General features: G+C 63.3%; 50 protein-coding genes and 1 pseudogene. 18 read left to right on the forward strand and 33 right to left on the reverse strand.

Features of this window, described 5'->3' with window-relative positions; translation table 11 throughout:
* Positions 1–148, forward strand: a pseudogene (locus VSR72_RS24935) (chloride channel protein); the annotation flags it as partial.
* 110 nt (positions 149–258) lie between these two features.
* Here VSR72_RS24935 and VSR72_RS24940 read toward each other — a convergent pair.
* From VSR72_RS24940 to VSR72_RS24970, 7 genes are all read right to left on the reverse strand, one after another.
* Positions 259–570, reverse strand: coding sequence for a DUF4148 domain-containing protein (locus VSR72_RS24940; protein WP_342955021.1), 312 nt, complete (start codon positions 568–570; stop codon positions 259–261).
* 70 nt (positions 571–640) lie between these two features.
* Positions 641–1,423, reverse strand: coding sequence for an enoyl-ACP reductase FabI (fabI, locus tag VSR72_RS24945; protein WP_342955022.1), 783 nt, complete (start codon positions 1,421–1,423; stop codon positions 641–643).
* A gap of 28 nt (positions 1,424–1,451) precedes the next feature.
* A complete protein-coding gene (locus VSR72_RS24950) occupies positions 1,452–2,633 on the reverse strand; it encodes an acetate/propionate family kinase (RefSeq protein ID WP_342955023.1) in 1,182 nt (393 codons plus the stop codon).
* A gap of 4 nt (positions 2,634–2,637) precedes the next feature.
* A complete protein-coding gene (locus VSR72_RS24955) occupies positions 2,638–3,576 on the reverse strand; it encodes a phosphate acetyltransferase (RefSeq protein WP_342955024.1) in 939 nt (312 codons plus the stop codon).
* On the reverse strand, positions 3,573–5,963 hold the full coding sequence (locus VSR72_RS24960) for a DUF3141 domain-containing protein (protein ID WP_342955025.1): 2,391 nt from the start codon (positions 5,961–5,963) through the stop codon (positions 3,573–3,575). Before VSR72_RS24960 ends, VSR72_RS24955 begins: the two co-directional genes overlap by 4 nt.
* 320 nt (positions 5,964–6,283) lie before the next feature.
* On the reverse strand, positions 6,284–6,793 hold the full coding sequence (locus VSR72_RS24965) for a potassium channel family protein (protein WP_342955026.1): 510 nt from the start codon (positions 6,791–6,793) through the stop codon (positions 6,284–6,286).
* Positions 6,794–7,268: 475 nt separating this feature from the next.
* Entirely contained in the window at positions 7,269–8,879 is a 1,611-nt protein-coding gene (locus VSR72_RS24970) for an MFS transporter (protein WP_342955027.1), read from the reverse strand.
* Between the two features lie 211 nt (positions 8,880–9,090).
* Here VSR72_RS24970 and VSR72_RS24975 point away from each other — a divergent pair, with 211 nt between their 5' ends.
* Positions 9,091–11,163 carry an alpha/beta hydrolase gene (locus tag VSR72_RS24975; RefSeq protein ID WP_342955028.1) on the forward strand — a complete coding sequence of 691 codons (2,073 nt, stop codon included), beginning with the start codon at positions 9,091–9,093 and terminating at the stop codon, positions 11,161–11,163.
* A 13-nt stretch (positions 11,164–11,176) separates the two neighbouring features.
* On the opposite strand, the gene VSR72_RS24980 is transcribed toward VSR72_RS24975, so the two are convergent.
* Positions 11,177–11,629: a DUF4188 domain-containing protein gene (locus VSR72_RS24980; protein ID WP_342955029.1), complete on the reverse strand. Its 453-nt coding sequence runs from the start codon at positions 11,627–11,629 to the stop codon at positions 11,177–11,179.
* A 60-nt stretch (positions 11,630–11,689) separates the two neighbouring features.
* Between VSR72_RS24980 and VSR72_RS24985 the strand changes: the two genes are divergently transcribed.
* The 4 genes from VSR72_RS24985 (at position 11,690) to VSR72_RS25000 (ending at position 15,076) form a co-directional block, all read left to right on the forward strand.
* Positions 11,690–12,253 (forward strand): TetR/AcrR family transcriptional regulator, encoded by a 564-nt coding sequence (locus VSR72_RS24985; RefSeq protein WP_342955030.1) that lies wholly within the window; start codon positions 11,690–11,692, stop codon positions 12,251–12,253.
* 75 nt (positions 12,254–12,328) lie between these two features.
* Positions 12,329–13,444: a patatin-like phospholipase family protein gene (locus VSR72_RS24990; RefSeq protein ID WP_342955031.1), complete on the forward strand. Its 1,116-nt coding sequence runs from the start codon at positions 12,329–12,331 to the stop codon at positions 13,442–13,444.
* 18 nt (positions 13,445–13,462) lie between these two features.
* Positions 13,463–14,233, forward strand: a complete 771-nt coding sequence (locus VSR72_RS24995; protein WP_342955032.1) for a hypothetical protein — start codon at positions 13,463–13,465, stop codon at positions 14,231–14,233.
* Positions 14,234–14,293: 60 nt separating this feature from the next.
* Positions 14,294–15,076 (forward strand): phosphoribosyltransferase family protein, encoded by a 783-nt coding sequence (locus VSR72_RS25000; protein ID WP_342955033.1) that lies wholly within the window; start codon positions 14,294–14,296, stop codon positions 15,074–15,076.
* Between the two features lie 155 nt (positions 15,077–15,231).
* Here the strand turns inward: VSR72_RS25000 and hydA are convergent, their stop codons facing one another.
* The 5 genes from hydA to VSR72_RS25025 all read right to left on the reverse strand — a co-directional run bounded on the left by hydA (position 15,232) and on the right by VSR72_RS25025 (position 22,428).
* On the reverse strand, positions 15,232–16,689 hold the full coding sequence (hydA, locus tag VSR72_RS25005) for a dihydropyrimidinase (RefSeq protein WP_342955034.1): 1,458 nt from the start codon (positions 16,687–16,689) through the stop codon (positions 15,232–15,234).
* A 44-nt stretch (positions 16,690–16,733) separates the two neighbouring features.
* Positions 16,734–18,236 carry an NCS1 family nucleobase:cation symporter-1 gene (locus VSR72_RS25010; protein ID WP_342955035.1) on the reverse strand — a complete coding sequence of 501 codons (1,503 nt, stop codon included), beginning with the start codon at positions 18,234–18,236 and terminating at the stop codon, positions 16,734–16,736.
* Positions 18,237–18,295: 59 nt separating this feature from the next.
* The gene (gene preA, locus VSR72_RS25015) at positions 18,296–19,573 is read right to left on the reverse strand and encodes an NAD-dependent dihydropyrimidine dehydrogenase subunit PreA (RefSeq protein WP_342955036.1); all 1,278 of its coding nucleotides are present in this window, start codon (positions 19,571–19,573) and stop codon (positions 18,296–18,298) included.
* A 62-nt stretch (positions 19,574–19,635) separates the two neighbouring features.
* A complete protein-coding gene (locus VSR72_RS25020; protein ID WP_342955037.1) occupies positions 19,636–21,039 on the reverse strand; it encodes an NAD(P)-dependent oxidoreductase in 1,404 nt (467 codons plus the stop codon).
* A gap of 123 nt (positions 21,040–21,162) precedes the next feature.
* On the reverse strand, positions 21,163–22,428 hold the full coding sequence (locus VSR72_RS25025; protein WP_342955038.1) for a Zn-dependent hydrolase: 1,266 nt from the start codon (positions 22,426–22,428) through the stop codon (positions 21,163–21,165).
* 352 nt (positions 22,429–22,780) lie between these two features.
* On the opposite strand from VSR72_RS25025, the gene VSR72_RS25030 reads away from it, so the two are divergent.
* The 4 genes from VSR72_RS25030 to VSR72_RS25045 all read left to right on the forward strand — a co-directional run bounded on the left by VSR72_RS25030 (position 22,781) and on the right by VSR72_RS25045 (position 26,506).
* Entirely contained in the window at positions 22,781–23,506 is a 726-nt protein-coding gene (locus VSR72_RS25030) for a TetR/AcrR family transcriptional regulator (RefSeq protein ID WP_342955186.1), read from the forward strand.
* A gap of 305 nt (positions 23,507–23,811) precedes the next feature.
* Entirely contained in the window at positions 23,812–24,300 is a 489-nt protein-coding gene (locus tag VSR72_RS25035; RefSeq protein WP_342955039.1) for a MaoC family dehydratase, read from the forward strand.
* On the forward strand, positions 24,297–25,976 hold the full coding sequence (gene phaC, locus VSR72_RS25040) for a class I poly(R)-hydroxyalkanoic acid synthase (RefSeq protein WP_342955040.1): 1,680 nt from the start codon (positions 24,297–24,299) through the stop codon (positions 25,974–25,976). The genes VSR72_RS25035 and phaC overlap by 4 nt, the downstream gene beginning before the upstream one ends.
* Positions 25,977–26,065: 89 nt before the next feature.
* Positions 26,066–26,506 (forward strand): hypothetical protein, encoded by a 441-nt coding sequence (locus tag VSR72_RS25045; RefSeq protein WP_342955041.1) that lies wholly within the window; start codon positions 26,066–26,068, stop codon positions 26,504–26,506.
* A 179-nt stretch (positions 26,507–26,685) separates the two neighbouring features.
* Here the strand turns inward: VSR72_RS25045 and VSR72_RS25050 are convergent, their stop codons facing one another.
* Both VSR72_RS25050 and VSR72_RS25055 read right to left on the reverse strand, forming a co-directional pair.
* On the reverse strand, positions 26,686–27,576 hold the full coding sequence (locus VSR72_RS25050) for an alpha/beta hydrolase (protein WP_342955042.1): 891 nt from the start codon (positions 27,574–27,576) through the stop codon (positions 26,686–26,688).
* 30 nt (positions 27,577–27,606) lie between these two features.
* Positions 27,607–27,939 (reverse strand): hypothetical protein, encoded by a 333-nt coding sequence (locus VSR72_RS25055; protein WP_342955043.1) that lies wholly within the window; start codon positions 27,937–27,939, stop codon positions 27,607–27,609.
* A 226-nt stretch (positions 27,940–28,165) separates the two neighbouring features.
* On the opposite strand from VSR72_RS25055, the gene VSR72_RS25060 reads away from it, so the two are divergent.
* The 5 genes from VSR72_RS25060 to VSR72_RS25080 all read left to right on the forward strand — a co-directional run bounded on the left by VSR72_RS25060 (position 28,166) and on the right by VSR72_RS25080 (position 35,527).
* Positions 28,166–30,082, forward strand: coding sequence for an SMP-30/gluconolaconase/LRE-like region family protein (locus VSR72_RS25060; protein WP_342955044.1), 1,917 nt, complete (start codon positions 28,166–28,168; stop codon positions 30,080–30,082).
* 89 nt (positions 30,083–30,171) lie between these two features.
* Entirely contained in the window at positions 30,172–30,813 is a 642-nt protein-coding gene (locus tag VSR72_RS25065; protein ID WP_342955045.1) for a PadR family transcriptional regulator, read from the forward strand.
* Between the two features lie 2 nt (positions 30,814–30,815).
* The gene (locus VSR72_RS25070) at positions 30,816–32,183 is read left to right on the forward strand and encodes an NAD(P)/FAD-dependent oxidoreductase (RefSeq protein ID WP_342955046.1); all 1,368 of its coding nucleotides are present in this window, start codon (positions 30,816–30,818) and stop codon (positions 32,181–32,183) included.
* Between the two features lie 1,766 nt (positions 32,184–33,949).
* Positions 33,950–34,525 carry a hemerythrin domain-containing protein gene (locus VSR72_RS25075; protein ID WP_342955047.1) on the forward strand — a complete coding sequence of 192 codons (576 nt, stop codon included), beginning with the start codon at positions 33,950–33,952 and terminating at the stop codon, positions 34,523–34,525.
* 240 nt (positions 34,526–34,765) lie between these two features.
* Complete coding sequence (locus tag VSR72_RS25080) at positions 34,766–35,527, forward strand: YoaK family protein (RefSeq protein WP_342955048.1); 762 nt, start codon at positions 34,766–34,768, stop codon at positions 35,525–35,527.
* Between the two features lie 51 nt (positions 35,528–35,578).
* On the opposite strand, the gene VSR72_RS25085 is transcribed toward VSR72_RS25080, so the two are convergent.
* The 5 genes from VSR72_RS25085 to VSR72_RS25105 form a co-directional block, all read right to left on the reverse strand.
* Positions 35,579–35,875: an H-NS histone family protein gene (locus tag VSR72_RS25085; RefSeq protein WP_342955049.1), complete on the reverse strand. Its 297-nt coding sequence runs from the start codon at positions 35,873–35,875 to the stop codon at positions 35,579–35,581.
* Between the two features lie 116 nt (positions 35,876–35,991).
* Positions 35,992–36,321: a hypothetical protein gene (locus VSR72_RS25090; protein ID WP_342955050.1), complete on the reverse strand. Its 330-nt coding sequence runs from the start codon at positions 36,319–36,321 to the stop codon at positions 35,992–35,994.
* 83 nt (positions 36,322–36,404) lie between these two features.
* Positions 36,405–36,998, reverse strand: coding sequence for a J domain-containing protein (locus VSR72_RS25095; RefSeq protein ID WP_342955051.1), 594 nt, complete (start codon positions 36,996–36,998; stop codon positions 36,405–36,407).
* Between the two features lie 165 nt (positions 36,999–37,163).
* Entirely contained in the window at positions 37,164–37,322 is a 159-nt protein-coding gene (locus VSR72_RS25100) for a hypothetical protein (protein ID WP_342955052.1), read from the reverse strand.
* Positions 37,323–37,422: 100 nt separating this feature from the next.
* On the reverse strand, positions 37,423–37,620 hold the full coding sequence (locus tag VSR72_RS25105) for a hypothetical protein (RefSeq protein ID WP_028204658.1): 198 nt from the start codon (positions 37,618–37,620) through the stop codon (positions 37,423–37,425).
* An 839-nt stretch (positions 37,621–38,459) separates the two neighbouring features.
* On the opposite strand from VSR72_RS25105, the gene VSR72_RS25110 reads away from it, so the two are divergent.
* On the forward strand, positions 38,460–38,711 hold the full coding sequence (locus tag VSR72_RS25110; protein ID WP_342955053.1) for a hypothetical protein: 252 nt from the start codon (positions 38,460–38,462) through the stop codon (positions 38,709–38,711).
* Between the two features lie 132 nt (positions 38,712–38,843).
* Here the strand turns inward: VSR72_RS25110 and VSR72_RS25115 are convergent, their stop codons facing one another.
* The gene (locus VSR72_RS25115; RefSeq protein ID WP_342955054.1) at positions 38,844–39,233 is read right to left on the reverse strand and encodes a BON domain-containing protein; all 390 of its coding nucleotides are present in this window, start codon (positions 39,231–39,233) and stop codon (positions 38,844–38,846) included.
* Positions 39,234–39,423: 190 nt separating this feature from the next.
* Between VSR72_RS25115 and VSR72_RS25120 the strand changes: the two genes are divergently transcribed.
* Positions 39,424–39,939, forward strand: coding sequence for an Rrf2 family transcriptional regulator (locus tag VSR72_RS25120; RefSeq protein ID WP_342955055.1), 516 nt, complete (start codon positions 39,424–39,426; stop codon positions 39,937–39,939).
* Between the two features lie 97 nt (positions 39,940–40,036).
* Here VSR72_RS25120 and VSR72_RS25125 read toward each other — a convergent pair whose 3' ends face one another.
* Both VSR72_RS25125 and VSR72_RS25130 read right to left on the reverse strand, forming a co-directional pair.
* Positions 40,037–41,242 (reverse strand): NAD(P)/FAD-dependent oxidoreductase, encoded by a 1,206-nt coding sequence (locus VSR72_RS25125; protein WP_342955056.1) that lies wholly within the window; start codon positions 41,240–41,242, stop codon positions 40,037–40,039.
* A gap of 203 nt (positions 41,243–41,445) precedes the next feature.
* Complete coding sequence (locus VSR72_RS25130; RefSeq protein WP_342955057.1) at positions 41,446–42,564, reverse strand: NAD(P)/FAD-dependent oxidoreductase; 1,119 nt, start codon at positions 42,562–42,564, stop codon at positions 41,446–41,448.
* A 103-nt stretch (positions 42,565–42,667) separates the two neighbouring features.
* Here VSR72_RS25130 and VSR72_RS25135 point away from each other — a divergent pair, with 103 nt between their 5' ends.
* The gene (locus tag VSR72_RS25135; RefSeq protein WP_342955058.1) at positions 42,668–43,348 is read left to right on the forward strand and encodes a TetR family transcriptional regulator; all 681 of its coding nucleotides are present in this window, start codon (positions 42,668–42,670) and stop codon (positions 43,346–43,348) included.
* 3 nt (positions 43,349–43,351) lie between these two features.
* Here VSR72_RS25135 and VSR72_RS25140 read toward each other — a convergent pair whose 3' ends face one another.
* The 10 genes from VSR72_RS25140 to rbsK form a co-directional block, all read right to left on the reverse strand.
* Positions 43,352–44,542 carry a TIGR03118 family protein gene (locus VSR72_RS25140; protein WP_342955059.1) on the reverse strand — a complete coding sequence of 397 codons (1,191 nt, stop codon included), beginning with the start codon at positions 44,540–44,542 and terminating at the stop codon, positions 43,352–43,354.
* A 146-nt stretch (positions 44,543–44,688) separates the two neighbouring features.
* Positions 44,689–46,008, reverse strand: a complete 1,320-nt coding sequence (locus VSR72_RS25145) for a tetratricopeptide repeat protein (protein ID WP_342955060.1) — start codon at positions 46,006–46,008, stop codon at positions 44,689–44,691.
* A 208-nt stretch (positions 46,009–46,216) separates the two neighbouring features.
* On the reverse strand, positions 46,217–48,946 hold the full coding sequence (locus VSR72_RS25150; RefSeq protein WP_342955187.1) for a glucosidase: 2,730 nt from the start codon (positions 48,944–48,946) through the stop codon (positions 46,217–46,219).
* Positions 48,947–49,049: 103 nt separating this feature from the next.
* On the reverse strand, positions 49,050–51,011 hold the full coding sequence (locus VSR72_RS25155) for an amylo-alpha-1,6-glucosidase (protein WP_342955061.1): 1,962 nt from the start codon (positions 51,009–51,011) through the stop codon (positions 49,050–49,052).
* A gap of 105 nt (positions 51,012–51,116) precedes the next feature.
* Positions 51,117–52,145: a substrate-binding domain-containing protein gene (locus VSR72_RS25160; RefSeq protein WP_342955062.1), complete on the reverse strand. Its 1,029-nt coding sequence runs from the start codon at positions 52,143–52,145 to the stop codon at positions 51,117–51,119.
* Between the two features lie 209 nt (positions 52,146–52,354).
* The gene (rbsB, locus tag VSR72_RS25165) at positions 52,355–53,329 is read right to left on the reverse strand and encodes a ribose ABC transporter substrate-binding protein RbsB (protein ID WP_342955063.1); all 975 of its coding nucleotides are present in this window, start codon (positions 53,327–53,329) and stop codon (positions 52,355–52,357) included.
* A 107-nt stretch (positions 53,330–53,436) separates the two neighbouring features.
* The gene (gene rbsC / locus VSR72_RS25170) at positions 53,437–54,393 is read right to left on the reverse strand and encodes a ribose ABC transporter permease (protein WP_342955064.1); all 957 of its coding nucleotides are present in this window, start codon (positions 54,391–54,393) and stop codon (positions 53,437–53,439) included.
* A 43-nt stretch (positions 54,394–54,436) separates the two neighbouring features.
* Positions 54,437–55,942: a sugar ABC transporter ATP-binding protein gene (locus VSR72_RS25175; protein ID WP_342955065.1), complete on the reverse strand. Its 1,506-nt coding sequence runs from the start codon at positions 55,940–55,942 to the stop codon at positions 54,437–54,439.
* Between the two features lie 10 nt (positions 55,943–55,952).
* The gene (gene rbsD, locus VSR72_RS25180; RefSeq protein ID WP_342955066.1) at positions 55,953–56,351 is read right to left on the reverse strand and encodes a D-ribose pyranase; all 399 of its coding nucleotides are present in this window, start codon (positions 56,349–56,351) and stop codon (positions 55,953–55,955) included.
* Between the two features lie 8 nt (positions 56,352–56,359).
* Complete coding sequence (rbsK, locus tag VSR72_RS25185) at positions 56,360–57,265, reverse strand: ribokinase (RefSeq protein ID WP_342955067.1); 906 nt, start codon at positions 57,263–57,265, stop codon at positions 56,360–56,362.
* Positions 57,266–57,373: the final 108 nt, after the last annotated feature.

Here is a 57,373-nt window from a genome sequence, read left to right on the forward strand (position 1 = left end):
TACAGCGTTTGTCATCGTCATCGAAATGATCGACGGGCACGCGCTCGTGATCTCGTTGATGGCGACGGCGCTCATTTCGAGCCAGGTGTCCAGGCTATTCGCGCCGCCGCTTTACGAAGCCCTGGCGCAACGATATATAAAGCATTGACGCTGGCCGGCACGCATTCACCGGTCCAGAGGGGCAATCGCTTTTGTCACCACACGACTATGTATCCGGGCGGCATCGGGGCGACGCTGCGCACGGACACACCTTCTGTATCACCCGGGTTGAAGCTGCTGGCAATCCGTTTTGAACCACTGGTCGACCAGGTGCTGCGCGGCGTGTAAATCATCTGGGTAATTCGGGTCGTCGTTCCATGGTGAAGGATCGTAGCCCGCTTTCCTCAGGGCTGAAAGCTCGCTTTGTCGTTGCGCCTTCGTCGGAGACGCGTTGCTTCGAAGCGCAGTCAGGTCACGGCACTCCGTTGGGCTCAGATGTGGCCCGCTTTGTGGCGCGCCGGCGGCGACGCATCCAGTCAGCAGGAGCGCCAGCACAGTCAGCGTCGAGCGGTTTCTCGGGAAGCTTTCCATAGCGGATCTCCACGCGTCTGATTGGCGCAACTCGATTTGTGCGATGCCGCCGGTCGTGCGTGACGTGCGCCTACGCCATGATGTGAACGCCGCCGTCCACGTAGAGTGTCTCGCCAGACAGGCGCCGCGCATAGGGCGTCGCGAGATACGCGCAGGTGAAGCCGACGTCCATGATGTCGACCAGTTCACCAAGCGGCGCACGTTCCGCCGCCTGTGTGAGGAGCACGTCGAAGTCCTTCAAGCCGGATGCCGCACGGGTTTTCAGGGGACCGGGCGACACGGCGTGCACGCGAATCTGCTGCGGACCCAGTTCATACGCCAGATAGCGCGCGCACGCTTCCAGCGCCGCCTTGACCGGACCCATCACGTTGTAGTTGGGAACGACCTTGTTCGCGCCGTAATAGCTCATCGCAAACATCGAGCCGCCGTTCTTCATCAGTGGCGCAGCGAGCCGGGCCATCCGCACGAACGAATGACATGAAATATCCATGGCCGCCGCAAAGCCCTCAGCCGAGCAGTTGAGCAACCCTCCCTGCAAATCGCTCTTTGGCGCCCATGCAACGGAATGCACGAGTATGTCGAGTTCGCCCCACTCGCTCGCGATGCGCTCGAATACCGCCTCCAGCTCTTCATGCTTCGACACGTTCAACGGCATGAAAATGGGCGCCTCGAGGTTTTTTGCGATCGGCTCGACATAGGATCTTGCTTTCTCGTCGGCATAGGTGATCGCAAGATGGGCGCCCACTTCATGGAACGCCTTCGCACAACCATAGGCAATCGAATGTTCGTTGGCGATACCCGTCACCAGCGCCTTCTTTCCCGTGAGGACCGGATGTTGAATGCTCAGGCTCATTAGACTCTCCCTCGGCAATCCTGCAGATTCACGCGACGTCCGCCACTTCCCGCGTATGACGGGCGATCATGAGTTCTTCGTTGGTCGGTATGACCCAGACTGAGACCTTGCTCGACGCCGTGCTGATGCGCGGGCCACCCGCTTCGTTCGCCATGCTGTCGATTTCCACGCCCAGCCAGCCCGCGCGTTCGCAGGCGCGCCGCCGGATCTCGGGCGAGTGCTCGCCGATGCCCGCCGTAAAAACCAGCGCGTCGAGCCCCTGCAGCGCGGCCGCGAGCGATCCCAGCTCGCGCGCAATGCGATACGTGTACAGGTCGATGGCGAAAGCCGCTCGAGCGTCGTCGCTGGCAAGCAGCGTGCGCATGTCGCCCGAAATCCCCGATACACCCAGCAGCCCCGAGTGGCGGTACAGCAAATCCTCCACGCCGCGCGTGTTCATTTTCAGTTCGTCCTGCAGATAGAGAATGACGCCGGGATCGAGATTGCCGCTGCGCGTGCCCATGGGCAGTCCGTCGAGCGCGGTGAAGCCCATCGTGCTCGCGACACTGCGGCCCGCATCCAGCGCGCACATGCTCGCGCCATTACCGAGGTGGGCGACTACCGTGCGGCCCTTCGCAGCATCGGGAGCGACTTGCGGCAGCGTCCGGGCGATGTACTCATACGACAGACCGTGGAAACCGTATCGCCGCACGCCCTGCTCCGTCAACGCGGCCGGCAGCGCAAACGTCGAGGCGAGCGCAGGCTGTGTTGCGTGAAACGCCGTGTCGAAACACGCGACCTGTGGCACATCCGGGTTGCGCTCGGCGATGACGCGAATCGGCTTCAGGTTGTGAGGTTGATGCAGCGGTGCGAGCGGTGCGAGCTTCTCGAGCTCATCGAGCACACTGGGCGTGACGGCCACGGGTTGCGAGAATTTCTGGCCGCCATGCACCACGCGATGCCCGACGGCAACGACCCGGTTGCCGTCGCGATGGCTGCGCAGGAACTGGGCGATGTGTGCAACAGCCTCCTCATGCCCAAGGGGTTGATGACCCCAGTCTTTGTTACCGGTCTGCTCGCCTTTCCCGTCGAACGCGACGAAGCGTGGCGCAGAAAGCAGCCCTTCGATCTGGCCGCGCATGACCAGCGGCAGATCTTCCGGCTGCGCATTGAACGCGCTGAACTTGATGCTCGAAGAACCGGCGTTGAGAACGAGAATGACGTCGGCCATTGCGTTACCCCATTACCCGCGCAGCTTCCCTGCGCTGTTCGGCCACGAGCGAAGCCACCGCGCACGAGGCGAGCCGCGTGACGACGGAATCCGCACGGCTTGTCAGGATCACCGGCACCCGCGCGCCAAGCACGATGCCAGCGGCATCCGCGCCGGCCAGGAACGACAGGCTCTTGGCCAGCATGTTGCCCGCCTCCAGATCGGGCACCATGAGCACGTTCGCGCGTCCGGCCACCGGCGAATCGATACCCTTGATTCGCGCCGCTTCGGGATCGATGGCATTGTCGAGCGCCAGCGGACCGTCCACCAGCGCGCCGGTGATCTGGCGACGGTCGACCATCTTGCACAAGGCCGCGGCTTCGATCGTGGATGGCACCTTGGGATTGACCGTCTCCATCGCCGAGAGGAGCGCCACCCGCACTTCCGGAAACCGCAGCGCGTGCCCCAGGTCAATTGCGTTCTGCAGAATGTCGGCCTTCTCGGCCAGCGTGGGCGCGATGTTGATCGCGGCGTCGGTGATGATCAGCGCGCTCTCGTGCGCCGGCACATCCATCACGAAACAATGGCTGACGCGGCGCTCCGTTCTGAGCCCGCCTTCCCGACTGACGACGGCGCCCATGAGTTCGTCCGTGTGCAGGCTGCCTTTCATCAGCGCTTGCGCGCGTCCTTCGTGCACCAGTTCAACGGCCCGTGCTGCGGCAGCGTGACTGTGCGGCGCATCCTCGATCATGCAGCCCGTGATATCGAGGTCCTCTCTTTCCGCTACCTCTTCGATGCGTCCGCGCGGCCCCACGAGAACCGGTGCAATCAGGCCGAGTTCCTTCGCCTGCAGCGCGCCTTCCAGAGAGCTTCGATCGCACGGATGCGCCACAGCGGTGGCCAGCGGCGGCAGAGACCGGCAAATGGCGATCAGCCGGTCGTACTTTTCGTGTTCACGATTCACGATGCCTCCTTGAGCCCCGGTGTCATGCGCTCGGGCCGTGCTCCAGGAACCGCGCGCATCGTTGCGGCAGACCGTGTCGCGGGCTCATGTTCCAGCGGCAGGGACGAACGGATCCTGTCGAGCATGCTGAGCTGGGCAGCAGTCGGCCCAGCTTCCTGAACGCGCCGGTCGGCCAGCAGCTTTTCGGCCAGTTCGAGCAGCTTCTCCCGGTCTTTGCGGTCTTCCAGCAGATGCGGCAACGTGGCGAGCGCCTGCTCCGGCTCGTAGCGCACGATGATTTCCTGCTCACCGCGCACGCGCCTCCACTGGTCGCCGGGAAGCTGGGGCAGATAAGCGGCGTAGTCTTTCGCGAGTTCGCGCCGCAGGGCAAGCCGGGCAAGCGGGAGCGGTTCGCCCCGGCGCGCGAGCAGGCAAGCGGCGCGAGCAAGCGCCTCCGTGTAGCCGCCCTCGCTCATCGACGCCAACGCCTCCCTCACGTAGGGCAGATCGCGATGGTCTCCGGCCGCCGCAGCGGGTCTGGCCTGCGCCTCGTCGCCGCCTTCGACGGCGAACATGTTTCCGTAGAAGGAAAAGAACGCGTTTTCCGTCATGGCGTCGCGCATCGCGCGATAGTAGTCGAGCGAGGCACTGATCATTTCCGAGCCATAGTGCTCGAACGCCTTTAGGCGGCCGTCCTCGTGCGTTTCGTCGGCCCGCTTTGCCCTGATCGCCTCTGCGGTCGGGCCGAGCCATGCGAGCCACGGATTCAGATCAGATAACGCCCAGCGTTGCGCGCGTAGTGGATGAAACTGCCGCTGCAGCTTCGCCGTCGTTTCGTTCGACAACGCCCGCACCCAGGGCTGCAGGAATAGCTCGTAGGCGCGCTGGTTCAACTCCGATACGCGTTCGACGGCCTCGAACGGCTGTTCGTCCTCGCGCTCGAACCGGTTCAGGCGCTCGGCAATATCTTCGAGCCGGTACTCGCGGAACGACACGTCATACTCCGTCTTTCCGTCTTCGCCCCGGCGCTCGGCAATCTCCATGCCGTAAAGACCGGGCGGGAAAGCTTCGATCGCTTCGAGCACGGATGCGATCTGCTGGTGCTCTTTCTTCGCCACCTTGCCCGAAACGAATATGCCGAGATGGCCGATGCTCTGGTGCACGAGCCCGACGATCACCTGCCCGCGCGCCTTGATTTCCTCGGTGCTGCCGTAGATGTCGGCCACCCAGTTGAATGCCTGCTGGGGCGGCGTGATGTTGTCGCCAAGCGATGCGAAGAGAATGATCGGCGACTTGATTTCCCGCAGGTCGAACGCGGCCCCGTCGAGACCGCGAACCTCGCCCGACCAGAGCTTGTTACCGACGAACAGGTTGCGCGTGATCCACTCGATCTCCTCGCGGTTCATCAGATAGTAGCCGCCCCACCAGCGCTCGAAGTCGAGGAAGCGCGGCGGCTCGGTATCGACGTTGTCGAACAGGTGATAGTACTTGTCCCAAAGGCTGTTCGCGGGATTGAGGTTTTCGAAGTTCTGCACGAGATGCGCGCCGTCGAACTTGCCGTTGCCGAGATCCGCGGTCAGTGAGGCGAGCCAGGTGCCGCCGAGCATGCCGCCGGAGTAGCGCATCGGGTTGTCGCCCTCGCCTTCGCTCCACGCGCCGCTCCAGTAGGACATTGGCGCGCCATTGATGACGAGCGGTCCTGTATGGTCCGGGTCGGAACTCGCCAGCATCATGGCGGCCCAGCCGCCCTGGCAGTTCCCGACGATCGCCGGCTTCGGGCTGTCCGGATGCAGCTCACATACCTTATGTATGAATTGCTCTTCCGCCGCGCAGACATCGAGCAGCGTCTGGCCAGGTTCCGGGTCGCGAAAGAAGATGACGAAGTACACGAAGTGGCCAGCCTTCAGCGCCACACCCGCCTGCGAATCGTCCTTGAAACCGCCTATGCCGGGTCCGTGCCCAGCGCGCGGGTCGATGATCACATACGGACGCTTACTAACATCGATGACCACACCGTCGGGCGGCAGCAGGCGCACGAGCGCGTAGTTGACCGGCCGCGCGAGCGTGCGGCCGTCGATCACGAGTTCGTGGTCGAAATGAAGGACGGGTTGAAGACCATTGCGCGCCTGGTCCACGAAACCATTGCCACGCTGACGCAAGGTGTCCCAAAAGAGGACAGAACGCTCGGCGACATCCACCGCATAGCGGTAACCGGCCCAGGGGTCGAACGCGGTTGCGCATGCAGGGCCAGCCGATGCGGGCTTGTCACTCTTGCCCAGCCGCCCCGCCGCGTCGGCCAGGCGCTCGCTGAATTGGGATTGCGCTAGTTGGGATCGCTTTGCGAGGAGCCGGGTAACTTTGCCGCCGATTTCCTGGCAACGAGCGTATTGATTGGCTACGTCGGTCATTGCATCACCTTCTTGTCCGCGAACGAGTGGGAGAGGACACGTCCGCTGCCTCGAGGGTCCGGGCGGACGCAGACATCGGCGACACGTCCATGCATGGCAATGCCGGGCGAGTCGCTTCGCATAACAGGCGAACTTTCCAAAGCTGGACTTACGAAAAACGAGTCTCAATACCGAGCGACGACAGGGAAATCAGGACATCTTGCGCAGAACGATTGAATGAAAGGAATGCTTACGAATATAGTGAACAGTTACGCGCGAAACAGTAAAGCGGGCACGGATACTATCTCCGAACACACTGGCAGACGCATGTGACAAGTTCGTTACGGGTTGCCGTCACGGGCGGTCCGTACATTGTGTACGGCGATATACGTCGAAAGCATTGAAATGAACACGCCGAAGAACACGTAGCCCGTAAGCGCCTCCGTGGCCGCGACCATGCGGCCATCCAGCGTGGGATGGTAGTCGCCGTAACCGACGGTCGTAAATGTGATGATGCTGAAGTACAGAGCGCTTTCCCTGTCGTGAACAATGGTCGATACCCCTTCGACGATCCCCATGCGCACGTAGATATCGCTGTAGGACCATACCGTCATGCTCAACAGCAGGCCCAATGCGGCGAGCTGCACGAGCAGATCCATCCGGCGCGACGTCACCAGCACCAGCGCGGCAAGCAGGAACATCAACGCGCCGTCGAGGATAGCGTCAGAGCGTGGCGAAAGCAGCGAATACGAGAGATGCACCACGAAGAATCCCGCCACCATCGGCGCAACCAGCGCGGCGACGCTCAGCATGGACTTTCGCAGACCGCCTAACAGCCGTTCAAGGTTCATGGCCCTTCCCGAGCGTCATCACGTACCCCGATGTCGTCGCCATCCCTCGCAAAACCCGGCGAGCGCGCTGCGTGTCCCCGAGCCCTCACGAAAGGATCGTCAGTGCCGGTCAGTCGCGAGCTCCCATGGCAAGTCGCAACCCCTCGCCACCCACCGAGTGCCCCAAGATTAGACGAGCGAGGGTTCTGGAGCTATCGGACTTTCGTCCGATAGCGGACCTCTACCGGCGTGAGTTTGCACGCTAAAAGTGCACGTAAGACTTGACGCGACCCGCGTGCCGCGGTTGTTTGGGCGACCCTGCGAGGGCTACCGATGTCCGGAAGCCAGCTCGCCATCCCAGCGTGACCCGCGAACATCGAGATCGATTGCGCTCGCCGGATGCGCTTCGAACAGTTCCGTCCGGATCGCCTGATGGCCGACCAGGCGCGGCAACGCGCGCATCGTCACACTATTTTTATTTCGGATATCGAAGTATCTAGCGCTTGCGCGGCTGGATGGCAACGGCCGCAATCGCCGCTCCAGCGAACGCACACGCGGCGGACACACCGGCGACGGCGCGCAGCGCGTCGACCATGGCGTCCGATTCCGCACGCGCCACCGGCGTTTCGCGCAGCGTCTGGGCGCCACCCGATGTCGTCCCGCCTTGCCCGTCCGGCTCCAGCAACTGTCCGGTCTGGCGTGCGTCCTGCGGCACGTGCAGCGCGTCGAGGTGCGCCGCCAGCGCCGCGTGATGCGACCACACGAACACGATGCCGAGCACCGCCACCGCCAGCAGACTCGCCACACGCGCAACGGCGTTGTTGATGCCGGACGCGACGCCGGTGCGCTCGCTCGACACTGCGCCCATCACGGTCGTCGTAAGCGGAGCGACCGTGATCGTCATGCCGAGGCCGAGCACCGCGAGCGCAGGGAAGTATCCGGCCCAATAGCTGCCGCGCGCGAACGGCAACGCCAGCAGCGTGAACCCGATTCCTGCGATGGCCGGTCCAACGCTCAGCAGCGCGCGCGAACCGAAGCGGCTCGTCAGGCCGCCGGTGAAGCGCGATAGCAAACCGATAATGACGGGGACCGGCAGCAGCGCCGCGCCCGCTTCGGTCGCGGTGTAGCCATGCGCGCGGATCAGCGTGAACGGCAGGAAGAAGAACGCGCCGCCGAGCCCGAAGTAAAGCAGCAGTGTGACGAGATTCGCGCCGGTGAAATCACGCGAACGGAACACGTCGAGCGGCATCATCGGGTTAGCGCTGTGGGCTTCGATCATCACGAATGCGGCGAGCACGAGCACGCCGGCGGCAATCGCCCCCAATACGTGCGGATGCTGGAAGCCTCGCGCCGACGCCTGCGTCAACCCGAACGTGAGCGCGGCGAGTCCTCCTGCGGCGGCCAGCGAGCCGGGCCAGTCGAGTTGCCCTGGCGCATCGAGCCGGTGACTGTTGGGCACCGACGCCATGGCGAGCGCGATCGTGAGCGCGGCAAGCGGGACGTTGAGGAAAAAGATCGCGCGCCACGAAAACGCGTCGACGAGCCAGCCTCCCGCCACGGGCCCCACCGCCGACGTGATCGCGCCGACGCCCGCCCAGGTGCCGATCGCCCTTCCGCGCGCCTCGTCGTCGAACACCGCGCCGATGATCGCAAGACTGCTGGGCACGAGCAGCGCCGCGCCGATGCCTTGCACCGCGCGCGCGGCGATCAACGCCGCCGCATTCGGCGCGAGGCCGCAAGCGGCCGACGCGAGCGTAAACAGCGCAATGCCCGCGATGAACACCGTGCGGCGGCCAAGCTTGTCCCCCATCGCCCCGCCGACCAGCACGAGGGAGCCGAGAAAGAGCAAATACGCGTTGACGACCCATTGCATCGCCGCGACGCTCGCACCGAGTTCGCTCTGAATGGACGGCAGCGCGACATTGACGACCGAGCCGTCGATAAACGCCATGCTCGAACCCAGGATCGTCGCCGCGAGCGCGAGACGCTTGCGCTGGCATGGACGGTCAACGGCCGAGGGCTGCGTGCGGATAAGGAGTTCGTCGCATGGGCTCGCCTGCGCAGCGATGACGTGTGCGCCCTTGGGCGCGCTTTCGGGGTTGGCCAAGATCGCTCCCGTGTGGATCGACGGTGACTAGAGTCTGTTTGTGCCAGGCGCGGCAGTCAACTCAGGAGAGCGCCTGCCCTCCCGCCGCGGATCACTGTGCGGACGCAATCCAGATCAGGCTGGTATATATCGGTCTGCCGGCCACAGCACTGCGCCGTCCCCCATTTCGCCGCACGCTTGTGCGCGCCCGCGCGAATGGCCTGGATCCCTTATGACGCGCCTCTACTCATCACGCATGTCGCGGTGCCTGCTGTCGGCCCAACTGCTGGCCCTTTTCGCTGCCGCGCTGCTGTCCGGCTGCGCCATGGTGCGCGTGAACTCGCTCGGCCCGCAGCAATACTTTGCCATGCGTCGGGGGGATATTCTCTCGACCGGCCAATTGAGCGCGGCGACGCAGGCCACGCTGCGGGTTGCGGCCCTCGACGAAGGTTCGTGCCAGAGCGCGCCGCAAGCGTGCATCGACACGATCGCAACCGTCGGCGGACTCAATCCCGACCAGCGCCTCGCCAGCCTCGCCGAGTTATCGCTCCAGATGGCGCTTGCGCAAACGCCGGCCGCCGGCAGCCCATGGAGCGACGCGCAATTCGATTCGTGGCTCAAGACGGCGCGCTACGCGTACGCGTTCCTCTTTCTCGGGCAGCGCACGGCTGGCGAACGGGCTTTCGAGGATCGCCAGACGCAGGTTCGCGACTACTACAACTATGCGGTCCAGGAGCTTGCCGGTGCGCTGTTCCTGCGCGGCACTTCTGAAAGGAACACCGGCAATCGCGATCCGGAAAAGCAGTTCATCGCAGGCTGGACCATTCGCATCGACCTGAGAGAAGTCCGGCTGCCCGAGGGCGTACGCGAACTCAGCGAAGTCATTCCCGCCTCGGGGCTCTCATTCGCGGGACTGCACAACACTTACCGCCGTGACGGCCTGGGTGCGGAACTGGTCGCGGTCACACAGGCCGCCCAACCCGACCCGGATAGCGCGACGACAGACAGCGCCGCAAGCGGCGCGACAACCACCGAAGGCAACGGCAATACCAGCGCAGGCGCAAGCCTGTGGTTCGCACCCGGCTCGCGTCCGTTCAATGAAATGCCTTCGCCGAATGTCACCGCGCTGCTCAAGTTTGGCAACGGCACGCTCGAGCAAGTGCTCGATACGCACGACGTGGTCTTCTCCGCCTACGATCCGTATCGTGTAGAGAGCGTCGAAATGAATGGCCAGACCGTGCCGCTCGCGGCGAACTTCAGCGCGGGCTATGGCATCTGGCTTGCTCGCTCCGGCTTTGCCAGGCAGTCCTTGCGTTCGCTGCTCGGCCGCACGAGAGGCATCGATCGTCCGCGCATTTACATGATGCAGCCATTCGACCCGGACCGGCGCATCGTCCTGATGTTGCACGGCCTGGCCAGCAGTCCCGAGGCATGGGTCAACGTCGCCAACGACATTCAGGGCGACGAAATGCTTCGCGAGCATTTCCAGGTCTGGCAGGTCTACTACCCGACCAACGTGCCCATTCTCGTGAACCTCGCGAGAATACGGCAGGCAGTGCAAATGACGCTCGCGCATTTCGATCCCGCAGGCGAGCTGCCCGCATCGCACGGCATGGTGCTGATCGGGCACAGCATGGGCGGTGTGCTCGCACGACTGCTCGTTTCGAGTTCCGACGATATTCTGTGGGTAACCATCCAGAACAAATACCTGCCCGAAGGTGTCGACCTCGTTCGCGAGGACGAGCGGATCAATCGTCTGCTGCGCTTTACGCCCATGCCGCAGGTCGAGCGCGCGATCTTCATCGCCACACCACACCGTGGCACGCCGTTCGCGAGCAACCGCCTTTCTCGCTGGGTCGCGAACCTGGTGCGTTTGCCGTTCACGCTGCTCAAGGAAATCGACGAGATGCTCCAGAGCGCCACGAACGCGGACAGCAGCCAGCGGGCCGGACAGACCATCCATGTTCCCAACAGCATTGAGCAGTTGCGGGAAACCGATCCGATCATCCAGTCGATATCAAGGCTGCCGATCAGCCCGGATGTGTGCTTTCACTCGATTATTGCGAGGCGCCGCGAAACGGGTCCGCTCGAGGATTCCGATGATGGCGTCGTCCCCTATCGCAGCGCGCACCTCGACGGCGCGCTCTCCGAAAAGGTGATCGTTTCGGGACATAGCGTTCAGGAGACCCCTGAGGCAATTTTTGAAATCCGGCGCATTCTGCACGAGGATATCGAGGTGTTCGATAACCATGGCGCTTCGGAAAGTGGCTGCGGCAGGCCGGTGGCGCGACATCCGGCGGGGTGAATGGCGCGGCGGTCTAGTCCGCCGCCATGCGCTTTCGCGCGGTCATGAATGGTCCAGTTGGCTGGCGCGCCGGCGCAAAGCGATCGAAGCCCACGGGCCCCGGCATGTCGATATAAACCGCCTCCATGCCTTGCCGGCTATAGCTTTCGTGCCAGAAGCCCGCGCCCCCGCTGTCGCGCAGAAACTCGCCCCACCAGCGCGAATGCGGCGCGCTGCGCGTAAAGGCCTCAAGGCTTTCGAGGTCGCGCCAATACTGGCGGATACCGACATGATTGAGGGCGAAAAGGAACTGTTCGCTCGAGAGCAATCCTGCGGGCGGGTTCAACTCGATTTGCCGCAAGCCTTTGCCGATGCCAAACAAGGTAGCGATCCCTCGCAACCGCCGCACGCGAAAGCCCAGGATGATGACCACAAGATGCGGATAGGCGCTGAGATCGACGGACCTGCGCGTGACGGAGGCTTGCATGGCGGCTCCCGGATGTTTACGCTGTAAGCATAGACCCGAATGATTACAGTGTAAACATCAATGAGCGACTCTCTGGTGTCCCTTCGCGACCGGCTGGTCAACTGCGCGCTAGCCTTGCTCGAACAGGGCGAAAGCGACGTGAGCTTGCGCGCGGTTGCGCGGGCAGCCGGCGTTTCGGCGATGGCGCCCTATCGTCATTTCGAAGACAAGGCGGCACTGATGGGCGCGGTCGCGCTCAAGGGCTTCGCCATGCTGGAGGCAGACGCCGCGCGCGCCGATGAGGCGGACGACGCCAGCGAAGCGCTCACCGCGCAGGGCCTGGCCTACGTTGGCTTCGCCCGCGCGCATCCTGCGCTGTTCCGGCTGATGTTCGCCGATGGTGCGGGGCTCGCGCTGCCCCATGAGGATTGCCGGGGCGCGTATGCGCTGATGGCGCGCCGGGTGGCGGAACTGGCGCCGCATTGGGTCGAGGCGGGGGCGCTCGCCTGCTGGGGGCTCGTTCACGGCCTGGCGACGCTCGCGCTCGACGGACGCATTCCGGCCGATCCGGCTGGCGAGCGCGTGGCGCTGGCCCTGATGACGCATGCGCTGAAGGTCGCGCCGCCCTTCCTTACCGGCTCCTGACGCGGCATTCGCAGCACGCGCATTGCCACTCGCGCGTACGATTGCCAGCACCGCGATGACGACGAGAGAGGAGCCATGGCCACTAAGGAAGCCCCGAGCGGCGCGCAACAGTCCGGCCCCAACGTCGCGCTTGCCCTGCAAGGCGGCGGCTCGCACGGTGCGTTCACGTGGGGCGTGCTCGACCGGTTGCTCGAATCGACTTCGCAGGGGACGCCATTCCATGTGGAGGCGATCAGCGGTGCAAGCGCGGGCGGAATCAACGCGACGCTTTGCGCGGCCGGCCTCGCGAGCGGTGGCGCAACGCAAGCGCGCGACAGGTTGCGCACCTTCTGGGAAGCGGTGTCGCGCGCCGGGGAGCAGGCCGGCAATGCGCTTTTCGGCTTTTCGGAGCCGGGGCCGTTCGGCGGCTGGAATATCAACTGGAGTCCTGGCGCCATCCTGACGGAGATCGTGGGGCTCGTCGCGTCCCCTTACGACAATCCCTTTTATCGCGATCCGCTGGGCCCGGTGATCCGCTCCGCGCTCCCAGAAACCGATTTCGCAACGCTCAATACGACGAGCAGCGCGCCCCAACTCTTTATTTGCGCGACCGATGTGCGGACCAACGAACGCGCCATCTTTACGCAGCCCGAAATATCCGTCGATGTGCTGCGTGCTTCCGCGTGCCTGCCTGGCGAATTCCGCACCGTGAACGTCCAGGGCGTGCCGTACTGGGACGGCGGCTATCTGGGCAATCCGCCTTTGGCGCCGTTGATCGCCCACGCGCAGGACCTGATCCTGATCCTCGTGAATCCGTTCGTGCGCCACGACATGCCGCCGAAAAATGCGCGCGGCATTCTGGACCGGCTCAACGAAATCGGTTTCAATGCTTCCGTGGTGCTGGAGATCAACGCGATCGAAGCGGTCAACCGTGTGCTCGACTCGGTTGGCGAGGAGGCCGCGAGCAAGAGCCGCTTCAAGACCGTGAGATTTCACCTGATTCGCGACGACGACTTTCTTGCGAAGTTCGGCTTCGTCTCCAAGAGCAGCACGTCCTGGTCGTTGCTCAAAACACTGTTCGACCGGGGACGCGAGGTGGCGGACGTGTGGCTCAAAAATCACTACGCTGAGCTCGGGCAAGCCTCTTCGTTCAACGTCAAGGATGCGTTGCTCGATCCGACGCTCAAGCAAGGCAACGCGTCGCACACTTAGCCTTGAGGAAACCAGTCCATGCCGTTCGAATATATCGACGTCGAAACAGCCGTCCAGCGCGACGGCTTGCGTATGGTCGTGGTCGGTGGCGTGCCGAGCCCCTGGAGCGAAGCGGCCAAGGGCATCCTGCACATCAAGGGTATCGAATGGGCTGCCGTGCGGCTCGCCTACGACAGCGAAACACTGAAGCAGTGGGCCGGCGAACTAAGTGCGCCCGTGCTCGTGTTCGGGCAGGAGCGGCCGCGCCGCGGTTGGGCCGATATTCTCCTGCTCGCGGAACGGCTGGCGCCCACACCTTCGTTATTGCCCGAGGATCCCGCCGAACGGGCGCTGGCTTTTGGCCTTGCGCATGAACTGTGCGGTGAGAGCGGTTTGGGGTGGTCTCGCCGTCTGCAACTCATTCATGCGGGTTTGCATAATAGCGGAGGCTTCCCCGAGAGGGTCGCGCAATATCTGGGCAAGAAGTACGGGTACAGCCCCGAGGCCGGCGCGGCTGCGAGCGGCCGCGTGAGCGCCGTGCTGGGGATGCTGGCGGCGCGCCTGAAGGCGCAGCGCAAGGCTGGGTCTTCGTATTACATCGGCAATGCAGTGACTGCGGTCGATGTCTACAGTGCGAGCGTTCTCGGGCTCTTGCGCCCGCTACCGCATGACGTGTGTCCGATGGTCGCGAGCGTGAGGACCGCTTTCGAAACGCGCGATGCGCAGACCGACGCGGCGCTCGATCCCATTTTGCTCGAACATCGCGATCTGATGTACGCTCGGCATCTTGCGTTGCCGCTATCGCTGTAAGCGAAACGACGCCATGCCTGAGCGCCATAGCCTGCGCACGCCGATACGGAGCAAAGATAGATGGACACCGAATTTGCCAGCTTCCCCATCTACTTCTATGGCTACGACGACATAGAGACTTTTTGCCTGTCCCAAAGGGAGAAACTGGCGCAGGAAAACGTAGGTTTGATACTCGGCATCTTGCGCGGCGGCGCCATGCCCGCGCTGATGCTTTCGCAGATGCTGGGCATTCCCGTTGACTTCATACACTACGATCGCCAGGAAGCGAAAGCTGAAATCAATAACAGGAAGGTGTTCGATCTCGTCAACGCCTGCATCGAGGAAGGCAAGAGAATCTTGCTGGTGGACGATGTCGCCGGCGTGGGATATACGCTGGCCAACTGCTACGACTATTTGCTTTCTTTTGTTCAAGATGAGTCACTGATCAGGGTGCTCACCCTCGTGCACCACGTCAACAGCAGAACACAGGCCGACTACTGCAAAGACTGCTCTTCGGTGCACGCAATCTTGCCTTGGGAGAGATATGTCACCAGCCGCCAGTGCGTCGATGATTTCGTGAAGGCGGAAGCAGCGTTGATCGACGATCAACGTTATAAAAAGATCCTCGCCATCGACGACTCCTCCTACCCCTTGAACCTGAAACAGGAATGGAGGGTAGATTGCCGCCTTGAATTCCAGGGTGATAGCCAATCAATCCTGGGTGCCATCCAAACGATTGGACCAGAGGAAATCTATTGCAACAACGAATCGCTCATCAGCGCCCTATTGAACGACTTTCCATTTTCAATCGTATATAAAACCATTAACAACAAAAGATACAGAATCACCGCTTGTGATTCGTGATTGGCCAAGCGCGTCGTCCCCGGTCCCGACGCTGATTGGCCAGGACACGTTCGCGGCCGCCAAGGCTGCGTGGCTAGACCTCAGCGAGTGATACGCCGAGACGCAGCCGAACGAATCCAGTGCCGGTGCGGCCGCTGCGCACCGGCCGTTGGCGCCTAGTTGGGCGCGTCTCCCTCCCGATGCATGGGTTGTGTCTCCTTCAGGCTCTTCGCGAGCCGCGACGCCTGATGATAGCCGGGATTCGCCGGCCGCTTCAGGTAGCGCCCTGCGCCGCGCCGCGCGCGCAGATCGCCGTTCGCCCACACGAGTTCGCCTTGCGAGACCGTGTGTGTGGGCACACCGCGCACTGTCATGCCTTCGAAGACGTTGAAGTCGACGTTCTGATGATGCGTCTTCACCGAGATCGTACGCGAAGCCTGTGGATCCCAGACGACGAGGTCGGCGTCGGCGCCGACGGCCACCGTGCCCTTGCGCGGGTACAGGTTGAAGATCTGTGCAGCGTTGGTGGAGGTCACCCGCACGAACTCGTTCGGCGTGAGCCGCCCCGTGTTCACGCCCTGATCCCACAGCACGGCCATGCGATCTTCCACACCGCCGCATCCATTCGGAATCCTTGTGAAATCGTTGCGGCCCATTGCCTTCTGCGAAGCGCAAAACACGCAGTGGTCGGTTGCCGTGGTATGCAGCAGCCCGCCTTGCAGCCCGCGCCAGAGCGCGTCGCGATGCTCTTTCGTTCGGAACGGCGGGCTCATGACATGCGCGGCGGCACGCGTCCAGTCCGGGTCGCGATAGACCGCTTCGTCGATCACCAGATGCCCGGCTAGCACCTCGCCGAACACGCGCTGCCCTTCGCTGCGCGCGCGGGCGATCGCTTCGAGCGCATCCTTCGCCGATACGTGGACGATGTACACGGGCACGCCCAGCACCTGCGCAATGCGAATCGCGCGGTTGGCCGCCTCGCCTTCCACTTCGGGCGGCCTTGAAAGCGGGTGCGCCTCGGGCCCCGTGAAGCCGCGCGCAAGCAGTTGCCGCTGCAACTGGAACACGAGTTCACCATTTTCGGCGTGGACGGTCGGCAGTGCGCCCAGTTCGAGCGAGCGCGCGAAACTATTCACGAGAATTTCGTCGTCGGCCATGATGGCGTTCTTGTACGCCATGAAGTGCTTGAAGCTCGACACGCCGTGTTCGTTCACGAGCAGACCCATGTCGCGATGCACGCTGTCGTCCCACCATGTGACCGCCACGTGAAAGCCGTAGTCGGCGGCGGCCTTTTCGGCCCAGCCTCGCCACTCGCGAAACGCGTCCATGAGCGGCTGCTTCGGGTTCGGAATCACGAAGTCGATAATCGACGTCGTGCCGCCCGCGAGTCCCGCCGCCGTGCCCGTGTAGAAGTCGTCGCTTGCCGTCGTGCCCATGAACGGCAGTTCCATGTGCGTGTGCGGGTCGATGCCGCCCGGCATCACGTACTGGCCGCCCGCGTCGACCACGGTCGCGCCCGCGGGCGCGTCGAGGTTTTCGCCCACGGCCTGGATCACGCCGTTTTCGCAAAGCACGTCCGCACGCCAGCTCTGGTCCGCATTGACGATGGTGCCGCCTCGAATCAGGATCGCCATGATGCCAAGTCTCCTTCAGTTGAACGTATTCACGCTGCAATGTTTCATGCGCTCGCAACACTCGGGCGCCGGCTCTTGCCGAGCTTCATCATCACGCCGTAAACAAGCGCCGCAATGGCGAGCCCCACGAACCACGCGTAGGTGTAGATGCTCTTGAACGCGTCCGGCACAGAGGGAAACACGCTCGGGAATGCGGTGTTGAGAAAGCCCGGCAGGTTGGGCAGCACGCCCAGGACCAGCGCGATCACGGCAGCCAGGTTCCAGCCGTTCGTATACGCGTATTCGCCATTCTCCTCGAATAGCTCGGCCGTATTCAGGCGCGTGCCGCGAACGAGGAAATAATCGACGATGAGAATGCCCGCCACGGGGCCGAGCAGCGCCGAATAGCCAACGAGCCACGTGAAGATATAGCCCTGCGTGGTGGCGAGAATCTTCCACGGCATCATCACAATGGCAATGCCCGCGGTGATGAGTCCCCCCGCCTTGTACGAGATCGCCTTGGGCCAGAGGCTCGAAAAATCGTAGGCCGGTCCCACGAGATTGGCGGCGAGATTGCAGCACATCGTGTCGAGCGTGAGGATCACGAGCGCGATGCCCACGCCGACGCCTTCCATGCGGCTCGTCAGATCGATAGGGTCCCAGATCGCCTTGCCGTAAATCACCACCGTGGCCGAAGTCACGACCACGGAGACCACCGAAAGCAGCGCCATCGGAATCGGCAGACCGATGGCCTGCCCCACGAACTGATCCTTTTGGGTTTTCGCGAAGCGTGTGAAGTCGGGAATGTTGAGCGCTAGCGTGGCCCAGAAGCCCACCATCGCCGTGAGGCTCGGCCAGAACGTCGCCCAGAAGAGACCCGCCTTCTTGCCGCCCGCGGCGAACTGGGAAGGTTGCGAGAGCATCGAACCCACGCCGCCCGCCTTCGAACACGCCCACCACACGAGCACCACGCACATCACAACCTTGATGGGCGCGGACCAGCTTTCGAGCCAGCGGATCGAATCGGTGCCGTGCAGGATGAAATAGAGTTGCAGCACCCAGAACACGAGAAAGCAAGCGCCCTGGCCGATGGAGATGCCGAGAAACGGCAGTGCGTCGCCCACGAGCGCGTTGTGCGTGAGGATATTGGCGAGCGTATAGATCGCGCTGCCGCCCAGCCACGACTGGATGCCGTACCAGCCGCATGCCACGATGGCGCGCAGCATGGCCGGCAGCTTCGCCCCCTGCGTGCCAAACGAGGAGCGCACCAGCACCGCGTAGGGAATGCCGTATTTCGTGCCGGCGTGCCCGATCAGCAGCATCGGCACGAGCACGATGAGATTGCCGAGCAGCACCGTGAGCACGGACTGCCAGGGCGACATGCCCTGCTCGGTGAGACCGGCCGCGAGCATATACGAGGCGATATTCATCACCATGCCCACCCAAAGCGCCGCGAAGTGATACCAGCGCCACGTGCGTTGCGCAGCGCCGGTTGGCGCGAGATCGTCGTTGTATAACTCGCTCTCGGCGCGGCGCGCGCCGGCGTCGCCTGTCAATGGCTGACTCATGTTTGCGGTTCTCCGTGACTTGTCGTTGGTCTGGTTCGGCTCAGTGCTGCTTCAATGGGTCAGGCGGCTTTCGGGTCGACCACGCGCGCCGGGTTGTTCGGATGCGTGGTCCAGTTCGCGTAGCGGGCCGTGTCGACACGCTCCATCGTGATGCATTGGTCGACCGGGCAGACATGCATGCATAAATTGCACCCAACGCAGTTTGCGTCGACCACCTCGAAGTGACGCTTGCCGTCGCGCGTGGCGGTAATGGCCTGATGCGAGGTGTCCTCACAGGCGATATGGCACAGGCCGCACTGGATGCAGCGGTCCTGATCGATGCGCGCCTTGATGTCATAGTTGAGGTTGAGGTACTGCCAGTCGGTGACGTTGGGCACCGCGCGGCCGCGAATCGCGTCGAGATTCGCATAGCCCTTGTCGTCCATCCAGTTGGAGAGGCCGTCGATCATGTCGCTGACGATTCGGAATCCGTAATGCATTGCGGCGGTGCAGACCTGCACGCTTCCCGCGCCCAGCACAATGAATTCGGCGGCGTCGCGCCAGTCGGAAATGCCGCCGATGCCGGAGATAGGCAAGCCGTGCGTTTGCGGGTCGCGCGCGATTTCCGCGACCATGTGGAGCGCAATGGGCTTTGCGGCGGGGCCGCAGTAGCCGCCATGCGTGCCTTTGCCATCCACGGTGGGCAGCGGCGCCATCACGTCGAGATCGACGCCCACGATCGAGTTGATCGTATTGATGAGCGAGACGCCGTCCGCGCCGCCCTTCATCGCCGCGCGCGCGCCGTGGCGAATGTCGGTGACGTTGGGCGTGAGTTTCACCAGACAAGGCAGGCATGTGCCCTCCTTTACCCAGCGCGTGACCATTTCGATGTACTCGGGCACCTGCCCCACCGCCGCGCCCATGCCGCGCTCGCTCATGCCATGCGGGCAGCCAAAGTTGAGTTCCACCGCATCGGCGCCGGTGTCTTCCACGAGCGGCAGGATCCACTTCCAGTCCTGCTCGGTGCACGGCACCATCAGCGAGACGATGAGCGCCCGGTCGGGCCAGTCGCGCTTCACCTGCGCGATTTCCTTGAGGTTCACGTCGAGCGGCCGGTCGGTAATGAGCTCGATATTGTTCAGACCGGCGATGCGCTGGCCGCGCCACGTGGTCGCGCCATAGCGCGAGCTCACGTTCACTACGTGCGGGTCGAGACCGAGTGTTTTCCACACCACGCCGCCCCAGCCCGCCTCGAAGGCGCGGTTGACGTTGTAGGCCTTGTCGGTGGGCGGCGCGGAGGCGAGCCAGAACGGGTTGGGCGATTCAATGCCGGCAATCGTGCAGCGCAGGTCGGCCATGATGCGACTCCTTCGTATTGCCTGGATTCGGTGTGTTGTTGGTGCGACTCTGGCGGCGCGGCTCACGCCGCTTTGGCAGACTGACTCGCGAGATAGCGGTCGATCGCGCGCGCCGCGAGCTTGCCGTCCTGCACGGCCTGCACGGTGAGGTCGGTCGCGCCGTGACCTGCGCAGTCCCCGCCCGCGAATACGCCCTCGATGGACGTCGCGCCATCCGCGTCCACCGCGATACGCGCACCGCCTGCGGTAAGTTGCAGGGCGTCCAATCCAGCGAGGCCTTCAGGCACGAGCTTCTGGCCAATGGCCTTCAACACCATGTCGGCTTCCACACTGACGATTTCGCCGGTGCCGCGCAACGCGCCGCCGGCATCGAGGGCAGTACGCTCGAATTCGACGGCCTGCACGCGGGCGTCACCGCTGTCACCGCTAATACGCAGCGGTTTCATCCATTCAACCAGCACCACGCCCTGCGCGCGTGCGAATTCCTGCTCGGCCCATGTGGCGCTCATCTGCGCCGCGCCACGGCGATACGCGAGCGTCACCTGCTCCGCACCCAGCTTGCGGCTTTGCACGGCGGCGTCGATCGCCGTATTGCCGCCACCGATCACCACCACCTTGCGGCCCACCGCCAACGTAGAAAGATCGCCGGCTTCACGCAGACGCGCGATGAATTCCACGGCGTCGAGCACGCCATCGAGCGCTTCGCCTTCAATGGAAAGCGCTTGCGTGCCGCCGAGGCCCACGCCAATGAACACGGCGTCGTACGCGGCTCGCAATTCAGTGAGCGTGACGTCGCGGCCCAGACGCTGGCCCTGGCGCATTTCGATCCCGCCGATGGAAAGCAGCCATTGCACTTCGCGCTGCGCAAAGTCGTCGACGACCTTGTACGCCGCGATGCCGTATTCGTTGAGGCCGCCCGGCTTCTCGCGCGCGTCGAACACGCTCACGCGATGCCCGGCCAGCGCGAGCGTATGGGCGCAGGCGAGACCCGCCGGCCCGGCCCCGACCACCGCCACGCGGCGCCCCGTCTCGCTCGCGCGCTTGAAGAGCGGCGGCGCGCCGGCGGCTTCGCGAGCCATCTGGAAGTCGGTGGCGTGGCGCTGCAACGCACCGATCTGAACTGGTTCGCCATCCTGATGATTCCGAACGCATGCGCCTTCACAAAGAATCTCAGTGGGGCACACCCGTGCGCATGCGCCGCCCAGCGGGTTTGCGCTCAAGATATCGCGCGCCGCGCCCTTGAGATTGCCGTTGCCAATCTTGCGGATAAAGCCGGGAATGTCGATGCCGGTCGGGCAGGCCGCGACGCACGGCGCGTCATAGCAGTAATGACAGCGGTCGGCGGCAATCACGGCCGCATTGGGGGAAAGCGGCGGCGCGACGTCCGCGAAGTTGCAGCCTAGCTGCTCGGCGGTGAGGCGGCCAGGTACGATGCCGTCGGCGGCATTCGAGTTGGGCTGGGACATCCGGATGCTCCTTGCGAGGCAAAACACGGGTCCGCCGGCTGCGTGGGATGCGCGCAGCCGGTACGTGGGGACAACGGGAAAGACAACGCGGCTCCTGGTCCGCTTGCTTTTGCTTCAGCGGCGTCAGCCGGGTTCGCTCGCGCGTTCGAGCATGGCGTGCAGCAACACGTTCGCACCCGCCTCGATCCAATCGATCGTCGCGTCCTCGACCTCGTTGTGGCTAATGCCGTCAATACACGGCACGAACACCATCGAAGTCGGCGCGACCGTCGCGAGATAGCACGCGTCGTGGCCCGCGCCCGAAACGATCTCGCGGTTCGAGTAGCCAAAGCGCTCCGCCGCCGCGCGCACGGAGTTCACGCAGGCCTTGTCGAACGGCACCGGCGCGTAGTAGAAAATCTGCTCGACCTGCGTTTCCAGCTTGCCTTGCTCTGCAATCCTCGCAATGCCTTCGCGCAGTTCGGCGTCCATTTTCGCGAGCACGTCGTCCAGCGGATGGCGAAAATCGACGGTGAAAAACACACGCCCCGGAATCACGTTGCGCGAGTTCGGATGCACCTGCATCATGCCGACCGTGGCGCAGGCTAGCGGCGCGTGGCGCAAGCCGATTTCGTTCACGAGCTGCACGACGCGCGAGGCACCCAGCAACGCGTCACGTCGGCGCGGCATGGGCGTGGGGCCCGCGTGCGCCTCCTGGCCCGTGAGCACGACTTCGTACCAGCGCTGGCCCTGTGCGTCCGTCACGACGCCGATGGTCTTGTTTTCGGCTTCGAGGATCGGCCCCTGCTCGATATGCAGCTCGAACGCCGCGTGAATCTTGCGCCCGCCGCACGGCAATTCGCCCGCGTAGCCGATGCGCTGCAATTCCTCGCCGATGGTCTTGCCATCGACATCCTTGCGCGAGAGCCCGTAGTCGAGCGTAAAAACGCCTGCGAACACGCCGGAGGCGACCATGGCCGGCGCGAAACGCGAGCCTTCCTCGTTGGTCCAGATCACCGTTTCGACAGGGCGCTCGGTTTGAATGCCGTGGTCGTTGAGCGAACGAATCACTTCGAGCCCGCCCAGCACGCCATAGATGCCGTCGAATCGCCCGCCTGTGGGCTGCGAGTCGGCGTGCGAACCGGTCATCACGGGCGGCAAGTCGTTGTTGCGCCCCGCGCGGCGCATGAAGACGTTGCCCATCTTGTCGACGCTCACCGTGCAGCCCGCCTCCTTCGCCCATTGCACGACGAGGTCGCGCCCCGCTTTATCCAGGTCCGTGAGCGCGAGACGGCATACGCCGCCCTTGGGCGTGGCGCCGATTTTCGCCATCTCCATGAGGCTGTCCCACAAACGCTGGCCGTTCACATGGATCGCGGTCGTCAGCGCGGCTTCGCTTACTGCGTTCATGCGTGTCCTCCTGTGCGTGTTCGTGTTCGTCAAACGTGCATTCGCGCCACCTTCTGGGGCGGGAAGGGCCAAGGCGGTGCATGCCTCGATGGCGCTTCGCGGCTCCCGAATCCTCGCTTTGCGAATCCTGTCCGATTGGACAGGTTGTAGGCGATAAACTTCGCGAATTCAATACGGTGTTACCAGCGAGAAGCGTGCCATCGATGCTGCAGTGCGCGAAAACGCCCCCGCGCTCCGCGCGTTTTCCCCAAGGGCGGTGAATGCACGAGGTGCTTACATCGTGACTACAATGAAGCCGACATGGGTGCGCAAGCCCTGCGCCGCCTCTTCCCTTCCGAACGGACCGACCACCATGCGCGACGACGAACCCACCACGCGAGCCGCGGCTCACGCGATACGCGGCACAGCGCACGAGCGGGAAGCCGCTGACGCAACGCACAAGCCGCGCCGGCGCAAAGCCGCCATACGCGAATCGAACGAGGCGCATCTGCTCGCTTGTGCCGAGGCCGTGTTCGCCGAGCGCGGCTTCGAAGGCGCGAGCACGGCGCTGATCGCCGAGCGCGCGGGTTTGCCGAAGGCCAATCTGCACTACTACTTCCCGACCAAGCTCGCGCTCTACTGGCGCGTGCTCGACGATCTGTTCGAGGAATGGAACGCGGCTGCGAACACCTTCGACGCGAGCGACGATCCGGTCGAGGCCATTGGCGGCTACGTGCGCGCAAAGATGGAACTCTCGCGGCGCAGGCCGCTCGGCTCGAAGGTGTGGGCGAACGAGATCATTAGTGGTGCGACGCATATGCAGGACATCCTGCTCAAGCGCGTGAAACCGTGGATGGAAACGCGCGTGACGCTGATCGATCGCTGGATTGCGGAAGGATTGCTCGCCCCCGTCGATCCGAAAGCGCTGCTTTTCATGATCTGGGCGACCACGCAGCACTATGCCGATTTCGAGGCGCAAATTCGCGCACTCTCGGGCAAGCGCGCGCTTTCGACTGCGGGGTTCGAGGCGAGCACCGAGGAAGTGGTGCGATTGATTTTGCGCGCGAGCGGCGCGCGCTCGCCCGGCGCTTTGAGCTAAGCAACGGTCGCGCGCCGCTCATTGCGTGCCGCTTACGTCCCTTTTTGCGCCCTTTCTGGCAAACGCTGAATCAAACGATGGCGCGAAATATTAAAATCATGGCGCTCAATCCTAAATGCGTAATCCGCGTTTGCCGTATCGTGCAATTTCAACGACGAACCCCGTACCGACGACACTTCGTGTGAAGAATCAAGACACGTAGGTCGGGTCGCGACAGCACTCTCTGCGCCGCTACGCGAGACGATCGCCTTCCCCGCAAGGATCAACAAGACGGCTGAGCGATCACCATATACTTAGGATCACATATGAATGATATTGCAGGATACGACTTCGAAGATCTGGCGCCAGGGATGAGCGCGAGCTTCGCCAAGACCATTACCGACGCGGATATCGTGCTGTTTGCCGGTGCGTCGGGCGACAACAACGCCGTGCACATCGATGAAGAGTTTTCGCGCAAAACGCCCTTCAAGGGACGCATTGCGCACGGCATGCTCAGTGCAAGCATTATCTCCGCGGCCATCGCCGGCCGGTTGCCCGGTCCAGGCACGATCTACCTCGGGCAGAACCTGCGCTTCAAGGCGCCGGTCAGGCCCGGCGATACGGTGCAAGCCACGGTGACGGTACGCGAACTCATCGCGGGCAAGCGCCGGGTTGTACTGGACACCGTCTGCACCGTGCAAGGCAAGGTTGTCATCGACGGTGACGCGCTCGTCATGCCCACCTCGCGCGCGGATCGCGCCATCGAAGCGCCCGGCACAGGCGCCGTCACGAATGAAGCTGTGGAACGGGCATGAGCAATCACTTCAACATGCCCGATGAGGTCGCGCACGGATTTTCCCGCTCGGCGAAGGACTTCCTGAACGCGCTGGCCGGCATCCCCGCCAGCGCAGCCGTTGCGCCGGCCGCACTGCATCAAGCCGGCACTCGCTATTGGGAGCAGCAGTGGGCGCTGTGGACGAACATGCTGAACCCTCAGCATGAAGGCAGCGAGGCACGCCGCGACCAACGGTTTCGGGCGGACGAGTGGACCAGCAACGCCTGGTACAACCTGCTGCGGCAAAACTACCTGGCCAACGCGGGGCTGCTCGAAGACATGGTCGGCGCGACAGGCTACAACGCAGGCGAAAAGCACAGACTGCGCTTTTTCATGCGCCAGTTCATCGATGCAGCCAGCCCCACCAACTACGCGGCGACCAATCCCGAGGCGATCCGCATGGCCATCGAGTCGAACGGCGAAAGCCTTCGAACCGGAATGAACAACCTGTTCGGAGACCTCGCGCGCGGCACCATTACGATCACGGACGAAGCCGCCTTCGAGGTGGGTCACAACGTTGCCGTCTCCAAAGGCGCAGTGGTCTTCGAAAACGCCCTGTTTCAGCTGATCCAGTACGCGCCGCTCGGCACACACGTAGCGAAGCGCCCTTTGCTGATTGTGCCGCCTTGCATCAACAAGTTCTATATTCTCGACCTTCAGCCTGAAAACTCCTTTGTGCGCTTCGCTGTCGAGCGGGGACAAACGGTGTTCATGGTCTCGTGGCGCAACCCCGATGCGGAAACGGCGGATACGACGTGGGACGACTATCTGGAATCGGGCGTGATGGAAGCCATCGATGTCGCGCTTGCGATCACCGGTGCGGACAAGGTCAACACGGTAGGCTGGTGTGTCGGCGGGACGATCCTCTCTTCGGCGCTTGCGGTGATACGCGCGCGCGAAGAAGACAAGGTTGCCAGCCTGACGCTTCTGACGACCATGCTCGACTTCACCGATCCAGGCGATCTCGGTGTGTTCATCGACGAGCAAACTGTGGCGCAGCGTGAGCACGCGATAGGAAGTGGCGGCATTTACCCTGGCCGCGAACTCGGCTTCGTGTTCCAGATGTTGCGCGCCAACGATCTGATCTGGCCTAATTTCATCAACAACTATTTGAAGGGAAAGAGCCCTGCCGCGTTCGACCTGCTCTACTGGAACGCCGATAGCACCAACCTGCCTGGCCCGATGTACACCTGGTATTTGCGCAACATGTACCTCGAAAACAATCTGCGCGTGCCCGGAAAGCTCAGCATGTGCGGTGAGCCGGTCGATCTGGGCCGAATCGACATGCCGGCCTACGTGCTGGCGACCCAGGAGGATCACATCGTTCCGTGGCAATCGGCGTGGCGCAGCACCCAGCTTCTTGGCGGCGAATCCCGGTTCGTGCTCGGCGCAAGCGGGCACATCGCCGGCGTCATCAATCCGGCGACAAAGAACAAACGGTGCTATTGGGTGAACAGCGAGCCTGAGGGTAGCAGTAGCGCCGATGAATGGTTCGCCTCTTCCCAGCAGGCTTCTGGCACCTGGTGGAACCACTGGATCGAGTGGCTGCAACCGCACGCAGGCGGCCAGGTCAAGGCGCGTACGAAGCTGGGAAGCACGAAGTTTCGGCCAATCGAGCCCGCACCCGGGCGCTACGTCAAGGCTCGGGCGGCTTGAGGATCACGTGCACGAGCGGTCATCGCACGTGCTACGTTATCCTGACTACCTCAAACTGACCAAACACATGCAGATGCGCTACCACCTGCATGAGTTCCGCGACGCATCGACCCAATGCCGATGCGTCCGCCTCGAAGCGCAAAGCGCGGATTGCCAGCCGGTCCGGGTCTCGAAGCGCGTTGGCAAGCAATCGCAACGCACGAACCGCTGACTCGACAGACGCGGCGGCTGGCGAGCGCAAGATGCGCTTGCAGCGTATCATCAAGGCACACGGCTACCCCCTGCCAATGTTGCGCTCGCAACCGTTGGCCTTCTGGTTCGCTCATCGCCATGGCCGCTCGAAGCCGAAGCTCGGCAATGCCCTGGGCGATCGCCAGGCGGCGATCTGCCAGCGCAACCGCGGTGGAGCTATCGAAGTCCAGAGGAATGTCCAGATCCAGATCCCCCAGTTGATCGCACAGGCGTGCGATTTCCGGGCGGGCCGATGGACGCCACGTATCCCAACCGCGAGACTTCCTGGGAACCAGTGACGCGCCGCGTCCCTGCCGCCGCGTGTCGCTTCGTTACCCGCTTTGACTGGATTGGCCTTCACGGCTCCCCACAAAGGCGCTTGAATACACCGAAACCTAAGGTCGATGCGACCATCTTCGCGATCGGTCTCTCGCAGAAGCGTTGAATTCCCATTGTGAGTCAACGCCAATAATTGCCATTACGCGTTCTGTTCGACAAAGCGCAAAATAGCGTTCGCGACGTCGTCGTGTGCTTCTCGCTGCGGAAAGTGGCCGATTCCATCCAGCACCACGCGCTGATAGGGACCAGAAAAGAAGCGCTCCTTTCCTGCGGAAGTATCCGGGTGATTGCAGCCGTCGGCCCCGCCGTGCAACACCAGCGTGGGAACCGACAATACGAGCGCCGGATTCAACTTCGCTTCGTCATCCGCGTAAAACGGGTGACCCGGCACGAACCCCCACCGATGCCGATAGGAATGCAGAACGACTGCCGCCCAGTCGGGGTTATCAAACGCACTCGCGGCTTCATTGAAGTCCGCCTCCGTGAACCATCCAGCCGGCGACCAGGTCTCCCACATCAAATGCGTAAAGGCACGTCGATCGTTTTCGATTGCGCGTTGCCCGCGCGGCGTGGCCATGAACCAGTGATACCAGTAGTTACGCGCCTGCGTATAGCTCAAGCTCTGCTGCGGGTCATTCGTGCCGTACCCCACCGACATCATGACCAGATGGGATGCAACGTCGTCGCGCAGGCCGCAGACATTGGCCACGGTGCGCGCGCCCCAATCGTGACCGACAAGAAGCGGGCGTTTCAGACCCAAGGCGTCGATGAACTCCAGCAGATCTCTTCCCAGCGCGGCCAGTTCGCCGCTGACCGGTGTTTCGACGTCGCGAAAGCGCGTGGTACCGAACCCGCGAAGTGCCGGACACAAGACCCGATAGCCACTATCTGCCAGGCGCGCAGCAAAGTTGCGCCAACATTCGGGACTATCGGGCCAACCGTGCATCAGCACCGCCGTGCGCTTGCCGGTTGGATTCCACTCGAGATAGCCCACGGTCAAGAGTCGCGTATTTACAAACGAGTATTCCATCGTGCCCTCCTTAAGGCGGGAAATTGAGCACTAGTCAATGAAGGGGCGCTGCAATCCCTCTTCGTTGCGTTGCGTTATCCCTTCGAATGTTGCGGCAGCACCGATCGAAAGTGTTCCGTAAATCGCGCATGCTTGCGGGGCCGAACGGCCTTCGCCAAAGGTCATGATCTCGCAATTGGCGAGTATCGACAGACGCGCCATAAATGTCTTGAACAAAATCACCAGACCGGAGAAGTGCCGGCTCAGGCCCTTCCCCGGATTCGGCCAGGGAGCTTGTACGCGTTCGGATAAACATGACGCGGCGAAAGTAGTAATAGTTGCGCGATTGAGACTGCGATCAACCGTCACGCCAGCGACACGCATTTGCCATAATCGATTCAATATGCATATCGGGCGACGCGAAAGTCGCACTGCGTATTTATCTCAACCTGTGAATACATTACACCGCTAATCGCGATTTACTGACTACACTCCATATACACACGCGCACAAAGCACGACCTGCCGAATGCGGCGTGGCTTCCATATCAGTCAGTCTATGCGCCGCGATTCACGCAATCGCGGTGCGACGCCTTTGGGAATCACTGCGCATGTTCAAATGCCAGATCCGCGCAGCATTGCTGGGGCTTTGCGTCGCCGCCATTGCGCCCGCCGGGCACGCGCAATATACGACCGACTGGCTCGCAAACACGTTCGGCACCCTGCCCGCACACGTCGGCAACGGCGCACGCTCGATGTGGGTCGCACCCGAGGGAGTCATTTATACGTCATCGCGCTGGGACGAAAACGCGGGCGGCGTCGCGCTCTACCAGAACGGCGCCACGCTCGGCACCATCGGTGCGCACGACGAGTTCCAGGGCAGTGCGATCACGGGCAACGCAACGTCGATCTTCGTGGCGCTCGGTTATAGCCGGGCGTTCGGCAGCGGTTCGGTGGGCCGCTACAGCCGAAGCACGAAAACGCGCGACCTTCGCATTGCGGTGAGCACGTGGACCGGAATCCAGAACGCGGACGTAATCACGAGTCTCGCGACCGCGGGCACTCTGCTCTACGCAAGCGACTACTACGGCAATCGCGTCAGGGTGTATACGACCGACGGCGTCTGGCAACGCGACATCGGCGTCCAGCAACCCGGCGCACTCGCAGTCGACGGTGCAGGCAACGTGTGGGTCGCGCGCGAAAACGCAGGCGTGATCGCGCAGTTCAGTCCGGCTGGCGCGCCGCTGACCACGATTCAGATGGCCGCAGGCGCCCGGCCATCGGCACTCGATTTCGACGCGGCGACGAATCAGTTGCTCGTTGGCGACGAGGGACCCGACATGAACATCAAGTGTTATGCCCTGACCGGTGTGCCGGCGCTAGTCGGCACGTTCGGCGTGCAGGGCGGCTATCTCGACACCACGACGGGCATCAAGGGGCAGGTCGGCGACAAGCGCTTCACGCGCGTCGTCGGTATCGGCAAGGACGCAGCCGGCAATCTGTACGTGCTCAATAACGCGTGGGGCGGCGACTGGGATCTCGGGCGCAACGGCAGCACCGACATTCATTCGTACAACTCATCAGGTACGTTGCAGTGGACCTTGCAGGCGCTCAATTTCGAGGCGATCGCGGCACCCGACCCGGCAACGGATGGCGCAAACTTCTACAGCGGCAACAGCCTCTACACGGGAACGTCAGGCGGCACCTTCGTCGCGAATACGATCGATCCGTTCACGTGGCCGAAGGATCCGCGGCTGAACATGAACGACTATCAGCGCGGCCAGCTGTTCGGGCAACTCGTGGTGGTGGGCGGCAACCGCATTCTCGTCGCCTCCGGTCAAAATCCCGACACCTTCAACTTCTTTCATTTTCAGCCGTCGAGCGGGTATATCGCCATTCCCGACGGGTCGATTCCGGGCAAGGCGTTCAATACGAATACGAAGGTGACGGGCGGCTTCGCAATCGACGACAACGGCGACGTCTGGGCCGGCCTCGAGCGCACCAATCAGATATCCCACTACCCGCTGACGGGCTTCGACGCGAACGGCAAGCCGTCGTGGGGCGCAGCCAGCGCGATTCAGATTCCGCGCACGGTGCGCCCGCTCACGCGGATCATCTATCAGTCGGAGAGCGACACGATGATCCTCGCGCAAGGCATTGCGGGAAGCTGGGACTGGACAGCCATGAACGGGCACATCGAGGTCTATCACGGGTGGAAGGCGGGCAACACGAACGCACCGGGCCCGGTGATCGACCTCACGAGCCCGAATCCGAAGTCGATCGCGGCGGCCGGCCACTACCTGTTCGTCGGCTACGTGCACACGGTGCCGAATATCGACGTGTTCGACCTCGCCACCGGCAGTCTCGTCATCACATTGACGAACTCGAATCCCACCGCAATGGATGTCGGCAACGACGTGGATTCGATGTATGGCATTCGCGCGTATCTGCGTTCGACCGGCGAATACGTGATCACCAAAGACAATTACAACGGATCGAGCATCGTGGTTTATCGCTGGCACCCCTGAGCGCCTGCTTTTGACGGACGCTTGCGCGCTTCCTTGCATTCCCGCGCATCTAGTCATAATATAACTATACACAAAGATACTAGCCCGCCATGCTTCGACATTCGCCCCTCGCCCTTGCCGTTCTCGCCATGCTGACGGAGGCGCCGATGCATCCCTACCGGATGCAGCAGCTCATCAAGGCACGCGGCAAGGACGAAGTCGTCAACGTGCGGCAGCGCAACAGTCTTTACCAGACGATCGACCGGCTGTTGCGCGGCGACCTGATCGCCGTTCGGGAAACAGAGCGCGACGGCGCGTTTCCCGAACGTACGATCTATGAAATCACCGACGCTGGGCGCGACACCGCCCGGCTGTGGCTGCGCGAACAGCTCGCGCAGCCCGCGCGCGAATTCCCGGCGTTTCCTGCGGCGCTCTCGCTCTTGCCCCTGCTGCCGCCCGACGACGCCCGCCGCCAGCTCGAAACGCGCGTGGCGGCCCTCGCGCGCGAACTCGCCCGCATGGACACCTTGTACGCGAGCGCTGAGGCGATGCAGGTGCCCCGTCTTTTCCTGCTCGAAGGCGAACTCATGCGAGCGGCGCTCAAGACCGAGCTCGACTGGGTCACGAGCGTCGTGGGCGACCTGCAAGCCGGCAACCTCACGTGGAGCGAGCCGTGGCTGCGCGAACTCGCCGAGCGTTTCGCACCGCCCTCCGACGCGCCTGCAGCGCGCGAATCATCGAAGGAGAAGTAGCCATGTCGCACTTCAGCGTCCAGCCTCCGCTCTCGGTCATGATCATTGGCGCGGGAACCGGCGGCCTGTGTCTCGCACACGGCCTGCAACGCGCCGGCATCGATGTTCAGGTGTACGAACGGGATCGCACGCGCGTCGACGGTCTGCAAGGCTATCGCGTCGGCATCGATCCGCACGGCGTCGCCGCCCTGAAGGCCGCGCTGCCGCCTGAACTCTTCGCAACGTTCCTCGCCACCTGCGCGCGCACGCCGGGCTACTTCAACATGCTCACCGAGCGCATGTCGGAACTGCTGTCGGTCGGGATCGGCGCAAGCGAGATCGATGGCGGAAAATCCGTGAGCCGTATGACGCTGCGCCAGGTCTTGCTCACAGGCCTCGAAAACCGCGTGCATTTCGACAAGACCTTCGTCGAATACGAGCAGCACGCCGATGGCCGCGTGACTGCGCGCTTTGCCGATGGAACGAGCGCGAGCGCCGATGTGCTCGTCGGCGCCGACGGCGCGCGTTCGAAGGTACGCAGGCAACTGTTGCCGCACGCGAGGCTCGAGAACACCGGCATCGTGAGCATTGCTGCCAAGGTGCCGATGACCGAAGAAAACCGCCAGCTGCTGCCGCCCAAGGTACTGAACGGCATCACGCTGATCTCGGCGCCGAAGGGCTATGGCGCAATCATCCACGTGATGGAATTCAACTGGGACCAGGGCGGCGCCAAATCCGGTATTGGCGGCAACGATGCAGCGTTGATCGCGCGCTGGCCGGGCCTGCTCTACGACAACACAAACGACTACCTGATGTGGGGCGTTTGGGGCGCGCGCCGCAACGTCCCCGCGGATCCGATGAAGCTCGAAGCGCCGGCCCGCCTCGCGCTCGCCATGCAGATGACCGACGGCTGGCATCCGAATCTGCGCGCGTTGATTCGCGCATCGGACCTCTCGACGACGTTCGCCCTGGACGTGCGCACGTCGGTGCCGGTCGAGCCCTGGCCAGCCTCGAACGTTACCGTGCTCGGCGATGCAATCCATTTGATGACGCCGGGTAGAGGTGTTGGTGCGAATACGGCGCTGCGCGATGCGCAACTGCTCGGCGCACAACTCGTGCGGGTTGCGCGCGGCGAGTTGCCGCTAGTGGACGCTGTCGCCGGCTATGAAACACAGATGCGCCGCTACGGATTTCACGCGGTCGCCGAATCGCGCAAGCAGTTCGACGAGCGCGACGCGATCCATCGACCCATAGTCGGACGCTTCGCGCTCGGCGCGATGCGCACGGCAATGCGCGTCGTCAACAATGTGCCGCCATTGAAGCGCCGCATGATCGATTCGGAAAACCGCTTTCGCGGCAGCGAGGAGGAAAACGCCGTGGCATTGCATTAGGGCGCGCTGCCGGGCCTGACCCCGCTCAAGTCCGGTTCAAGCCTGCGTCTCGTCTTCCTCGTCTTTCTCGTCTAATCGAAAGCGTTGATTGAAAGCGCTTTGTTTGTCTGCGCCTACCATCGCCCTGCTGCGGCATGCCGGCCAACGCCATTCACTAGCATTTCTTCGCCAACGCATTGCATCGCCAGTGCAAGCCTCGACAATCAACATGTAGGCTGCGTCGTTTACAGGATGCACATCGTACAAATCACATTTGCTTCGCAATCCGAATCAAATGACGGATGACTTGCTTTTCCAATCGCCGTATTCTTCAGCGATACGTCTTGCACTCCGGCAATCACAGGCGCAGGCGCAATGTTGATAGTTCTTCTGAACAATGCCGACGATCCGCACCCGGGGGCGCGCGTCGCGGCATATCGCTTGCGCGGCTGTTGAACAACGCGCGCAGCGGCTTTGCGCGGGCAAGGTGCGCTTTTGAGGCAGCTTGCGCGAATAGGGGGGAACGATGAATCGATCAATGAAACAGACCGTGGTATGGGTGCTCGCCTTGGCGCTGTCGGGCGTGGCTTACGGTGCAGGCGGCGGTAATGGCGGAGGAAACGGCGGAGGAAACGGCGGCGGCAATGGCGGCGGTAATGGCGGCGGCAACGGTGGAGGGAATGGCGGTGGCCACGGCTCAGGGTCCGGTTCGGGCTCCAGCTCTGGCTCGGGGTCCGGCTCTGGCTCGGGGTCTAGTTCCGGCTCCGGGTCGAGCGCGGGTTCGGGTTCAAGCTCAGGCTCAGGGTCTAGTGCGGGATCGGGCGCTGGTAGCTCAGGCGCAGGTAGTTCCGGCGCAGGCAGTTCCGGCGCAGGCAGTTCCGGCGCAGGCAGTTCCGGCGCAGGCAGTTCCGGCGCAGGTAGTTCCGGCGCAGGCAGTTCCGGCGCAGGCAGCGCTGGTGGAGGTAGCGCCAGCGGTAGCGGTAGCGCGAGTGCCGGTGGCTCCGCAGGTAGCGCCGGTGCAGGCGGCCCTGGTGGACCTTTGGGCCGCGGCTCACCTGGCATGAGTGCACCTGCGGCGATGGTCGAAATAGTGCCACCTCCGCCACCTGCACCGATCATGAACGCACCGGTTACGAACGTATACGGCCCACCGCCGCACCCACCCGAATCGGATAGCCATATGCACACGGTGGCGGTGCCCGCGCCAGCCCGGACCGACTATGCCCCGCCAGCGAACGTAACCACGTCGATTCGGGACACAACCAGCGGGGCACCCACTGCGCCGGTTGCGAACAACTACGCTGCGCCGGCCGCGACGGCCCCGGCCCCTGTTGCGCTCGCGCGGCCAACTGCTGCACCGGTTGCAAACGACTACGGTCCGCCAGCTACAACCGGTACGGGCAGTGGCGCAGGTCCCGGCGCAGGCCCTGCACGCGCTGCGAACAATTACGGGCCACCGGCTGGGATGGCCGGCGCAACCAAAGCGGGTTTCTCGGTAGACACGGGCGGATACGAACCACCAATCCTGACCCCAACCAGCAGTAGCAGGGGCGAGCAGGCACAGCCGACGCAGTAAGGCGTGGCCGGGCGGCACGGTGACAATTCGCCGTGCCGAATTCGCATGCGGCAACGCCCCGCAAGGGGCTCACGCCGCGAGTGCAAATTGACAAAAATCAATGCATTTTGCAACACCGGGCGCATAGTGAATCAGCCGCGGCCGACCACGCAGCGCCGTACCCCCTCCGCTGCCTCGCCCCAGGTCGACCGCTCCTGTCACGGAGCCCGACATGCAACTCGCCACCCGACGCAGCGCGATACACGTGATCCTGAGCGAACACCATCGCCTGACGAGCATCGTCAACGGCATGCTGCGTGTGGTCGATGGCATGGCGTCCAGCTCCGGCCCGGCCAGCGCCATGCTGATGCGGGCGATGCTCTACTACATCAACGAATTCCCCGAACAGGTTCATCATCCGAAGGAAGAGCAATACCTGTTCGCGCGGCTTCGCGCGCGCACTGAAGAATTCGAGGCGGCCATCAGCGAACTCACGCTCCAGCACGAAGCAGGCAAGCTGCGCGTTCACGCACTCGAACGCGCGCTCACGCGGTATGAACTTGCAGGCGCCGCCATGCTGCCCGCGTTGCGCGACGGTGTGTATGGTTACGCGGACTTCTATGCCGCTCACCGGCACCTGGAGGAGTCCGCGATCCTGCCCGGCGCGCAACGCTATTTAACCGTATCGGACTGGGTGGAAATCGATGAGGCATTCGGCGCGAATCGCGATCCGTTCGAGAATCTGGTGACCGAGGACAATCTCAACGACCTTTACCGATTGATCATCCAAACGATGCCTGAAGCGTAGGCATGGACGATCTCACGGCGATACGCATCGCGGATCGCCGCCTGCCAGCCTTGATGACGCTCGATCTCGACCCGGATTCCACACGGAAAAGACAGGCGCAATCGAACTACACGAATTCACGGCAACCTGGCGAGTCCTGCGGCAAACAACCGCACCCCAAACGCCACATGGCGCCGGGCCGCGCAGCAAGTCCGCGTCGTACACTGTGTCTTTTCGACGCTCGTAGCCCGGAAAGCCGTCGTGCCCATTCACTATCTGCGCAGCTTCACCTCCGTCGAACGCACTGAGCGGGCCAACCTGCGGCTCGGCCGTGCACTGGCCTGGGTCGCCGGTGCCATCAACGCCGGCGGTTTCCTCGCGGTTGGGCAATACACGTCGCACATGTCGGGCATCGTGTCGTCGCTTGCCGACAGCGCCGCGCTCGGCGATAGCGGCATCGCGCTAGCCGCTATCAGTTCCGTGCTTGCCTTTGTGGGTGGCGCCGCGACGTCCGCCATTCTGATCAACTGGGGGCGGCGCCGTTGCGCGCGCAGCGTCTACGCGCTGCCGCTCCTGCTCGAAGCCGCCCTGCTCCTTTGTTTCGCCGCGCTCGGCGCGAATCTCGAGATACACCGTGTTCTCTTCGTGCCGCTGACAGTCGCCGTACTCTGTTACGTCATGGGTGTGCAGAACGCCATGATCACGAAAATCTCGCACGCCGAAATCCGCACGACGCATGTAACCGGCATCGTCACAGATCTGGGCATTGAACTTGGGAAAGCGCTGTACTGGAATTGGGGCGTACCGGCTTCAGCGTCGCATCATGTAGCCGCCGATATGCAGCGCGTGCGCGTACTCGGTTCCCTGCTCGGCATGTTTCTGCTTGGCGGAACGCTGGGCGCAGTGGCTTTCCGGCATTTCGGATTCGCCGCGGGCGTTCCTTTGTCGATGCTGCTGGTGATCCTTGCAGGCGTCCCGGTCACCGACGATTTGCGTCGCCTGCCGCTGCGCGACCTTTTTTGAGCCGCTTTCGCGCAATTCGCCGGTCGACCTGGCCAGGCGATACCAGGCGATTTATTCGCTAATCAGAAACTTGTCGCGATTCTTCGCGTCCTTGATCCAGTTTGGTGCGCGCCCCCTGCCGGACCAGGTCGCCCCGCTTGCGGGATCGCGATATTTCGGGGGCGCCACGCTATGCGAAAGCCCGGACCGGCCGCGACGACTACCGAAGATGTCCTGCTGGGTGTACCCGAATTCGGCCACCTTTGCGCGGATGTCGGCGAGAACCGCCTGGAACTCCTGCTGACGGGCGATGACCGCCTGACTTTCGAGTTCCGCTAGCTGCGCTTTAAGTTCCTTGTACGTTGCCACGAATCGTCTCCTGCGCGTGGACACCATACGTCAATCATAGTGGCTTTCGCGCACGCCCCCTTCCAACGTGATCGCCCGACCGTCGCGGCGGCGAAAACACGCGGAACGCAAGTCGGTCAGGCTGCGACAAAGACGACTGCCCCCACATCGGCAGCCTGGGCGAACAGCCGTACGAAACGATAGCTTTGCGCCTGAATAGTCAGCTCGTTGAGCCCGGAGTGCGTGCCCTCCAGTATTGCTCTCGCCACCGGCTCCGGAATCGCCCCAAGGTGCGCCCAGTCTTCCTGCAACAGCGCAGGGTCTCCCAGATAGACCTCGCTTTTCCCGCCAGGCGTTCGAACGAGAATCAGGCTCCCCCCCTTGTCGAGCGCCAGCTCCAGATACTCCGACAAGGTGGCTAACGCCTCTGTGGCGACATCGCGGGCTGCATTTGAATTCGAAGTCATGGGGTGGCCACGCTGGGTAGTGTATCGATCACTATCGTACCCCTGCTCCCACACATTCGGCTGAATTTGGCGCCGATATGCGCTCAGGGATGTAAGCCGAACATACCGTGCCAGATCGCACTGAAGAAGTTCGCGTGACGAGGATCGCCGGCCTTTTGCGACTCGTCGCCGCCCGCGCCATGCGTTGCAGACGACGGCATTGCCTCGTCCGCATCCGCGGCACTGCGCGGCATGGCGTTGTCCGACTGACGCGACTGGTGCAGCGCAATCGCGCCGTCGGCAATGCGTCCGGCCAGTTGGGTTTCGCAATCGCTCGCGAGCAGTGCGCCGAACACCACGTCGCGGTTGTAGCCCTGCCCGGCGAAGTGCATGGCCACGCCAACGTGCCGCGCATACGCCTCCTGACGCGCCGCCTCCTGCAAACGCGCCTCTTCTTCCTGTTCGCGCGCGAGACGCCCCATCTCGTCGGCATAGACCGCGTCGTAGACGCTGCGCTGCGCAGGATCGGAAAGAATCGCGTAAGCCTCCTTGATCTCCTGGAACTGCGCATGCGCAGAGGCTTCGCGTCCCATATTTCGGTCGGGATGCGCTTTCATCGCGGCCCTGCGGTAGGCCCGCTTGATGTCTGCGTCGCTTGCGTCGTCGCGTACGCCTAGCAAGTCATACAACGTCGCCATGGCTCGCACAAATTGAAGTGAGATGACGTCGATCGTAGCATGCCGTCCGCAGACACACCGATCCGGCGATCGGTGATCGATAGTTGTCAATCGATCAATTGTCCTAATCAAACGGATGTCGATTATCGAAATCGGCACGCAGTGCCAGCCCGCAGCGCGAAGTTCTCAGCGGCGAACCCGCGTCCAGCGGCACCAGTCGTGATGATCGAGATTGCGCAGCAAATCAGCCCTGCGCCGTTCGCGCCGGTAGTGAACGGTGACACTAACTGCGGCTATCACAAGCACGATCGTGCCGGCAGCCATACCCAGCCAGGACTGGTCCACGTCAGCCTCCTCAGATCCATGCGGATCGCAACCCAAATGTGAGCAACGCGCTCTGAATATAGCCTGTCCATGTGACAGACTATGCGGTCTTGACCGCTATTCAGCGCACGCGGGCGACTGCTCTCAGGAGCGCATCGCCCTGAGGCGTCACTCGGGGTGTTGGGAAACCGGATTCGGGCGTATCGACGATGACCAGGTGAAGGTCGCGAAGCGCACCGAGTTCTTCCCGGTCCGGCTCGATCCGCCCCGGTGCATTCTTTATCAGCATCAACGTGGCAAGTTCGTGGGGGCTCAACATGCTATTTCCCTCCCGCTTGATCCTGTTTGATCCCGCTTTATTCCGCTTCTTTCCACTTACTTCCATTCGATCGTGCCTGGTCCCGCTTGCGAGTGCACTCGCCGCCCGGAGGCGATGCGTGCTATCGCAACTTCGCCGCGGTCTCCGAAGCGATGTTCATGCAAGCGCGCGTGTATCCGGCGGTCTGTGAAGCCACCCACGGCAACAACTCGACGTGGTTGCGGACAAATTGCTCCGGCGTTTGTGCGGACATCATGCCTTCGAGGTGCTCTCGCGACCCCTCGAATACCGACCTGCAAGTCGCGAGATTCAGGCGCGCGAGTTCGCAAAATCCGTCGAATAAATGGCTGGTCAGCGTAGTGAAATTTGCGGCCCACGATTCGCTTTGCGCGGCTGCGAATTTTTGATTAGACATACTAATTTATCCCCCGTGCATTTCATCAATCGTTATGTCTGTATCGACCGCGCTTGATGTATGGCTTCGCAACGTGCGTGACGTTGCCGAATCAGAAACGAATGCCGGCGTCGATCTAGAGCCTTGATTCTAACTTTGTTAAATCCGCATCATGAATGCATATGAGTCAGGAGTTTCCCCAATTCATTACGCATCGCATTTGACCGTGAAGCCTGACTGCGGTGAATTTCGAACAGGCATGCGAAAAATTGACTTGTCAGATTGGCTTCAGCCAGTCAGACAAGAAAGGACAAACCACGGGTTTTGCGCTGCCTGGAAATGCAAGAGGTCAAACAAGGTTCCGCTGCGATGAGGATTTACTCATCGCGAACGGATCGTTTAACGAGAGGGGGCTGGCAAATCAATGTGCGCCGGCTTTCACCGCGTGGCGTTGCGCAAGCATCTCGCGTATGCGCGCGAGATGCAGATCGCCAACGGCCGTTTGAAGGGGCTCGATCCTTCGGGCTCGCCGCGCAGCAGGTGGCCACGCCCCCAGGTATCGGCACAGCGCGGAAACGAACGGCCGCTTACCGCCGCCAGCAAGCTGCCTGGCCGCAGCCACAACGCGATCCGAACCTACATTTGCGAGCAGCCATTCAAACGCCTGACGGTCTTCGTCATTCACAATGCGGATTAGCGATTCCATGCGACGCTCCTACTGGACGTATACACATACTGTTAATTTATACAGTATTTTGCGTCCGCGCAAGGACAGATCGGGAATCGCCTGTCTGAGGGTGTTGCGCCGGGTGCAAGCGCGAGCGAGACGCTACTCGCTGGCCGCGGCATCCCCTTTCTGCGCTGTCAATCGGTTCGTCACGGCCGTCACGCCCAGCACCGGTCTTGCCGCATTGGCCGCGCGCGAGATCTGCCAGGTCTCCGGCACCGTGCCCGAGAGCGTGACGACGCCATGGCTCACCCGAATGTGAATGTCCGAGTCGTCGAGATCCGGTACGCGCCTGATGGCGCGGCGAACGTCACGCACGATCGAGCTATCCGGCCGGGTTCCGGGGGTCGATGTCGAGACTCTTTGCACGGCCGCACCGGCCGGCGCGTTCACACCCGTTTGCGCTTGCGCATTGTTCGCATTGGCAGCGCAGCTCGCGATAGCGACAAACACCATCGCGCCGATCGATCCATTCGCACCGTTTCTGTTCATGCTGCCTCCATCGGGTCGTGTCAACCGAGGAAAAGCGCCACTTCCACGCGTATGTTGGCACAGGATTTCGCGCGTCGCGTTCACGATGGCCTGGATCCCACCCTCGCCCGCGCACGACAACGCAGTGAGTGACTTCCCCGCCGCACTGCGCTACCCTATCAACTCCGATACACAAAGTCGTCGTATAACCATGTCACACATCAGCACAGGCGTTGAATACGGACTGCATTGCCTGCTCTATCTAGCCGGCACGACGGCTGGCGTGCGCGAGGCGAGCGTGCGCGACCTCGCCGAAATGCAGGGCGTACCGGTCGATTACGCCGCCAAGCTCTTCACGCGCCTCGCCAAGGCCGGCATCGTCGAGTCGACCGAAGGCATACGCGGCGGGTTCCGGCTTGCGAAGCCCGCGCGCAATATTTCGGTGCTGGACGTCGTCGACGCCATCGACGGCGAAAAGGCGCTCTTCGACTGCCGCGAAGTGCGCGGGCAGTGTGCGGTTTTCAACGACGAGCCGCCCGCGTGGGCCACACGCGGCACCTGCTCGATTCATGCCGTGATGCAAGGCGCCGAGCGCGCCATGCGCGCAGAACTCAAGCAACACTCGCTTGCCGATCTCGCCACCCGCGCGTATTCGAAGGCGCCTGCCAGCTATCACCATCACGTGGTGGACTGGTTCACGGAGCGTGCCGCCAATCGTCGCGGCTAACGCCCTCCGCGTTTGCGATCCCGTCTCTCATGCGAAAAAACGCGGAGCCTCCAACGAGGCTTCCGCGTACAGCCAGATCCGATGCAGTCCTAATGGATCAGGCAACGACGATGCGAAGCGGATCGGCGGCGGCGAGCGCTTGCTCACGATCCGCGCGAGGCGGATAGATCCACTCGGAGTTGATCTGGTGCTTGAGCTTCTTCGCCTCGGCACCCTGCAACTTCACTTCGCGCTCCCAGCCTTCCGTGTAGACCGCGCCCCACGGGCCCAGATCCAGGCACGTCACGTACTTCGGCTGGCTATACGGAATCTGCTCGAGGCCGAGCAAATCGGCTGCCGCGTTGTGGCCTGCCGAGCGCCCGAGATTCATCGCGTGCTGGCACGACATCATCGTGTGATTGCCTTCGTCGTCGGTGGCCGCGCGGGCCACGTCGCCCGTCGCGTAGACACCGGGCACACCCTCCACCGCGAGATTGCGATCGACGTGAAGGCGGCCGGTGGCGTCGAGCCGGCCCGGAATCTGCGCCGTCAACGTGCTAGCGCGCAGCCCGGCCGTCCAGATCACGGTGTGCGATTCGATGCGCTCGCCGTCCGTTGTCGTCACACCGCCGGCATCGACTGAAGCCACGCCCGAACCGAGCTTCCATGTCACGCCGAGCGACCCCAGCGCCTCTTCGATCACCGGACGCGGGCCCGCGCCCAGGTCGGGACCGATCGCGTCATTGCGCTCGACGATGATCACCCTCACATTCGCATGCTCGCCCAGCGCCGCGCGCAGGCGTGCCGGCATTTCCGCAGCGGTCTCGATACCGGTGAATCCGCCGCCCGCCACCACCACGGTATTGCGCGCGGGCGAGTCCGGCTGGCTGGCCAGGCCGCCGATGTGCGATTCCAGTTCGACCGCTTCGTCGGTCTGATCCACGCTGAACGTGTATTCGGCGAGACCCGGAATCGATGGGCGGAACAGTCGGCTGCCGGTCGCAAGCACGAGGCGGTCATAACCGAGCGTAGCGGGCTGACCGTCCACACCGATCAGAACTACCGCGCGACGCTCCACATGAATGCGCTCGACGGTGCCCTGGACGAACTTGACGCCAGTCGCCTCGAAGATCTCCGTGAGCGGCGCCCTGAAGTTCGCCGGGCCCTCTTCATACAGACGCGGACGAACATGCAGATGCGGGTCGGGTGCGACCAGCGTGATCTCCACGTCCGTGCGCCCCTGCTCGTCGAGCAGCCGCGCCGCGCTCAGCGCGCTCCACATACCGGCAAAACCGGCCCCAATAACAAGAATACGCTTCGACATTTTGCTTCTCCAATGCAGGGATACGTGAAATCGGTGGAGCGCTCGCTGCGCGTGACGCGCGCCGCAATCTCCGGTCGAGGGACTCGCGTCGCACCTGCGCAACGCATAACTACGATTCTATGAGTCGTAGTTTAAAGATGCAAGCCCCAAGTTGGGACACTCTGTTGACAAATCAGACAACGAAACCGCGCCGCGGCTTGCGGCTAGGCCTGCCAGGTCTCGAAGAAGTCGACCAGACTCTGCGGCGCTCCGCCACCGAGACACACATCGAGCACCTTTTTCGCCGCGGCCGCTTCGCAAGAACTGCGTGGGAAAAGTGCTGTCTCGTACGCGAGGAGCGCGGCTTCCATGTCGCCGGGGCTACCGGCGATGGCACTCGCGAGTTCGGCGCCGTCGAACATGGCGAGGTTCGCCCCTTCACCGGAAGGGATCATCAAATGCGCGGCATCGCCAAGCAATGTCACGCCGGGCGTGCGCGGCCATTTGTGCTCGTCCGGGAGCGCATGAATCGGGCGGAACACGGGGGCCGTTTGCCCATCGGTGATAAGCGCAGTCAGCGCAGGCGCCCAGTCGTCGAATGCTTGCGCAACCGTGGCCAGAGCAGCGGCAGGGTCGGACTGGTCGATGCTATCTATTGCCTGCCTTAGTTGCACGTACGTGTGCAGCACGCCGCCGGGCTCCCGATGCGCGACGATGCCTTTGCCGGGCGCGAGCGCGAACATCGCGCCTTCGCCAACCGCTTGCGCGCTCGTCTTGTGACGCGTGTCGCAGTCGAACAGATACGTCTCGACGAACACCGTGCCGACATAGGCCGGTTTCGCGCCCGATAGAAGCGGACGAACTTTCGACCACGCTCCATCGGCCCCGACGAGAAGATCGGTCGTCACGCTAGCGCCGTTAGCGAAGGTCACGACGTGCCGGCCGTCGCCGGGCGCGGCCACCGCGATGACTTTATGTCCCCACTGCACGGTGCCGGCGGGAAGTGATTCCAGCAGAATGCGCCGCAATGCTCCGCGCGGGACTTCGGGCCGCCCGCCTGTTCCGTCGTCGCATTGCTCGTAAAGAACCCGGCCATGCCGGTCGAGAACCCGCGTCGCCTGACCGCCGGGATGGATGATCTCGCGAAACCGGTCGAACAGTCCCGCCGACTTGAGTGCGAGTTGCCCGTTGTTCTCGTGAATATCGAGCATGCCGCCCTGCGCTCGCGCATTCGCCGAGGCTTCCGCCTCATAGATTGTCGAGGCAATGCCGTGAACGTGAAGAACCCGGGCGAGCATGAGTCCGCCGAGTCCCGCGCCGATGATTGCAATCGAAGACTTCATCCTGCTCCTTGCCGATTGAGGCGGATCCCTTGAACGACAGCGCGCTATGGAACGCCGTTCCATAGTAATATGGAACATTGTTCCATTGACGTCAAGAGGAAGCATGGTCAAGAAAGCGCGGGGCGTTCAGCGGCGCGAGGACTCGCTCTCACGCGAACGCATCATCGAGGCGTCGATTGAGCTTCTGGACAGCAGCGGAGAAAGCGGCCTCACGTTTCGCGCGCTCGCTGAGCGGCTCGCCACGGGGCCCGGCGCGATTTACTGGCACGTCGAAAACAAGAGCGATCTGCTGAGCGCCGCCTGCGACGCCCTCGTCGCCCGTGCAATAGACACACCATTGCCCAGCGCAACACCGCGTGAGGCGATTCGCGCGCTCGCATTGGCCATGTTCGATGCGATCGACGAACATCCGTGGATTGGCTCAGTGCTCGCGCGAGATCCGGGTCAATTGCCGATGATTAGGATTCTTGAGCGTATCGGCCAGCAGATTCGCGCGCTCGACGTGCCACTCGACGCACAGTGGGCGACGGTATCCGCAGTGCTGAGCTACATCCTGGGCGTGAGCGGCCAGAACGCGGCGAATGCGCAGATCGCGCGCGACCAGGACGCCGATCGAACCCACTTTCTGGACGAGGTGGCGTCGGTGTGGTCGCAGCTCGATCCCGCGGATTATCCGTTCACCCGCAGCGTCGCCAGACAGCTACGCGATCATGATGACCGCGTCGATTTTCTCGCGGGAATCGATCTCATCCTGCTCGGAATCGACTCGGCGCACGGGCGCTGAGCGCTACATGCCCATGCTCGTTCCTCCGCCCGCGCTTGTGCCAGTACCGGTGCCAGCGCCTGTGGACGTGCCAGCGCTCGGCGTCGGATTCAAATCGATACGTCCATACACGCCATCGGCTTCGGCATTCGGCCCCGCCGCGAAAAACAGCGTATTGGAAGGCTGATTGCTGAGGTCGTTGCCGAACGCAATGCCCCACACGCCCGGCTCGACAATCGCGTTGCCATTCGCCCCGTTGAGCGGCCCCATCGACTGGCCGGTCGATGCGTTGAAAGCGTTGATTCTCCCATCGCCGAAATTGCCGATCAATATCGCGCCGCTCATCGTGCCGAAGTTCGCGGGCGCCTGCGCAATGCCCCACGGCGCGTTGAGCGGGGTCCCCGACGCGAAGTGTTGCTTCAGGTTGCCGGCCGTGTCGTACACATCGACCATACCGAGTCCCGCGCCCGCGACATCGTCATGTTTGGCAGAGTCTTGCATCGCATACGTGACGAACAGATTCGAGCCGATCGCCTGAATACCGAACGGCGCGAATCCGGCCGGCATGGCCGGGTCCGTGAAGGCGCCGGGCATCGAGACTTTGGCGAACGAGGTATTGAAGACGTCGATCTTGTTGTTATGGAAATCGGTCGCGTAAAGGAAGTTGGCATTGTTCGACGCCGCGAGCGCGAGCCCCTTGTACACGGCGCCGCCCGTACCGTCGTCGTACATGACGAACGCATTGGTCGGCCCGACTGTGGGCGCCCACGCGGTGATCGTGCCGCCCTCGCCCGCGAAGATGAATGCGGCGACGCCGGACTTGCCATTTTCCGTGACCGTGAAGCTTTGCGTGCCGTTGAACACAATGCCCGTTGGCGACGCCGAGCCATTCTTGCCGTCGGGTATGGCGACGATCAGCGATTGCGGCACGCCGTTGCCGTCATAGAGCGTCGCGACATTGGTGCCGTTGTCCGCGACCCAGACGAAACCTTTCGGATTGAAGGTGATGCCCCACGGGTTTTTCAGATTCCCGTCAGTGTGCGCAGCCGCCACCGCACCATCGGAAACGAGCGCCGTCGCCGTGAACGACGACTGGACAGGCACGCTCGCACCGCTAGAACCAGAACTGGAACCCGAACCGCCGCCGCACGACACGAGCGTCGCGATGGCCGCCCCACATGCTACGACGCCGCATACGGCGAATAGAGACTTCATGACCGCACTCCTCGTTCAGTCCAAGGGACTAACGGACAAAGAACGAGGCGCACACGGGCTTTATTCCGGCGAAGAAAAAGGGTTGTTTCGCGGGCAATCGTAATGACTGAATCAGCTAGCGAAAAGCTGGCGGCGAGCAGCGAACACTACGCATGACCGTCCGGCACCAGCAGACTCGCAGATACCCGTGGCGACTTGCGCGGCGTACCGAGCAGCGCGAGTTGCTGCTCGTGCGGGCTCAGCGCGCTACTGTCGCGCTTCTGGGCTTCGGCATATTTTTGCGCGGCGTGAGACAGATCGCCTGCGTCTTCCAGCGCCCGGCCCCATAGTTCATACGAAGGCGCGAGATCGGGACGCAGCTCGACCGCGCGCTCCAGCTTGACGATTGCCGCCGCGTATTGGCCATTGTCGATGAGCGCTTCTCCCCAGTCATGCAGGATGTTCACATCGTCGTGCTGCATCTCATCTGCGCGGCGGAACGCGCCGAGGGCCTCGGCATACCGGTGCGCGTGCAACAAGACGTCACCGAGCAAGCGCTGGTTCTCCGCGGTACTCCATCTCTCGCGAGCACCCGCTTGCAGCGCCTCGATCGCGGCGTCGATTCTTTTCTCCTGCTCGAGCGCTATACCAAGGTTGGCCTGCAAGAGCGCAGAGTGTGGATATAGCAGGAGCGCGTCACGTGTCTGCTGTTCCGCCTCTTCGGAGCGGTTTTGCCTGAGCAGCAGCCAGCCTTTTCCCACGAGCGCCCACCGGCGCTGCGGTGAACCCGGCCGGCCCAACATATCGTCATAGATCGCTTCGACCTCGCTATAGTCGCATTGGTCTAGCGAACACCGTGTCTTTTGCACCGTCGTGAAAAGATGGCTCGCGAGCGTATTCGGTTCGACGAGCCGCATGACCTTGACCGCGATATCTTGCACCGCCCGGTTGAAGTCATTGCCGCTGAACACAACGTCGTCGTGCATCGCATTGAATGGCCCATTTTCGATCTGAATATGCGCGATATACGACTCCGCGCTATCGCTCATCTGGGTAATGCCGATACGGACGACGACGTCCTGCTTGTCCGTGAACAGCGTCGATTTCAGAAAGCCGACAATCGCGGCATAGGAGATGTCCTGCCCCGGAACCTTGATATCAGGGCTGTCGTTATCGGCCAGCGAAGCATCGTGCGGAACCGCCTCGCTGTCGTGGCTGATTACGCGCATCGACGAAAGAATTCGTTCTGCCAGGAATTCCGAGGAGTAGCCTGCTTCGGCTAGCGCCTTTGGCGTTTCCACCGGCGGCACCAGCACGTGTTGCGTGAGCGCGCCGGCTATGACGAGCCAGCAGAACGGCACGGTGAGCACCAGGACGACCCAGGTGAGCACAAAGGGCCACAGCTCTCGCGGCGCACGGCCGATCATCTCGATCAGAAACAACACGTGCGAAAGGCCCGCAGGCCTGCGATCCGGAACGCTCGACATGATGCACCTCGACGCGGCGGCAGTTGGCTGGGCCCAACTGTCGGTAGGCGTGAACGCATCTAGCGTGCCAGCGGGCTCTAAGCCCTTCCCTGTGGGGCGTTTCGGCTCTGCTTGCGAATTTTGGGCGTACCGGGTGTCTTCTGCTGTCCAACGCTTGCATACGGCGAGTGCTGGTTCGCAGCCGACATGTGCGAACCCGGCGGCGAGATCACTTCACCGCCTCCGTGTCTTCAACTTCGCCCGCGACCGGCACGTTGCCCGATGGGCTCATCATGCGCGGCTGGAGCATCAGCGCGACGAGTCCAGTCCAGCCGGTCTGGTGCGATGCGCCGACGCCACGCCCGTTGTCGCCGTGGAAGTACTCGTGAAACAGCACGAGATCGCGGCAGCGCGGATCGGCCTGCAGCAGCGGGTACGCGCCCATGACCGGGCGCTCGTTGTTGCGGTCGAGCAGAAAGAGCGTCGTGACGCGCCGGGCAAGCTCGTCCGCGATCTGCGCGAGCGAAAGCTTCTTGCCCGAGCCAGTCGGATACTCGACGCGAAAATCGTCGCCATAATAGCGGTGAAATTCGTAGAGCGACTCGATCAGCAGATAGTTGACGGGCATCCACACCGGGCCGCGCCAGTTCGAATTGCCACCGAACACGCGCGAGTCCGATTCGGCGGGCAGGTATTTGACGCCGAAGTCGCAGCCGTTATGGCGGTAAACGAACGGCTCGTCGAGATGGGCGCGAGAAAGCGCGCGCACGCCGTGGTCCGAGAGAAATTCGGCTTCGTCGAGCATCCGCCGCAGCAGCGCCTTCATCCGGTGCCCGCGCAAGAGCGAGAGCAGCAACGAATTGCCCTTGCCGGGTTCGTTCCAGCGCGACACGAGGCTCGCAAGGTCGGGCCGGTGCTGAAGGAAGAAGACCAGCCGGTCGCGCAGCCCCGGCAGGCCGCCATGCACGCGCTCCTCCAGCACACGCACGGCGAAGAAGGGAATCAGCCCGACGATCGAGCGCATGCGCAGCGGCACGCTGTTGCCGTCCGGCAGTCTCAGCTTGTCGTAGAAAAACTCGTCGACGCTGTCCCACAGTCCCGTATCGCAGCCGTCGTCGCAGCTCACCGCGCCCGCGATGTACAAAAAGTGCTCGAAGAACTTCACGCCGATATCCACGAACACGTGGTTCGCAAACGCGAGTTCGAGCGCGATGCGCATGAGGTCGAGCGCGTAGGCCGCCATCCACGCCGTGCCGTCCGCCTGGTCGATGTGGCCGCCCGTCGGCAGCGGCGACGAGCGGTCGAAGATGCCGACGTTGTCGAGCCCGAGAAAGCCGCCCTGGAAGATGTTGTGGCCGTCCGCGTCCTTGCGGTTCACCCACCACGAAAAATTCAGGAGCAGCTTGTGGAAAATGAGTTCGAGAAATTCACGGTCCGCTTGGCCAGTGATCGCACGATCGATCTCGTACACGCGCCACGCCGCCCACGCGTGCACGGGCGGATTCGCGTCGCCGAACGCCCATTCGTACGCGGGCAACTGCCCGTTCGGATGCTGATAGCGGTCCTTCACGAGCAGCAGCATCTGCTTCTTTGCGAACATCGGATCGACCAGCGCGAACGCGGCCGCCTGAAACGCGAGGTCCCACGATGCATACCACGGGTACTCCCACTTGTCCGGCATCGAGAGGATGTCCGCGTTGCACAGATGCCGCCAGTCCGCGTTGCGCCCGCGCAGACGGCTCGCGGGCGGCGCCGGCTGCAGCGGGTCGCCTTCCATCCAGCGGTTCACGTCGTACTGGTAGTACTGCTTCGACCACAGCATGCCCGCCAGCGCCTGGCGCTGCACGAGCCGGGCGTCGGCGCTCTCGATGTCGCGCTGCAGCGCGTCGTAGAACGCGTCCGCCTCCGCAATGCGTTGAGCGAAAAGACTGTCGATATCGAGCGCCACCTCTTCTTTCGCCTCGGACAGCGGACGCAAGCGCAACGTGACAACCGCGCGGCTGTGCGCCGCAATCTCCAGATGCACGCGCGCGGCCGCCTTGGTGCCTGCGTCGCGGCGGATCGCGTCGTTGTTGCCGTGCACGACATAGTCGTCGAAGCCGTCCTTGAACGGACCGGCGCCGTCCATGCCGAATAGACGCTTCACGTTGGTCTCGTTCTCGCAAAACAGCCACTCGACGCGCGCGCCCTCTTGTGCGGCCGCCGTCACGACGAGCGGCTCGTGCGTGCCACAGTGCGCGACCACGTGCTCGCCCGCGGACGAGGAGACTAGCTTGAGCGACGGCTTGTCTCCTGTAGCCTTCCACGACCACGTGTTGCGTGCCCAGATCTGCGGCAGCACGTCGATCGATGCGTGCTGCCCACCGCGGTTCTCGACGCTCACGCGCATGACGACGTCTTCCGGCGTGTGCTTCGCATATTCGATCAGCACATCGAAATAACACTTGTCGTCGAATGCGCCTGTATCGAGGATTTCATATTCGGGTAAGCCGGCGCCGCGCCGCGCGTTTTCGTCGATCAGGTCCTGATAGGGAAACGCGGCCTGCGGGTACTTGTAAAGCATGCGCATATAGGAATGCGTCGGCGTGCTGTCGAGGTAGAAGTACAACTCCTTCACGTCCTCGCCGTGATTGCCTTCCTGATTCGTGAGCCCGAACAGACGCTCCTTCAAGATCGGGTCGCGGCCGTTCCACAGCGCGAGCGAGCAGCACCAGTTCAGCCGCTCGTCGGCGAAACCGGCCAGGCCGTCCTCGCCCCAGCGATAGGCGCGCATGCGCGCGTGGTCGTGCGGGAAATAGTCCCACGCGGTGCCGTTCGCGCTGTAATCCTCGCGTACCGTACCCCATTGACGCTCGCTGAGGTACGGCCCCCAGCGTTGCCAGCGAGCGTAATCGGACGAGTACAGGCGTTGACCTTCAACCGTGTGGATGAGGCCGGCGGCGCGCTGCAGCATGGGCATCTCCTTGAGTGGGGCCGGCCTGGGTGGGCCGCGCTTCACATTCTCGCTTCACATGCTAGCGCGGTTTCCCTGCTGGGCGTGCGGACCGCGCAACGGGCGCGGGCTAGCCGGCGTCCCCGAGCCGTTTGAGAACGCGCAGCAGTTCGCCCAGCGACCATGCCTGGAACGGCGCGCCGCCGGGCTCGTGAGGCGCATCGCCATTGGCGACTTCGGAAATATGGTCGAGCCCGGCACGCTCGAGGTGCGCGAGCAGCGGCGCGACAAAGCGCTCGCGTGCGAGCGCGCGCTGCGCCGCAGTATCGCCGTTCACGCGCAGCCAGGCATCCACGAAGGGGCCGAGCAACCAGGGCCAGACGGTGCCCTGATGATAGGCGCCGTCGCGCTCGAACACACCGCCACGGTATTGCCCGCGATACGCGCGGTCGGACGGCGCGAGCGTGCGCAACCCCATGGGCGTGAGCAGATCCGTTTGAACCTGCGCGACGATCGCACGCGCCGCATCGCCTTCCAGCAGCGCGAACGGCAGGCCGCCTGCCGCGAAAATCTGGTTCGGCCGGATCGAGCGATCGACCGTGCCGTCCACGTGATCGACGTCGACCACATCGAACAGTGCGCCCGTGGACGGATCGACGAAGCGCTCGGCAAACGCGGCGCTGGCGCGCGCTTCGAGTTCGCGCCAGCGCGTATCCCATGCGCAGGCAATGCGCAGCGCGTTGATCCACAGCGCCTGAATTTCGACCGGCTTGCCCATGCGCGGCGTGACCACCCAGTCGCCCGCCTTCGCGTCCATCCACGTAAGCTGCACGCCCGGCACGCCCGCTCGCAGCAGGCCGTCGCGCGGGTCGGCGCCGATCCGGTAGCGCGTGCCGCGTGCATAGCCTTCGAGGATCGCGCCGACGGCACCCTGCAGCGCATGCCGCGCTTCGGGTGGCAAGTTCGCAGCGGCAAAATAATCGTGCACCGCCACGACGAACCACAGCGATGCGTCGACGGAGTTGTATTCGGGCGCACCGCCAGCATCGGGAAAGCGGTTTGGCAGCATGCCCTCGGAAACCGTGGCCGCCCATTCGAGCAGGATCGCGCCGGCTTGTTCGTAATGCCCGTTCGCAAGCAGCAGACCGCGCATGGCGATGAACGTGTCACGGCCCCAGTCGGTGAACCACGGATAGCCCGCGACGATTGTGCGGCCGTCGCCGCGCGCAACGACATAGGCGTTCGCCGAGCGTTGCAGGCGCGAGCCGAACGACGCGCGGCGCACCTCCTCGAAACCGGCGAGCAGTTGCGCGCGGCTCGCCGTGCTTTCGTCGTCCTCGCGCGAGGTATCGGCCACACCGGACGATAGTTGAGCACGCAACAGTATTACGGCATAGCCTTTGCCGGGATCGAAGGTGAACACGCCTGGCGTCGCGAGGTCCTCGATGCAGTCGAGACCTCGCTCGCGTTCGCGCGTGTAGCAGAAGTTGCGGTACCAGTCCGGCGCATGCGTATAGCGGCCGTTCGAGCGCGCGACGATGGCAGGCAGATCGCCGTACGGCTGCCAGCGCACGGACTCGCCGTCGATCCGGGCATCGAAGTCGAACGCGGGGTTCTCGTGGTGCAGCGCGTGGTAGTCGCGGCCCGAGATCAGCGGGCGGACTTTCAGCACGGCACCGCCAGTCCCGGTAGGTCCTTCAAGCCGCCAGCGCAGCACGGTTTCGCCGCTCGCCTTCGCAACGAACACTTCGGCTGTGAGCACGCTGCCGCCGTCCAGCCGGTAGCGCCACGTGGGCCACGGCGATGTATCGAAGCTTGCGATGCTTGTCGACGTATCGGGATAAAGCAGATCGGGTGCGTAGCGCTGCATCGTCAGCGCGGTCTTGCGCTCCCCGTCCTCGAGCCAGGCTTCGATGCCGTTGACGAGCACCACGCGGTTCGTGGGCGGCTGCCTGGCCGTGAGCAACAGCGCGTGATAGCGGCGCGTGCGTGCGGTGCCCACCGTGCCGGAGGCGAATCCGCCAGCGCCGTCCGCTTCGAGCCATTCGTCGTCGAAGCGTTCAGCATCGATGGGGTCGTCTAGACGCGTCATCGCTTGTCCTACCCTCGTGGATCACATGCGCAACGATACTCCCGTTGGCTGGGCGCTGCCTCGAACGGATCGACGACCCGCATTGCGCTCTTTGCGCAATTTCCGCTACGCGGCGACTCGCCCGCGCCCCTGCCGGTAGTGAATCTGGGCGGGCACCTGGATCGACTCGGGCGCGCCTTCGCCTTCGAGCAGCGAAAACACGCAGCGCAGGCTATGTTCCGCGAGTTGAGCGCTGTCCTGCACGATAGCGTCGATGCGTAGCGGCAGGCAGTCGAGCAACTGATGATCGTCGAACGTCATCACGCGGCCGGGCGCCTGGGCAAGCTGGTGCGCTTCGTTCACGAACTCCAGCAAACCTTCCAGGAGCGTGATCGACCCGGCGAAAAGCGCCTCGGGATAGCGCCCATGCGCTTCGAACCAGGCCTTCATCAGCGCGTAGCCCGACTCCCGCTGATAGTCGCGCTGAAACACCCAGTCGGCCTGCTCCGCGATACCATGCCGCTCGAGCGCGAGCCGATAGCCCGCAAGGCGGTCGCGGCTAGGCGAAAGCTCAGGCTGGCCGCCGAAGAACACCACTTCCCGCGCGCCCTGCTCGATCGTCTCGCCCACCAAAGCGGCCACCGTTTCGGCGGCATCGGTAATCACGTAGGGAATCGCGCTCGTCGCCACGCGGCGGTCGGCGAACACGATCGGCAAACGCTTGACCCATTTGTCGTAGCGCGGCGCTTCGGCGGTGCACGGCACGACCACCACGCCGTCCACCTGCTGCGCGACCAGATGCGCGATGCCCTCGGTCTCGCGCACCGGATCTTCATCGCTCGTCACGATCACAAGCTGATACCGGTAACGCTCGCGGCATTGCCACTCCATGGCCTGGGCGAGCGCGGCGTGCGCCGAGTTGGTCAGATCGGGAATCACGAGGCCGATCGTGTTGCTGCGCCGCGAGCGCAGTGCGCGCGCCGATTGTGACGGCGTGAAATGATGGTCCTTCGCCACCTGCAGCACGCGCTCGACCGTCGCCGCCGAAATGCGGTAGCGCTCGGCGTTGCCGTTGAGCACCATGCTGGCCGTGGTGCGCGAAACCTCCGCGAGGCGGGCAATGTCGTCGATAGTCAGACGCTCGAACTGGGACACGCGGCGTTCCTGCTGGGTATGGGTTTGGGATCGGATGAACGCGAGAGCGAAGCGCCGGCGATGCGGCCTGGAGGGGGGACAAACCCAAGGGCAAACGCCCAAACGAGGCGCCCCGTGTGGCACGGGGCGCTCGACGCTTCCCAGGCTCGCGCATACGCGAAGAACTTCGCGTTCGATGGTACTACGCTCGCGCGCGCCTGAAAACGTGCTTACTGCTTGTACAGGTTCAGCGGCACCGCGATGAACTTGTCGACCGGCTGGCCGTCGACCACCTTCTTCGCGGCCTGCACGCCGTACTGGCCGATCAGTTCGGGCTGCTGCTGCACGGTTGCGGCCATCTGGCCGGCCTTGACCGCGGCGATCGCGTCGTCGGTGGCGTCGAAGCCGACCACGGCCACGTTCTTCAGGCCCGCAGCCTGCAACGCCTTCACCGCGCCCAGCGCCATTTCGTCGTTCTGCGCGAACACGCCCTGGATGTCCTTGTTGCTCTGGATGATGTTCTCCATCACCGAAAGGCCCTTGGCGCGATCGAAGTCGGCAGGCTGTTTCGTGACGATCTTCACGCCGCCCTTCGCAGCGATTTCATCGTCGAAACCGGCGCCGCGCTCGTTGGCCGCCGACGAACCCGGAATACCCTGCAGTTCGACGATGTTGCCCTTGCCGCCCAGCTTCTCGGCGAGGAAACCGGCTGCCATCTTGCCACCTGCCTTGTTGTCCGAGGCGATGTGCGAGCTGACTTCCGCGCCATTCACGCTGCGGTCGAGCGAGATGACCTTGATGCCCTTGCTCGTCGCTTCCTTCACGACGTTGGCCACCGCCGAGGAATCGGTCGGGTTGATCAGGATGACGTTGACCTTCTTTTCGATCAGGTCTTCCACACTGGCCTGCTGCTTGGCCGGGTCGTTCTGCGCGTCGACGGTGATGAGCGTGACGCCGTCCTTCTTCGCTTCGTCTTCGGCGCCCTTCTTGAGCGAGACAAAGAACGGATTGTTGAGCGTCGAGATCGACAGACCGACCGTGACAGCGCCGCCCGAAGCCGGGGCCGCAGCGGACGCGCCGCTCGCGCCCGCATCCGCACTGCTGCCCGGACCTTCCTTCGAGCAGGCCGCGAGGCCCAGCGCGAGTGAACCGGCGACGAGCGCCATAAAGAGCTTCGAGATCGACGGCGAATTATGCTTATACATAGTCTTCCTCCTCGTTATATATGGAGTGTGTGGAGATAAAAAACTCAGGATTGCTATTGATATAAAACTGCCTCGCCGCGCAAACATTGCGCGACGAGGCCATTCAGTTACGACTTCTTGTTGCCGCGATCGATCAGCACGGCGAGCAGGATCACGATGCCCTTGATGACCTGCTGATAGAACGACGACACATCGAGCAGGTTCAGACCGTTGTTGAGCACGCCGATCAGCAGCGCGCCCACGAGCGTGCCGAAGATCCAGCCACGGCCGCCCGTGAGGCTCGTGCCGCCCAGCACGACCGCCGCGATGGCGTCGAGCTCGTAGCCCGTGCCCGCAGTCGGTTGCGCGGAGTTCAGACGCGAGGTCAGCACCACACCCGCGAGCGCCGACATCACACCGGCAATCGTATAAACCCACAACTGGATGCGGTCGACCTTCACGCCGGAAAGCTTCGCCGATTCGGCGTTGCCGCCCGTTGCATAGATATGGCGGCCGAACACGGTCTTGCGCAGCAGCACCCAGAACACGCCGAACATCACGAGCATGAGCACGACGGGAATCGGCACGAGGCGCGCGACATAGCCGCCGCCCAGCAGCGAGAAGAAGTCGCTGTTGAAGCTGCTGATCGGGCTGCCGTTCGAGACGACGAGCGCGAGGCCGCGCAGCACCGTCATCGAGCCGAGCGTGGCGATGAACGGCGCGACTCGGCCCTTGCTGATGACGAGACCGTTGGCGAAGCCCATCAGGCCGCCAGCCGCGAGACCGGCGAGCGTCGCGAAGATGGCGGGCGTGCCCGCACTCAGCAGCGTCGCGATGATCACCGAGGAAAGCGCGAGCACGGAGCCCGCAGAAAGATCGATGCCGCCGAGCAGAATCACGAGCGTCATGCCGAACGCGATCAGCGCGTTGATCGACGCCTGACGCATGACGTTGAGCAGATTGTCGAGCGTGAGGAAGTCGCGGCTCACGATCGAGAGCGCCACGGAAATGATCAGCAGTGCTACGAAGGGGCCGAGTTTTTGCAGCGTCGCCCGGCTGCCGGGGGTGAGGGTCACTTGCGACATGTCATGTCTCGCTAGTTTGCAGTGAATTGATATGCGTTTTCGCTCAGGCCGCCACAGCTTGCGGCGCTGCCTGGCCGCCAGCGGCGGCCGCCATGATCAGTTCCTGGGTGGCCGCGGCCGCTTCGAAGATGCCGTTCTGGCGCCCCTGATGCATGACGAGAATGCGGTCGCTCATGGCCAGCACTTCGGGGAGTTCGGACGACACCATCACAATGGCGACGCCCTGCTCCGCGAGCTGATTGATGATCGTGTAGATCTCGGCCTTGCCGCCCACGTCCACGCCGCGCGTGGGCTCGTCGAGCAGCAGCACCTTCGGCGGCTGAGCGAGCCACTTGGCGAACACGACCTTTTGCTGATTGCCGCCCGAAAGCGCCTTGACGTCCAGTTCCGCATCGCGCGTACGCACACGCAACTGCTTGATGAGGCCGTCGACAGCGGTGCGCTCCGCACGCTCGTTGACGAAGCCGAGCGTGGCGTACTGGTCCAGATGCACGAGCGTCGCGTTTTCGCGCACCGACATGCCGAGCACGAGCCCCTGCCGCTTGCGGTCTTCCGTGACGAAGCCGATGCCCGCCGCAATCGCGCTCGACGCGTCGCGCACATCGAGCGGCTTGCCGTCGAGCGTGACGGCGCCCGCGGTCTTGCGGTTCGCGCCGAACAGCGTGCGCAGAATCTCGCTGCGGCCCGCGCCCATGAGACCGGCAATACCGAGCACCTCGCCCGCGCGCACGTCGAACGTAATGCCTTCGATATGGCCTTCGTCGGCAAGACCGGACACGCTCATGCGCACAGCGCCCGGCGCATGGCTGCGCTTGGGGAAACGCTCGCCAAGCTCGCGGCCCACCATCAGCCGTACGATCTCGTCGAAACCGGTATCGCGAATCGCGCGTTCGCCAACGAAATGGCCGTCACGCAGCACGCTGATCTTGTCGCACACGCGGAAGATCTCTTCCATGCGGTGCGAAACGTAGACGATCGCCACGCCGCTCGCCTTGAGCGCCTGCATGATTTCGAAGAGCGTTTCGATCTCGCGGTTCGTGAGCGCGGCCGTTGGCTCGTCCATCACCAGCACTTGCGCGTTCAGTGAAAGCGCCTTGGCAATTTCCACGAGCTGCTGCTGGCCGATGGAGAGCATGCCCGCTTCGCTCTGCGGATCGATACGCTGTGCGCCCACCTTGTCGAGCCACTTGCGCGCCTCGCTGCGCATCGTCGCGGTATCGACCATGCCGAAGCGGCTCGGCTCGCGGCCAAGGAAGAGATTCTCCATCACCGTGAGTTGCGGGATGAGATTCAATTCCTGGTGAATGATGGCAATGCCCGCGCGTTCCGCCTCGACGGTGCTGCGGATCTGCACCGCGCGCCCATCGACGAGAATCTCGCCCGCGTCGGCTTGATACACGCCGCTCAGGATCTTCATGAGCGTCGATTTGCCTGCGCCGTTCTCGCCCATCAGCGCGTGGATCTCGCCCGCCTCGATGCGGAAATCGACGCCTTCGAGCACCCGAACCGGACCGAACGCCTTGCCGATCCCCTGCATCATCACTTGCATCCTGGACCTCTCAGAAAATCACGCCCGAATGCAGAATCACATTCGCATAAGGGCTGCATTCGCCGGTGCGGATCACCGCCTTCGCCTCGCGGCAGCGGCGCTTGAATTCTTCGTGCGGCACGTTTTCCACGGCGATGTGAGCGGCGGCCATGTCGCGGCTGCGCGCCACCACGGCCGCGTTGTGCGTCTGCGCTTCGCTCGCGAACACCGCGCGCTCGGCCTTGAAGTCGGCAAGTACGCTGTCGAGCACCGCGAAGAAGTCGGGTACGCCCACTGCGAGCGAAACGTCGATGCATTCCACGCCGTCGGGAACCGGCAGCCCGCAGTCGGCGATCACGAGGCTGTCCGTGTGGCCCATGCGGGCCAGCACGCGCGCGATGTCGCGATTCAGATGTCCGTGTTTTTTCACTGCGAATCTCAGGCTTGCGTATTCAGGAAGGTTTCGAGCTCGGCGAGCGTGGGCATGCCGCCCTGCGCGCCGGCGCGGGTGACCGAAAGCGCGCCCGCCGCGTTCGCGCGCCGCACGGCCTCGCCAATGCCGCGATGCCAGAACGCCGCGAGCGCGCCGTTGAATGTGTCGCCGGCGCCGGTCGTGTCGACGGCCGCGACGACAAAGCCCGGCTGATGGGCGAGCGCGCCATTGTCGTCGGCGTAGTACGCGCCGTCTTTACCGTGCGTCATCGCGATGCGGATGGGCGAGCGCGCGATGACCTCGGCCCACGCGCCTTCCGGCGTTTGCAGCGCGGTGGCGAGTTCGTGTTCGTTTGGCGTCAGCAGCGTGGTCAGCTCGAGCAACTCTCCGCTCAGCTCGACTGCGGGCGCGGGGTTGAGAAAGAACGGCTTGCCGTGTTCGCGGGCGCGCCGCGCGGCGTGCAGCACCGTTGCGTAAGGCACTTCGAGCTGCGCGAGCACGACATCGGCCTGCGCGATTGCATCGCTTGCGCGGTCGACGTCTTCAGGCGAAAGCTCGTGGTTCGCGCCGGGCACGACGATGATCGCGTTGTCGCCGCCCGAGAGCGTGATCGACGCGATGCCGGTCGCCTCGCGACCCGTGCTCACATGGGCGATATCGATGCCTTCGCGCGCGAGCGTCGCTTTCATTTCGCCGCCGAACGCGTCGGCGCCCACGCAACCGATCATCGTCACCTCGGCGCCAAGGCGCGCCGCCGCGACCGCCTGGTTCGCGCCCTTGCCGCCCGGATGCGTCGAAAAATGCGTGCCGAACAGCGTTTCGCCGAGCCGGGGAAACGTGTCGGTCGCGACGACCATGTCCATGTTGATGCTGCCCACCACCACTACGCGCGCCATTGCACTCCTTTTCACGACCTCCCGCGCCTGCGGTTTTTTGCCGTGCTAAAACGTAATCAGCTTGGGAGCGCAGTTATACCAGAGTCCTCACGCCGGTGAAATAGCCCCAGGGTATAACCGGAT

The sequence above is a fragment of the Paraburkholderia sp. JHI869 genome, assembly GCF_038900775.1.
Taxonomy (GTDB): Bacteria; Pseudomonadota; Gammaproteobacteria; order Burkholderiales; family Burkholderiaceae; genus Paraburkholderia.

What these genes read in the sequence shown, in the direction of transcription:
- VSR72_RS25035 (WP_342955039.1), top strand. Translation starts at nt 23,812, where the DNA reads ATGAATGATATTGCAGGATACGACTTCGAAGATCTGGCGCCAGGGATG.
- VSR72_RS24975 (WP_342955028.1), top strand. Translation starts at nt 9,091, where the DNA reads ATGACGCGCCTCTACTCATCACGCATGTCGCGGTGCCTGCTGTCGGCC.
- VSR72_RS25105 (WP_028204658.1), bottom strand. Translation starts at nt 37,620, where the DNA reads ATGTTGAGCCCCCACGAACTTGCCACGTTGATGCTGATAAAGAATGCA.
- VSR72_RS25010 (WP_342955035.1), bottom strand. Translation starts at nt 18,236, where the DNA reads ATGAGTCAGCCATTGACAGGCGACGCCGGCGCGCGCCGCGCCGAGAGC.
- VSR72_RS25175 (WP_342955065.1), bottom strand. Translation starts at nt 55,942, where the DNA reads ATGCAAGTGATGATGCAGGGGATCGGCAAGGCGTTCGGTCCGGTTCGG.
- VSR72_RS25020 (WP_342955037.1), bottom strand. Translation starts at nt 21,039, where the DNA reads ATGTCCCAGCCCAACTCGAATGCCGCCGACGGCATCGTACCTGGCCGC.
- rbsB (WP_342955063.1), bottom strand. Translation starts at nt 53,329, where the DNA reads ATGTATAAGCATAATTCGCCGTCGATCTCGAAGCTCTTTATGGCGCTC.
- VSR72_RS25045 (WP_342955041.1), top strand. Translation starts at nt 26,066, where the DNA reads ATGAGTTCCGCGACGCATCGACCCAATGCCGATGCGTCCGCCTCGAAG.
- VSR72_RS25050 (WP_342955042.1), bottom strand. Translation starts at nt 27,576, where the DNA reads ATGGAATACTCGTTTGTAAATACGCGACTCTTGACCGTGGGCTATCTC.
- VSR72_RS25075 (WP_342955047.1), top strand. Translation starts at nt 33,950, where the DNA reads ATGCAACTCGCCACCCGACGCAGCGCGATACACGTGATCCTGAGCGAA.
- VSR72_RS24995 (WP_342955032.1), top strand. Translation starts at nt 13,463, where the DNA reads ATGCCGTTCGAATATATCGACGTCGAAACAGCCGTCCAGCGCGACGGC.
- VSR72_RS24985 (WP_342955030.1), top strand. Translation starts at nt 11,690, where the DNA reads ATGAGCGACTCTCTGGTGTCCCTTCGCGACCGGCTGGTCAACTGCGCG.
- VSR72_RS25145 (WP_342955060.1), bottom strand. Translation starts at nt 46,008, where the DNA reads ATGTCGAGCGTTCCGGATCGCAGGCCTGCGGGCCTTTCGCACGTGTTG.
- VSR72_RS25070 (WP_342955046.1), top strand. Translation starts at nt 30,816, where the DNA reads ATGTCGCACTTCAGCGTCCAGCCTCCGCTCTCGGTCATGATCATTGGC.
- VSR72_RS25000 (WP_342955033.1), top strand. Translation starts at nt 14,294, where the DNA reads ATGGACACCGAATTTGCCAGCTTCCCCATCTACTTCTATGGCTACGAC.
- hydA (WP_342955034.1), bottom strand. Translation starts at nt 16,689, where the DNA reads ATGGCGATCCTGATTCGAGGCGGCACCATCGTCAATGCGGACCAGAGC.
- VSR72_RS25090 (WP_342955050.1), bottom strand. Translation starts at nt 36,321, where the DNA reads ATGACTTCGAATTCAAATGCAGCCCGCGATGTCGCCACAGAGGCGTTA.
- phaC (WP_342955040.1), top strand. Translation starts at nt 24,297, where the DNA reads ATGAGCAATCACTTCAACATGCCCGATGAGGTCGCGCACGGATTTTCC.
- VSR72_RS25155 (WP_342955061.1), bottom strand. Translation starts at nt 51,011, where the DNA reads ATGACGCGTCTAGACGACCCCATCGATGCTGAACGCTTCGACGACGAA.
- VSR72_RS24990 (WP_342955031.1), top strand. Translation starts at nt 12,329, where the DNA reads ATGGCCACTAAGGAAGCCCCGAGCGGCGCGCAACAGTCCGGCCCCAAC.
- VSR72_RS25140 (WP_342955059.1), bottom strand. Translation starts at nt 44,542, where the DNA reads ATGAAGTCTCTATTCGCCGTATGCGGCGTCGTAGCATGTGGGGCGGCC.
- VSR72_RS25025 (WP_342955038.1), bottom strand. Translation starts at nt 22,428, where the DNA reads ATGAACGCAGTAAGCGAAGCCGCGCTGACGACCGCGATCCATGTGAAC.
- VSR72_RS25130 (WP_342955057.1), bottom strand. Translation starts at nt 42,564, where the DNA reads ATGAAGTCTTCGATTGCAATCATCGGCGCGGGACTCGGCGGACTCATG.
- rbsC (WP_342955064.1), bottom strand. Translation starts at nt 54,393, where the DNA reads ATGTCGCAAGTGACCCTCACCCCCGGCAGCCGGGCGACGCTGCAAAAA.
- VSR72_RS24940 (WP_342955021.1), bottom strand. Translation starts at nt 570, where the DNA reads ATGGAAAGCTTCCCGAGAAACCGCTCGACGCTGACTGTGCTGGCGCTC.
- VSR72_RS25135 (WP_342955058.1), top strand. Translation starts at nt 42,668, where the DNA reads ATGGTCAAGAAAGCGCGGGGCGTTCAGCGGCGCGAGGACTCGCTCTCA.
- VSR72_RS25120 (WP_342955055.1), top strand. Translation starts at nt 39,424, where the DNA reads ATGTCACACATCAGCACAGGCGTTGAATACGGACTGCATTGCCTGCTC.
- VSR72_RS25125 (WP_342955056.1), bottom strand. Translation starts at nt 41,242, where the DNA reads ATGTCGAAGCGTATTCTTGTTATTGGGGCCGGTTTTGCCGGTATGTGG.
- VSR72_RS24980 (WP_342955029.1), bottom strand. Translation starts at nt 11,629, where the DNA reads ATGCAAGCCTCCGTCACGCGCAGGTCCGTCGATCTCAGCGCCTATCCG.
- VSR72_RS25030 (WP_342955186.1), top strand. Translation starts at nt 22,781, where the DNA reads ATGCGCGACGACGAACCCACCACGCGAGCCGCGGCTCACGCGATACGC.
- VSR72_RS25060 (WP_342955044.1), top strand. Translation starts at nt 28,166, where the DNA reads ATGTTCAAATGCCAGATCCGCGCAGCATTGCTGGGGCTTTGCGTCGCC.
- VSR72_RS24965 (WP_342955026.1), bottom strand. Translation starts at nt 6,793, where the DNA reads ATGAACCTTGAACGGCTGTTAGGCGGTCTGCGAAAGTCCATGCTGAGC.
- VSR72_RS25095 (WP_342955051.1), bottom strand. Translation starts at nt 36,998, where the DNA reads ATGGCGACGTTGTATGACTTGCTAGGCGTACGCGACGACGCAAGCGAC.
- VSR72_RS25065 (WP_342955045.1), top strand. Translation starts at nt 30,172, where the DNA reads ATGCTTCGACATTCGCCCCTCGCCCTTGCCGTTCTCGCCATGCTGACG.
- fabI (WP_342955022.1), bottom strand. Translation starts at nt 1,423, where the DNA reads ATGAGCCTGAGCATTCAACATCCGGTCCTCACGGGAAAGAAGGCGCTG.
- VSR72_RS24960 (WP_342955025.1), bottom strand. Translation starts at nt 5,963, where the DNA reads ATGACCGACGTAGCCAATCAATACGCTCGTTGCCAGGAAATCGGCGGC.
- VSR72_RS25150 (WP_342955187.1), bottom strand. Translation starts at nt 48,946, where the DNA reads ATGCCCATGCTGCAGCGCGCCGCCGGCCTCATCCACACGGTTGAAGGT.
- VSR72_RS25055 (WP_342955043.1), bottom strand. Translation starts at nt 27,939, where the DNA reads ATGCGTGTCGCTGGCGTGACGGTTGATCGCAGTCTCAATCGCGCAACT.
- preA (WP_342955036.1), bottom strand. Translation starts at nt 19,573, where the DNA reads ATGGCCGACCTGCGCTGCACGATTGCCGGCATTGAATCGCCCAACCCG.
- VSR72_RS24950 (WP_342955023.1), bottom strand. Translation starts at nt 2,633, where the DNA reads ATGGCCGACGTCATTCTCGTTCTCAACGCCGGTTCTTCGAGCATCAAG.
- VSR72_RS25115 (WP_342955054.1), bottom strand. Translation starts at nt 39,233, where the DNA reads ATGAACAGAAACGGTGCGAATGGATCGATCGGCGCGATGGTGTTTGTC.